Genomic DNA, 57,671 nt, shown 5'->3' on the forward strand with positions numbered 1-57,671 from the left:
TGCCTAAATTCATCATAACTTTATAATATTTTTCCTTATTATGTAATTTATGTATTATTAATAAATTTATAACTGATATTATTATATCAATGATTATCCTAGCTTCATATATCTCATTACTTGAAAATCTCATATTTAAAATTATATGTAAAAAAATAACCATAATATAAGCACAAATTATCTTATATTTGTAAAATGAATTTTTTGCTATTTTAAATAAATATAAAATTCTTGATATATTCACTATGCTAAATGTTAATAAAATTGCTGTTCTTTGATAAATAAATATATTACAAAAGCTATATGCTTGAGCAAAAATTAATATAATAGAACTAATTTGTAATATTCTTATAAAATTTTCTTGATTTGAATTTTTTAAGTACATTGCATTATGTCCAAATATTAGTAAAATGCTAATTCCAAATGCATTTATAGATATAACATATAAATTTATATTATATATTGCAAGAATAATTAAAAATAAATTTAATAAAAAACATATTCTTTTATTATTGAATGATAAATTTTTAAAGTTTTCCTCTTCTATTTCTATATAAGCTTCTCCCATAAAATCACCACTTTTTTCATATTTATACCATTATATTATCATTATTTATGAAAGAAATTTGTCATTTTGTGATTAAAAAACATTATTGTTTATTTAAATGATATAAAATTATATATATTTAAAAAAATTGTCTCAAAATCTAAATATTGATTTTGAGACAATCTCTTTTGTTAATATTAAAAAGAAGTAATTATACTTCCTTTGTATTTTGTTTTTATAAACTCTTTAGCTTCTTTACTAGTTAAAGCTTTTGTTAAAGCTTTTACTTTCTCACTATCTTTATTATCCTCTCTACATGCCAATATATTAGAGTATGGAGAATCTTTTGACTCCATTATTAAAGCATCATTAGTTGGATTTAAATTTGCACTTAAAGCATAATTTGTATTTATTACTGCCCCATCCACATCTTTTAATACTGTTGGCAATTGTTCTGCATTCATTTCTACTATGTCAAGATTTTTAGAATTTTCTGTTATATCTTTAATTCCTAAAAGTTCTTGGTTTTTAATTTTTATTATTCCATTGTCTGCTAACAACTTTAATGCTCTTGAACCATTTGTTGGATCGTTTGGTATCGCTATTTTGCCTTTATTTTTTATATCTTTTATGTCTTTTATATTACTTGAATAAAACCCCATAGGTTCTAAATGTATTTTTGATGTATAAGTAAGTTTATACCCCTTTTCTTTTATCGTTTCATCCAAATATGGTGCATGTTGAAAATAATTAGCATCTAATGAACCTTCGCTTAATGCTGTATTTGGAAGTACATAATCATCAAATATCTTAATGTCTAATTTATATCCTTCTTTTTCTAAGTTTGGTTTTATAGCTTCTAAAATTTCTGCATGAGGAGTTGATGATGCTCCTACTGTAATTGTTTTATCATCTTTGTTAGTTCCAGAACAACCTACTAGTGATACTACTAATGCTGATGCTACTGATAAAGTTAATATTTTTTTTATTTTCATTTTTTTTCCCCCTATAATCATTTTTTTATTTTTTATTATCTTAACTTTCTATATACTAAATTTCCTATTCCTTGAATTATTTGAACTAATATAACTAAAGTTACTACTGTATAAATCATGACTGCTGTATCAAATCTTAGATGTCCATATGTAAGTGCTACATTTCCAAGACCTCCTGCACCTACTGCCCCAGCCATTGCAGTATATCCAAGTATTGATATTATAGAAAGTGTAATCCCAGATATAATAGATGGCATAGCCTCTTTTATCATCACTTTAAATATTATTTGTTTCTTTGTTGCACCAAATGATTTTGCTGCTTCTACTAATCCCTTATCAACTTCATTTAACGCACTTTCTATTATTCTTGCTATAAATGGTGCAGACCCAATAGTTATAGGTACCACTGCTGCATTCTCTCCAATACTAGTTCCTACTATTAATCTTGTTATTGGTATTAATGCTACTATAAGTATCATAAATGGAAAACTTCTTAATGTGTTTACTATAAAATCTAAAATTTTATATATTGTTTTATTAGGTTTTAACCCATCTTGTTTAGTTACAACTAATATGATTGCAACTATAATACCTACTACTGTTGCAATTATTGTAGGAACTATTATCATATACATAGTTTGTAGCAATGCTTTTAGTAAAATATTATTTATATATTCACTTAAACTAGTCATTTATTATCTCCTCCCATCTTATTTTTTCTTTATCAAGATATTGTCTTACATCATCTCCATTATTTGCTGGTACATTTATTATTAAAGAACCTAATATGTTTTTTCTGAATTTTTCCAATCTTCCGAAAATTATTGAGAAATTTATGTCTAAATCTCTAGCCATCTTGGTTATAATAGTGTCATTTGAAATTTCTTTTGGAAATAGTATTTTTATATTTATACCTTTTGGCAATACTATATTTTCTTCTCCTACTAACGCTCTAAGTCCATTTCTATTGTGAAGAAAAACTTCTTCTGTATCATCTATCTCTAAAACCTTTCCACCTTCCATTATGGCTACCCTTGTGCATATTTGCTTTATAACTTCCATTTGATGAGTTACTATAACTATTGTTATCCCTAACTTATTATTTATATCTTGTAATAAATTTAATATTGATTTAGTTGTATTTGGATCTAATGCTGATGTTGCTTCATCGCAAAGAATCACTTTAGGATTTAATGCCAATGCTCTTGCTATTGCAACTCTTTGCTTTTGACCTCCACTTAAATTTCTAGGTTTTTCATTTCTTTTATTACTTATTCCTACTAGGTCTAATAATTCCAAAACTCTCCTTTTAATTTCATCCTTAGAATACTTAAAACATTCTAAAGGTAATGCAATATTTTCAAATACTGTCTTTCTTTCAAGTAAAGAAAATTGTTGAAATATCATTCCTAAATCTTTTCTAAGTTCTCTTAATTCTTTTTCATTTAAGTTTTTTACATTTTTATTATTCACTAAAATTTCACCATTTTTATAATCTTCTAATCTATTTATACATCTAAGTAATGTGGATTTTCCTGCTCCACTATGACCTATAATTCCAAATATCTCTCCAGATTTTATAGTCATACTTACATCATCTAATACCTTTATATCTTGATAGTATTTGTCAATATTTTTTATCTCAATCATACTAATCCCCCCTATTCAATTGATAAGCTTAACAAATTAAAATTAATAAAAGCCTGAGTATAAACTCAGGCTTTTTAGGCAATTTATACTCATCTTTCAACTTTTATAAGTTGCTGGATTTAGCACCATGTATATAAATATATACTGGTTGCCGGGTTTCATAGGGCCAGTCCCTCCGCCTCTCTTGATAAGACTATATTCAATTTTATTATTTATTTGTTAATATATTTAAATACTATATTATTTGGATATATATGTCAACAGTTTTTTATTTTAATATTATTTTTTATTAGTATCCTTTATCCCTAATTTATTTTTAATATCATTTAGTATTTTATTAAATCCATTCTCTGTTTCATTTTCAATTTTAGTTGTATCATTTACTAATTTTATAAATTCATCCTTTGGTTTTTTCATTGCATCATCTGGTAATTGATCTAATTTTTTAATTTTTTCATCTAAATTTTTAATCAATTTTTCACCTTCTGAAATTAACTCATCATTTGTTTTCTTTAACTCTTTGTCGTCAGTTTTAACATCCTTTTTTAATGAATCTATAAATGATTGTATTTTTTGTTTACTATCTTGGTAGGCAACTTTTAAATCTGATACATATTTTTCATTACCAGGATATTTTTCAGTTTCATAAGTCTTTTTTATAGATTCTATATCATTATATTTATTATAATCAGGTAAGTTTACTAAATAATCATTATAATATTTTGAAAAATTAGTTGAATACTCATCATTAGGTCTTGCATTTTCCTCTTGAACTGTATTTTTAGGAACTTCTTTTTGAGTTTTTTCTTTATTACACCCTACTACTCCTATTGTTAATGCTAAAGCTAAACCTATTGTTACTATCTTATTTTTATTCATTATTACCCCTCCTAAATTATGTGTATTAATAATTTATTATTTTTGTAAATCTATACCTAAATAATCTTCTATCTTTTGTAGTTTTTCATCAAATTTATTAGTAAATAAATCTTCTTTGATTAAAGTTTCATTTAAATAATCTAAGATTTCTTTTATTGGTTTAGTCAATATATCTTTATCTACTTTGTCTATTGCTAATTTTTGATTATCAATATCTTTAACTAACTTTTGAGATTCTTCAAATAATTCATTATTTAAATTGCTTAATTTTTCATCTTCTATTTTTAGATTTGAAATGGTTTTTGAAAATTCATTAATATTAGATTTACTTTCATCTAATATTAATTTAAAATCTTCAACAAATTTATTAATATCTTTTTGACTATTATTTGATAATAAATTTTCTAAATCATCATATTCCTTTATATCTAGTGGTTGAATATATTTATCATAGCTTTTTGTAAGTAATTCTTTATATTCATCCTTATTCATACCCTTGTTATTATCTTGTTTTTGATCTTGAATTTGATTTTTCTTTTCATTTTGTTGTGTTTTATTTTCGTTAGTTGAATTATTACATCCTGTCATACTTATTAAAAATATCGTTACAAAAAAAATTGATAGTATTTTATTTAGTTTCAATTTATATCTGCTACTCAAAATATGGTCAAATGTATCCATATCGAGATTATTTCTGCTTCACAGAACCTCGCCTTGCCTAAGCTACTACGATTTGGTATAGTTCTTTACAAACGTAAATTCCGAAGTTAGCCCTCCGTACATATATAAGTGCTTTTTCAGTTAAGCTATCTTATATTTTTTAGCATTTTTAAGGTTATAACTTGCATTTAAATCTCTATCAATTACAAGATTACACTTTTCATTAGGACACTTATATATCCTATCTTTTAGTTTTAAATCCTTTTTAACCTCTTTACAGTTACTACAAGTTTTACTTGATGGATAAAATCTATCAACTATCCTAAGTTCTATATTATTTTGTTTACACTTAGAAGTTAGCTTAGTTCTAAACTCAAAGAATTTTTGACTTGCAATAGCTTTAGATAAATGCTTATTTTTCATCATATTAGAAATTGCTAAATCTTCAATAGTAACATAGCTTGGTTTTTGCTCTATTATTGAAGATACAGTTTTATTAATATAATCAGTTCTTATATCAGTTAATCTCTGATGAAGTTTTTGTACTTTGACTATTTGCTTTTGAATATTTTGACGAGTAGCTACTCCTTCTTTTATATTTTTATTTCTAACTTTTAAACTCTCATATTTCCTTGAAAGTTTTCTTTGTTCTCTTTTTAACTTCTTTTCAACTTTTTTAACTATTGAAGTTTTATTTATATTTTTAAATTTATTTCCATCTGAACATATTGCAAAATCTTTAATGCCAAGGTCAATCCCTATACCTTCATTTGCAGGTTTAGGGATTTCTATATCATTTTCTTCAACTAATATTGAAACATAGTATCTATTTGATTTTTGACTTACTGTCCCACTTTTAACTGTCGAGTTAGTCGGTATATATCCAAACTCTTTAAGCCTTATCCAACCAAAAGTAGGTATCTTAACCCTATGTCTTTCTAAAGTCCAATCAGTTTTATTATTCTTAGGAAAATATGCTTTTACATCTTTATTTTTCTTTTTCTTGAACTTAGGAAAACCTCTCTTACCATTAAAGAACTCTTTAAAAGCTTTATCTCCATTCATAATGGCTTGTTTAGTAGCTTTAGAAGATACCTCTTTGATCCATTTCATATCTTGATTGTTAGGTATATATTCGTTATTTAACCATTTAGAAAAATCCATACCACTTACAAATTTTCCTTCTCTTTCATAAACATCTTTGTTACGAGCGATGTAAAAGTTGTATATAAATCTACTCACACCAATAGTTTGATGTATTTTATGTTTTTGCTCTTGAGTAGGATTAATTTCTATCTTGTATGCTCTTTTCAACTTCTTCATCCTCTCTAATCTTTTTCTTATACTTTCTTAGCCCATATATCCTGCAACTAAATACATTTATAATTGAAATTATATCTTGAACTAACTCTTCTTGTGGAGAAAGACTTTCATTATTAACAACTATTATATTTACATTAAATTTAGCTAAGAATCTTTCAAACCACTCATAACCAAATCGAATAAATCTATCTTTATGAGTTACGATAATAGTATTTACTTCATTAGTCATACAGCTATCAATTAATTTATTCCATTTTTTACGGTTATAATTCAACCCACTTCCATAATCCTCAATAACTTCATCTACTATGATACCTTTAGCATTGGCATATTGCCTAAGAAAATCTACTTGATTTTTTAAATCATATTTTTGATTAGAAGTTGAAACTCTTGTATAAATGATAGTTTTTCTATCATTTGTTTCTTTATGAATACCTTTGTATTCAAGATATTGTTCATAAGTGTAATATCTTCTATTTGTAGGAGTTCTAAATGCTTTTAATTTTCCCTCAACATCCCAACGTTGTAAAGTTCTAACCGAAATATTTATTAACTCTGCAAATTCCTTTGGTTTGTAGTTATTATTATTAATATATAATCACCTCTTGACTATACATTACTACAAATAACTATATTCGTTTATGTTTTTGCTAACTAAATTATTCCTCCTTTCAAAAAATATTTATCACCTGTATTATGTTTTGTAAATTTTTAATATTTATTTACATAATTTATAATATTTTTTAGTATTTTTGTTTTTTATTTTTTTAATAGGAAAAAATTATATATATATTTAAATTTTCATCATTGATATTGATTATCATTTGTTGTATAATTATTTTAATATTGATTATTATTTTCAATTAAGGAGTGTATTTTATGAAATGTTGTAAATCATATTGTTGTAAAAACAAAATTAATTCATCATATATAAAATGGCTTGTAGAATTATTAGCTCCTGTGCTAATGGGTTCCAAACCAGCTGAAATAATAAGTATTCCTAACTATGACTTAAATAAAGAAAACAAACTATATGAAATTTCTAAATATTTTAGTGAATGTAAAAAAATAAATTTTTTTATTATAGATAAGAAAAATAAAAATATAAAAATTTTATTTGTAAATAAAATTGCTTTAGAAAAAACATTAAAATGTAAAAAATCTCTAAATTTTTTAAAGTTTTTAGGTTATCCAATTGAAATAAATGTTGATTTATATATTTCTTATCTTATAGATAAATTAAATACAGAAATTTTTCCAGATGAAATTGGTATATTTTTAGGATATCCTATTAAAGATGTTGTTGGTTTTATGGGCTATGGAAATGAAAAATCTTATAATACAAAATATTGGAGAGTTTACGGAGATCCAAAACCTTCAGAGGATATTTTTTCTAAATTTTTATATCATAGAGAAAAAATGAGAAATTTACTTAATTTTCATTCTATAGAAGAAATTTTAGATAATTTAGATGCAGTTTAACAATAAATAACCTACAACTTGGGATGAAAATAAGTTCTGTTTACAGATGCCTGTAGAACTATATTTCATCCCTTCACTAGGTTATTTTATAAAATTTTTATATTTTTTACTTAGTTATTTCTATATATTTTCTAGCTGTTATAAAATAATACATTAAATATATTATTGAGAAAGTACCTATACATTTTATTACTGATGAATAGCTCTCTATATTAAAAGTATCCTTAACTAGATGTCCAGCTACTATACTATGAATAATCCCTATAATTATTGGTAATAAGAAATATATTCCCACTTGTTTAAATATTACTTTATTTATATATTCTTGACTTGTTCCTATTTTTCTTAATGTATCAAATCTAACTTTATCTTTATTTGCATCTGATATACATTTAAAATACATTATACTTCCCAAAGATATCATAAACACTAACCCTAAGAAAATACCTATAAAGTATACAGAATTTATAAAATCAAATTTATGTTTATCAAATGTGTCTACACTGTGTAACTTCATGTCTGAGTTATCTTTTACATACTTTGAAATTTGTGAAGTATTTTCAAAGTTTTTTAGTGTTATTCCTTTATAGTTTAATACATTAACATCTTTTATATTTTCTAAGAAATACTTATAATCATTATCACTAACTATTAAAAGTGATTCTTTTTGATTTCCCATAATTGATGATGCAAAATAATCTTTTAATTTTATTTCTTTTCCTGCTATTTTTTCATCTAAGTTTATACCCGATGCATTAAGCATATTTTTAGGAGGGATAATAAAGCCTTCTCCATCTTTAGGCTTATTTTTTAATAGTCTTTTTTCATTATCAATACTTTTATGTTTCATAATATATTCAATATCTGAGTATCTAACTATATTTAATTTATCTAAATAATCACTTATTTTAGATTTTGTCTTGTAATCAATTAAATCTATATTTACTTTAAAATCTACTTCTTCTTTACTTAAACTTATAGCTTTATTTACTATTTTATCGTCATTTTCTCCTCTACTCATATAATATATGCTATATGGAAATTCATCATTATATGTATTATCAAATAAAGTTTTCATTCCAAATGCTACTATTACACTTGTTAAACAGCAAGTTATAAGAACAGTAACTTGACCTAATACTTTATTACTATCTTTTATTCTAAAAATAACATTATTATAACTTACTATATTTGTATTTTTATATAGTATTTTCTTATTTTTTATTATTTTACTCATAATAAATGTAAAAAATCCTTTAAATAAAAATGCTGTTCCTATTATTACTGATAATACTGCTATTATTATTGCTATCATAAAGTTAATACCTAAATCTCTAAAATAAATTGTTGATATATATCCTCCCAAAATTATTACTAATCCTAATATCCCTTGAATTGTTTTATTCTTAGTTGATACATTTTGGTACATATTAGTAGCATTTAATAATTTTGTAATATCAGTTCTTACTAAAAGTATGTATTCCTTTATAAATACTAGTACTAATATTCCTAAAAACATAAAAGATGTAGCTATTATAGCATGTGTTGATATTTCAAATTTAATTATATTACTTTTATTAGCTAACTTAACAAGTGTCATTAAAAACATTTTATTTACAGCGATTCCCCCTATTATACCTATAATCAATGATATAATTCCTGTAAATAAACCTTCTTGAGCAAATAACAATGCTATTTTATTATTTTCAATACCCATAAATGTATATATCCCAAATTCTTTTTTTCTTTGCTCTATAAAAAAGCTACTTGAGTAAGATATAAAGAAAATAAAAAATAAAAATAATACCATAGCACATAAACCTGATATAACTGAAATCGTGTTAAAATCTTGTATTGACTTAAATTGTTCACTATATCCAAGAGTTGCAAAATTATAAAAAACTATAACTGAAAAAACCATTGAAAATATATACATTCCATAGTTTTTTAAATTTTGTCTTAAGTTCATCATTGATAACTTAAGAAAGCTCATTTACTTCACCCCCCATAGATGTAAGTAAATTCATTATGTTATTAAAAAACTCTTTTCTATTTCCACTACTATCTATTCTTGCATTTAATTTACCATCTTTCATAAAAATAACTTTTTTTGAATAACTAGCACTAAATGCATCATGAGTTACCATTATAACTGTTACATTGAACTTCTCATTCATTTCTTTTAAACAATTTAAAAGCTCAGAAGATGCTTTAGAATCAAGCGCTCCAGTTGGTTCATCTGCAAATATAATTTTAGGTTCTGTTATTAATGCTCTTGCTGCTGCTGCTCTTTGTTTTTGACCACCTGACAATTCATAAGGATATTTGCTTAAATGTCCTTCTATTCCAAAAAACTTAGAAAGTCTTAGCACTTCAGCTCTAACTTTATCTTGTTTTTCTTTTGATATTACTAATGGTAATGCTATATTATCTTCTACTGTCATACTATCTAATAAATTATAATCTTGAAATATAAATCCTATATTTTCTCTTCTAAATTTAGATATTTGTTTATTATTCATTTCTTGTATATTTTTATTGTTATAATAAACTTTACCGCATGTTGGCTTGTCAACTGTAGATAATATATTTAAAAGCGTAGTTTTTCCTGCTCCAGATGGTCCCATTATGCTTATAAACTCACCTTTTTTAACCTCTAAATCTATATTATCAAGTATTTTAAATATTGATTTATTAGTTTTAAATTCTTTTTTTAAATTTACTACTTTTAACATTTTATTTTACCTCCAAATTTTAAGTAGCTTCTTTTTAGATAGCTTTTATTTATACTTATATTTATACTTATATTTATACTTATATATTATAATTTTTAGCTTTTATAATCCATCCATCTACATTACAATTTGAAGGTTATATATTACATTTATGTTATGTTAAAGTAATCTGATAAATTATAAAATGTAATATACACGTCACAAAATTTATTAGCACTTGAAACAACTTCTATATTATGACTTAATTTATGTAAAATTTTCTTTGATATATAAAGCCCCATACCAGTTGACTTAGTTCTCTTTCTACCATTTTCACCAGTAAATCCTTTATCAAATATTCTATCTATATCTTGTGGTACTATCCCTATACCATTATCTTTAATATGCAATTGAGTACCTTTATCATCTTTAAGAGTGTATATTTGAATTTTTCCAAATTTATTTGTATATTTACACGAATTATCTATAATTTGCTCTATAATATGAGTTATCCATTTTTTATCAGTTAACACATTTACATCAGTATTACTTATTTCTATCTCTATTTTATTGTATATAAATAAATACTTATGCTTTTTAACTACTTCTTTTATTACCTTCGATAAATTTACTTCTTCTATCAAAAAGTCTGAACTATAATTACCAGCTCTACTTGTATATAAAGCTTGATCTACTAAATTTTCAATCCGTTTTATTTCTATATTTATATCTTTTGATAATCTTTCTTCTTTTTCAATTTCCGATACTCTTTTAGATATTATTTCTAATACTGCAATTGGTATTTTTATTTCATGAACCCATTTTGTCATATAATCATTAATCTCTTGTAATTCTTCTCTTAGACCATTTAATTCTTCTTCATGTTCATTTACTTTATTTTCTATAATCTTATAAAAACAATCAGTAATTGCATATTTCTTTTCATCAGATTGATTGTTTATATAATTAAAAAGTATTTTATATTTTTTCTTTTGACTTAAATATCCTATAACTAAAAATATTACGGTTGTTATTAAAGTTAATACATTTATGTATATCAAACTACTTAATATATTAGATAAACTAGAATCTAAGATTATATTTAAATCAAAGATAATTATAACTACTATAATTAAAAATAAAAATAACTTTATATTATTTAAGTATTTTATAAAATTCATTAAACTATATACCCCTGTCCTTTTTTAGTAATTATAAAATCTATTAAACCTATAGAATCTAATTTCTTTCTAAGCCTATTTATATTAACTGTTAGTGTATTTTCACTTATAAATTCTTCACTTTCCCAAAGCTCTTCTATTATCTCATCCCTTTTCACTATAGTGTCTTGTCTTTCCATCAAAATATGTAATATTTTCAATTCATTTTTAGTTAGTTCAATGTTTTCATCACTATAATAAATTTTACTTTCTAATATGTTTAATACAACATCATTACATCTTAATACGTCACTTTTTAAATCACTATTATATGAATAAGTTCTCCTTAAAATTGCTTGTACTTTTGCAACTAATACTTGTGGAGAAAAAGGTTTTTTTATATAATCATCTCCACCTATATTAATTGACATTATAATATCCATATCACTATCTCGTGATGATATAAATATTATTGGTACTTTTAAAAAATTTCTTATCTGAGAACACCAATAAAATCCATCATAACAAGGAAGATTTATATCCATAAGTATTAACTTCGGATTAACTTCTAAAACTTCTTTTGTTATATTTTCCAAATCCTTAACTTCTTCTACATTATAAGACCACTTACTCAAAGTTAAGCTTATTTCCCGGCTTAAAGCTTTATCATCTTCTATTATAAATATATCTACCAATAATTTCACCTTCTTTTAACTTTATTATCATTTATGTAAAATATTGTATCAGATTTTGAGTATAAAATACAAAAAGACACTATAAAAGAATGATAAATTTATCATTCTTTTATAGTGTCTAATATTTATTAATATTTTAAAATTTATTTTGATTTATTAAGCTTATATATATAATATAAATTTATTAAGATAATTGCTGCATTTGCTATAGCAACTGGATAAGCTTTTACAATCATTCCATAAAAAACAAATAACAAACATCCTATTGTATTAATTATTCTAAGTTTTACAATAGATGTCATTGTTAAAGATATTACAATTAAAATTGATGCTAAATACCCAACCCATTCAATAGGATTAACACTAAACATATATGATTGCTCCTTTTTGATTTATTATTTGATATTTTACGAAAATTATTATGCATTTTCTAGTTTAGTTACATTTACTATATCCACATTGTAAGCAAATTCCACATCCTCCAGTTGGAATAACAGCTTCATTACCGCATTCTGGGCATATGAATTTTTCCTCTTCAATTTCTTTATTATTAACTAATTTATTTGTTTTTTCTTGATTATTATTTTCTTTTTTATTTGGTTTATCATTTAAAAGTATTCCACTACGTTTGCATCCATCTCTATATATTGTTATTCCTTTTAAATTATTTTTCCATGCTGACATATATATATTATAAACATCCTCAACAGTTGCTTCATATGGTAAATTTATTGTTGAAGATATAGATGCATCTATATGCTTTTGCCAAGAACTTTGCATCTTTATTCTTTCATTTGGACTTAAAGTCATTGCTGTTACAAATATTTCTGGCAAATTATTTTCATCCACTATATCTTTTAAATCCATATATTCTTTTACTATAGGTGTATATACTTTATAATATACATCTTGGTCATGTAAAGTTTCAGTCTTTCTTATATATGAAAGATTAAATATAGGCTCTATCCCTCCACTTATTCCTAACATAGTAGATATAGACCCAGTTGGTGGTATTGTAAGTATTTGAGAATTTCTTAGTCCATATTGTTTTACTAAATCTTTAACATCATCTTTTAAATTTTCATTAAAGAAATTTGATTTAATAATAGCTTTTTTATCATAATTTTCATATGGTCCAAATTCTTTTGATAACATTGCTGATTGTTCTATAGCACTATTTAACATTATATTAGATAACTTTTCGCATAACTTGATAGATTCTTCACTTCCATATCTTATATTCATCTTTATAAGCATGTCAGCTATTCCCATAACCCCAAGCCCTATTTGTCTATACTTTCTAACAGTTTGCCTTTGTTCTTGTAATGGATGTAACTCTAATCCTTCTTCTAATACTTCATTAAGCCCTACTACGCAATCTTTTACACATGCTTTAAATTTATCTATATCAAATATCGCACTAGAAGTAAATGGTTCAACTATAAATTCAGCTAAATTTATAGAACCTAATAAGCAACTTCCTCCTTCTGGTAGCGGTTCTTCTGCACAAGGATTTACCCCTGCATATTTAAAGTTTTTATCACCACTTAATAAATGATTATTTTTTATATTATCCCAAAACAAAATCCCAGGTTCAGCATAATCCCAGTTGTTAGTTATTAATTTTGTAAATAATTTATATGCATCTATTTCTTTTAATATTTCTTCTTTAGTTGATTCTACTTTAAATTTACATTGATATTTTTCTTTATTTTCAACTGCTCTCATAAATTCATCATTTATTCTAACTGATATATTTGCTTTTGTAACTTTTTCTAAATCAGTTTTTATATCTATAAAAGATTCTATATCAGGATGATTTACATCCATAGATATCATCAAGGCTCCCCTTCTACCTCTTTGTCCTATAAGAGATGTTGTCATTGAGTATAGTTCCATAAATGATACAGCTCCAGTAGTTGTCTTAGCTGAATTATGCACTAAAGATCCATTTGGTCTTAGCTTAGATATATCAAATCCAACGCCTCCTCCATAACTAAATGTTCTAGCTAATTTTTTTGCTGTATCAAATATACTTTCTAGATTGTCTTCAGGTTGAGATAATACATAACAATTTGAATAAGTTACCTTTATATTATCTTTAGGTAATCCTCTATTAGCTAAAATTCTTCCTGCAAATAAAAATTTACGCTCCCTTATTAACTTTGCTATTTTCTTATTTCCTCCAGATACTCTTTCTATCCATTCATCAAATGTCTCATTATTATATTGATATTTATTAGCCCAAATAGATTTCTGAAGTTCATCTGTTTTCCATTTTGAATTTCTTATATCTGACCTTTTTTCTCTATATAAAATATATTTTTTAGCTACATCTTTTCTATTTGACTCCATTAATAAAACTTCTACTCTGTCTTGTATCTCTTCTACTGTAAATTCTTTTTCTTTTGCATTAATTATTTCCTTTTCTATTTTTAAAGCTATTGTTTTTGCTAAAACTTCATCTATTCCTTGTTTACTATTTATAGTTGATTTGTAGACAGCATTAAATATTTTGTTTTTATCAAAAGCTTCTTTTGTTCCATCCCTTTTTATAATTGATAACATGTCCTATTCTCCAATCTTGTATTACCCTTTTCATTTTTTTACTCTATATATTGTATAAAATTAAATATAAATCAGTTACTAAAAATAAACTAGCAATAATAAATTTCATTAGTACTAGTTTATTTTTAGTTACTCTTTAATATCTAATAAAATCATATCTCCAGTCCTTTGGGATGATAACATCTTTATCAAATGATTTATATCAGTAGGTTTATCTAAATACCAGCGAGCTTCTTTTATTGAAATTGAATACACTGTATTTATATAAATTAAATATAATAATTTATGCTGTTCTTCAAGATCAGCTGTATTATTATAAGTAGTTACAATATTTTTTTGTAAGGAATCTGTAGTTTTCATAATATATTCAACATTTTTTATGCAATTTTCATGATTATCATCAGATAACTGAACTAACTCTTTTGATAAAAGTTTTAAATCATGATTAACTTTTACTAAATCATTTAAATATCTTGTATATGTTACTGTATCAGCAAAACAAAAATTTGTAAAAAGTAAAAAAGTTAGAAAAGCAATAGATATAATTTTTTTCAATAAAAAAACCTCCTCTTTGATAGTTTGTATATATTATAGATATATTATGTGCAAAAATATATTAATAATATAGCTATACTTAAACAGGAGGTTTAAAAATCATTTATTTTTTAATAAATTTTCTTTAATTAAAAAATTGTGAGCTACACTCTCTGGAGATTTTCCAAGTTCATCAACTTCATAATTAAGTTCCAACATAGTTTTTTCATCAATTTTATTAGATAACATATTTAATATATCTTCTAATTCTGGATGTTTTTCTATTGTATCTTTACTTACTAATGGCACTGCATAATACGCAGGAAAGAACTGTTTATCATCCTCTAATATTTTAAGTTTAAACTTTTTTATAAGACCATCTGTAAGAAATGCATCTACGACTTGTGATTCATTTTTGTTTAAAGCTGAATATCTAATACTACCATCCATCCCTTTAGAATTTTTAAAAGATAAATCATAATAACGAGAAACTCCTTTAAGACCATCTTCTCTATTTTCAAACTCTAAAGTTGGAGAAATAATTAATTTATCACTATATTTGCTTAAATCAGATATAGTATTAATTCCATATCTTTCTGCTACTTCAGGCATCATAGCTAAAGTATAGGTATTATTAAACCCTATAGGATCTAATAATTTTAAATCATATTTTTTTGTCATTGTATCTTGTATATGTTTATATGCTTTATCTGAATCTTTAATTATGTCTTCTCCCATTACATTCATTAAAAGTGTTCCTGTATAATCAACATACATATCTAATTCATTAGACTTAAGTGCCTCAAATGCCACTGATGAGCCACCTAAATTTAATTTTCTCTCAACATTATAATCAGTATTTTCTTCAACTAAATCTGCATACATGTTTCCTAATATAAGTTGCTCTGTAAAATTCTTAGATCCTATAGTTATAGTCTCTTTTTCATTTGAAAAAACTGACATAAAAGTAGTAACTGTTACCGTGATTACTATTATAACTGAAACAATTTTAATCCCAAATGTATTTTTTTTATTAGATTTAGCTTCTAATCCTTTTGGTGTAACTAACAATTCAACCTTACTAAATACGTAGTCTATAAATAAAGCAAGTATACAAGATGGAATTGCTCCAGCTAAAATCATATTATTATTTACAGTTTGAACTCCTGAGAATACTAAATACCCTAATCCTCCAGCTCCTATAAATGCAGCTAGTGTCATTAAACCAACAGCTGTAACTGCTGATATTCTAACTCCTGCCATTATAATTGGAAGAGCCAAAGGTAATTGTATTTTAAATAAAGTTTGATTTTTAGTAAGTCCAATTCCTTTTGCTGACTCCAATACCACTGGATCAATGCTTGTAATTCCTGTATAAGTATTTTTCACTATCGGTAATAAAGAATAAATTACTACCATAAATATAGCTGGCTTGCTCCCTATACCAAGTATTGGTATAAGCAATCCTAGTAATGCCATTGATGGTACTGCTTGAACTAGATTTACAAATCCTAATATTATTTTCTTTAAATGATATACCTTAGAGATAATTATTCCAAGAGGTACTCCAATTAATATTGCTATTAATATTGCTGAAAAAGTTAATCCAATATGTTGTATTAAAAGATTTATTATTTGACTTTTTTGATTTAAAATAAAAGTAATAAAATTACCCAAGCACACTCACCTCCATATCTAAAAACTGTTCGCTTAGTATACTAATTAAACTACTTCTAGTTATTAAGCCCACTAATTTATTATCATTTGATATTACTGGTATATATCCTACTGAATGAGAATTCATAACCTCTAATATGTCTACTAAATTATCATGTTCATTTACAAATAAAATTTCTTTAGACATTATAGCTTCTAATATTTCAGATTTATCACTAGTTGATTTTATGTCCTTAAGTGTAGCAATACCTTTTAAACTTTTTTGTTTGTCTACAATTAACAAACTGTCTACTTTATTAGTCCTCATAATTTCAATTCCCTGTCTAATCGTTCTTGATGATTTAACTGAAATAGGATCTTTTATCATAATGTCTTTTGCTTTTATGTATTCTGGATTATTCCATACCCTATCGCTTCCTATAAAATCAACAACAAATTCATTTACAGGATTTCTAAGTATATTTTCAGGTGTGTCATATTGAGCTATCTTTCCGTCTTTCATGATACAGATTTTATCTCCAAGCTTTAAAGCTTCATCCATATCATGTGTAACAAATATTATCGTCTTTTTAAGTTCTTCTTGAAGTGAAAATAATTCATCTTGAAGTGAATTTCTAGTTATTGGATCTAATGCACTAAATGGCTCGTCCATTAAAATTATGTCTGCATCAGTAGCCATTGCTCTTGCAACTCCAACTCTCTGCTGCTGTCCTCCACTAAGTTGTGATGGATATTTATTTAAGAAATCTATTTGATCTAGACCTACCATTTCTAAAAGTTCTATCGTTCTTTTTTCTATTTCTTCTATAGATTTTTCTTTTTTTATTTTTGGAATTAATTCAATATTTTCTTTTATAGTTAGATGTGGAAAAAGACCTGTATTTTGAATTACGTATCCTATTTTTCGCCTTAGTTCTATTGTGTTTTCTTTTGAGATTGGCTTATTATCAATATATATTTCACCTGACGTAGGCTTTATTAATTTGTTTATAAGTTTTAATGTAGTTGTTTTACCACATCCACTAGCTCCAATTAGTACTACTAAGGTTCCCTCTTTAATCGACAAAGTTATATCATCTAATATTACTTTATTACCCATTTTTTTTGATACATTTTTTATTTCTATCATAACTATTACCTCCTCCTAACAAATAACTTGCATATAAATAACAAGTTATTAATACGCAGTATATCACATATATTCCCTAATTTGCAAATAAACATATATTAAAAGTGCGTTCTTTTAATGTTTTTTCCCTAAAATTAAACAAAAAAACACCTTTAAATATAATCATATTTAAAGGTGCTTTTTTGTTTAATGAGATATTCCCATTTTTATATTTAATATAAAATTCAAAATGAATAATATTGTTAATACATACATTGCAGGTGATACTTCTTTGTATTTATTAGTAGCTATCTTTAATAAAGTGTACACTATAAATCCTAAAGATATACCGTTCACTATGTTATAAGTAAATGGTATTAAAGTTATGATTATAACCATAGATATTGTATCTATAATGTCACCTTTTTCTAAATCAAAGAAAGTTTCTATCATAAGTATCCCTATAAAAATTAGTACTGCACTTATAACCCCATTTGGTATTAATTTTAATACTGGGATTAAAAATAATGATAATAAAAATAATATAGCTGATGTAAATGCTGCAACCCTACCTCTTGCACCAACGCTTATTCCTGAGAAGTTTTCAGCTGCAACTATTGTTGGACTAGTTCCAAAAGCTCCAGCTATCATGTTAGATATTCCTGCTATTCTAAATGATTTTTGGAAATCTTCTTCTCTATTAATAGCATCTATTTGACCATATAATATTCCCATATTTTCAAATACTATTACAACAGTTATAGATAATACAGCTACGAAAAATGGAACTGATAATATATTCTTAAATGACATTCCTAAGAAAATTTCTTTAAACGCTCCAATATTAAATGCTGCAAAATCTAAATTATTTAAACTAGTTATACCCATGAATAAAGATAATACTGTTCCAATTATTATACTGATAAGTAGATTTCCGTTTATCTTTTTTATATTTAGTATCAAAATAATAACTAAGGTTATTAAACTTAAAAGAGTTTCTTTATTTGATAAATCTCCTAAACCAACCATCGTATTCTTACTTGATACAACAAGACCACTTTTTTGAAGTCCTATAAACAATATAAGTAATCCTACTCCTACAGTTATAGAATGTTTCAAATTATTTGGTATTGATTTCATAAGTATAGGTGTTATTTTAGTACTTGCAATTAAAGTAAATATTATACCACTTATAAATACTGCTCCTAAAGCTTCTTGCCATGATAATCCCATAGAGTTTACTATTGTATATGTGAATAATGAATTTATCCCCATACCTGGCACTACTATAAATGGTGTATCAGATGTTAATCCCATAAGCATTGTTGACACAGCACAAGTAAATATAGTTGCTATCATAGCTGCATCAGGACTTATTCCTGCATCAGATAATATTAATGCATTAGTCATTATGATGTATACACTGGCAATAAATGTAGTCATACCTCCTAAGACTTCTGTTTTAAAATCATAATTTTTTAGTGTTATAGTTTTTTCGTTCATTCCTCTTTCCTCTATTTCTGTTTCCCTCACCCGCCCACATAAAATTATGCTTTTTTATATTATCATTATTTTGTACTAAAGTCCATATTTTGTATTAAAATTTGTATCTTTTGATTTTTATCCTATAATCCATTTACTACCTCTGTTGGTATAACAAATTCCACAGCTCCCATATATCCTGGTGCTACTTCATATTCATCAAAACTGATTACTAAATTTCCGTCTTTGTTTATATAAAAATCTTGGTCTTTTGCTATTGTATTGAAATTATCTATTCCATCTTCTTGATTTATAAAATAACTTACATTAGAATCATTTTTAATTTGAATTTTCATTTGTTCTTTTATATTTTCACTTATTGCATTTATATATTTATCACTTTTAAATAATGCAGGTAATGTTAATACTATTTGCTTATCTTTATCTATTGTATAATGCTTTTTAGTTGTATATGATGAAGCTTGTGTTTCCTCTTTAGTAACTTCTATAGATAAAAATTTATCTGTGTCACTTTTTATATTATAGTCAACTCCAACATACTTATTTGAGTTTTTAACCTCAGGTACTTCTTTTAATAAGTTTTCATACATTTCTTTTCCTTTAGACATAAATTCATCATTTAATCTGTTTTCTAAATTTTTATCTTGTAAACCTTCTATTTTAGGAACTTCTAGCTTAGCTTCAAAATTGCCTTCTTTTATAGAATATTGCTTTATGTTAACAAGTTTTACTAAATTACCTATTACAGGTATTTCCTCTAATGTATTCGCAAAAGCTGGACTAACATTAACCATTATTATCACTACACAAATTGAAGCTGCTACACTCATCCATCTAGTATTAAATTTATGTGCATGTTTTTCATTTCTTTTGCTATCATCAAAAGCATCATTAACAACCGAATTTAATTTATCAGGTATTTGAATATCCCTATATTCTTTTTTTAATTCTTCTAAATTTCTTTTTTTCATATTATTACCTCCATATTAATTTTCTATTTCTACTCTTAATTTCTTTAAAGCACTATATAGCCTAGTTTTAACTGTATTTATGTTTTCATCTAATATTGATGCAATCTCATCTATTTTTAAATCTTCAAAATATCGTAGTATTACAATTGTCTTATACTCTATATCTAGATGGTCTAAAGCTTCTTGTAAATCTAAATCCTTATATTTATCATTTTTTCCATTATCATTTATTTGAGAAATATCAACCATGTTAATATATTTTTTATTTTTTCTTATGTAGTCTATACTAGTTCGAACTAATATTTTATAAAACCATGATTTTACACTACTAATTTCTTTTAAACCCTCTACAGAGTAAAGTGCCTTATATATAGATTCTTGTACAACGTCTAACGCGTCGTCTTCATTTTTAGTATAGCTGTAAGCAATTCTATAAAATGAGTTTTTATTTTCTATAATATATGCTTCTACTTTTTTTCTTTTAAGGCCCTTAAACACTTCTACATCTCCTTTCATTTAGACTAAAATTTTAGTTTTTCGTAATTACATATATATAGACGTATTTTATATTTTAAAAAGTTTTACATTTTTATAAATTTTTTAACCATATAAAAAGCTGCCTTAAAAATCAATCTTAAGACAGCCTTTTATTAATATTTATTTATTTCTTCTAACAATTCTTCTACTAATTTATCGCCTTTTATTTTTCTTATTATTTCACCTTTTTTAAATAAAAGACCTTCACCTTTTCCGCCCGCTATTCCTATATCTGCTTCTCTGGCTTCTCCTGGTCCGTTTACTGCACATCCCATTATTGCTATTGTTATATCTTTTTCAAGATGATTAATTTTTTGTTCTACTTCATTTACTACGCTTATTAAATCTATATTACATCTTCCGCATGTTGGACAAGATACTACTTTAATTTTGTCATTTAATAATCCTAGACTTCTTAGTATCTCTTTACCTACTATAACTTCCTCTGTAGGATCTCCTGTAAGAGATATTCTTATAGTATCTCCTATTCCTCTAAGAAGTAATGCTCCCACTCCTATAGATGACTTTATAGTTCCTTTTTTTATACTTCCTGACTCTGTTATTCCTATATGTAATGGATAATCTACTTTTTTAGAAATAAGTTCATAAGCATCTAAAGTTTTATAAATATCTGATGACTTAAGAGAAATAACTATATTGTGAAAATCTAAGTCTTCAAGTATTTTCACATGCCCAAGTGCACTTTCAACTAAAGCTTCTGCCGTAGGTGAACCATACTTTTCTAGAAGTTCTTTTTCTAAAGAACCTCCATTAACACCTATTCTTATTTTTAAGTTTCTTTCTTTACATTTTTCAACTACCATTTTCACTTTTTCTATACTTCCAATGTTACCTGGATTTATTCTAACTCCATCTACACCTTGTTCTATTGCTTTTAGTGCTAATCTATGATCAAAATGTATATCTGCAATTACAGGTATGTTAACTTGTGATTTTATTTTTCCTATATTTTTAGCAGCTTCCATATCTGGAACTGCAACTCTAACTATTTCACAGCCTACTTCTTCAAGTCTCTTTATTTGCTCTATTGTTTTATCTGCATCTCTTGTGTCAGTATTTGTCATGGATTGTATGCTTATAGGATTATTTCCTCCTATTTTTACATTTCCTACACTAACTTCTCTACTTAGTCTTCTTTTGTAACTCATAATCTCACCTTCTATTATTCAGATTATTATTTATTAACTAATCTTAAAATATCTTTGTATGTTATAAACACCATAAATAACATTAATGCCCCAAATCCTACCAAATTAACCATAGCTTCTTTATTAGGATCTATTTTCTTTCCGCCTCTTATAGCTTCTACTGCTAATAAAAATAATCTACCTCCATCAAGCGCTGGTATTGGTAGCAAGTTAAATATTCCTAAATTTAAACTTATTAATGAACCTAAAGATATCAGATTTATTATGCCAGTTTTAGCTGCATCTGAAACTAAACCAACAACTCCAATTGGTCCTGCAACTGAATTTCCTATTCCTCCAGGTAATGTTCCTGTTACTAACTGTCCTAAGAATTTAAACATTTGAACTGTTATATTTGCTGTAGTTTTAAATGCACTAGTTATAGAAGCAAAAAAGTCCTTTTTCATTTTAGTTTCTATACCTATGCTATATCTTCCATCTTTAATCTCAGGTTTAAGATTAACTGATTTCTCTTTACCATCTTTAGTAAGAATAATATTTACTTCTTTACCCTTAGATTTATTTAATGTATTTATAACAGTTTGCCATGTTTTTACTTCTTGATTATTTATTTTAGTAATAGTATCTCCTGCCACTATTCCTGCTCTTTGAGCCGGACCATTATCTAAAACTTTATTTAATGTAGTTGTTGGACTTCCCATATATAGAAATACCGGTATTAATAAAATTATGGCAAGTATTATGTTAAAAAATGGTCCTGCAAATATTACACTAGCTCTTTGTAATATGCTTTTATTGCCAAAAGATCTAGGATCATTAGAACTTTCATCTTCGCCTTCCATACTAATAAATCCACCTAATGGTAATAGTCTAATTGAATATTCTGTGTCTTTTTTTATACTGAATAACTTAGGTCCCATACCTATTGCAAATTCATGAACTTTTATTCCACTTTTCTTTGCTAGAAGGAAATGCCCTAATTCATGAATAAAAACTATTATCCCAAATAATAATATAGCTGCTATTATTGTCATAAATTCACCTTCCTATTTAATTGATTTTTTTACAAATTCTCTACTCCATCTATCTATTTCTAATATGTCTTCTAATGTAGGCTCACTTATACTATTATGAGCTTCTAAAGTTTTTTCTATGTAATATGGTATGTCATAAAAGCCAATTTTATCCTCTAAAAATTCATTTACTAATATTTCATTAGCTGAATTTAAAGCTGCACAATATGTTCCACCTTGATTTAAACAATCGTATGCTAATTTTAAGCATGGGAATGTTTCTAAATCAGGTTTTTCAAATGTAAATGTACTCATCTTAGAAAAATCTAGTCTTTCAAAATCATTTAATATTCTATCTGGATATGTTAGTGCATATTGTATTGGTAATCTCATGTCTGGACAACCTAATTGTGCTATTATAGAGCTATCATTAAATTGTACCATTGAATGTATTATACTTTGTGGATGTACTACTACATCTACATCTTTATAATCTACATCAAATAACCACTTAGCTTCTATTACCTCAAGTCCTTTATTCATAAGGGTAGATGAATCTATACTTATTTTTCTACCCATACTCCAATTTGGATGCTTTAATGCTTCATTTTTAGTTATTTTCAAAAGATCTTTTTTAACTTTCCCTCTAAATGGTCCCCCTGAAGCTGTTAATATTATTTTTTCTATAGTTTTATGACTCTCTCCATTTAAAGCTTGGAATATAGCACTATGTTCACTATCAACTGGTAGTATATCTACATTATATTTTTTAGCTTCTTTCATAACAAGCTGTCCTGCCGTTACTAATGTTTCTTTGTTAGCTAGGGCTATTGTTATACCTTTTTGTATAGCACAAAGTGTAGGAACTAACCCTATCATTCCTACTACAGCAGTTAAGAGTATATCAATTTCATCTAATGATGATATTGTCTTTAACCCTTCCATTCCTGACAGTACTTCTATTTTTATATCTGTTGGAATGTTTTCTTTTAATTTTTTTGCGCTATTTTCATTATATACAGCTACATATTTAGGTCTAAATTCTTTTATTTGCTCTAGCAACAAATCTACACTACTATTAGCCGATATTGCAACTACTTCAAATTTATCTCTATTTGCTCTTACAACATCTACGGTTTGAGTTCCTATAGAGCCTGTAGAGCCTAAAATTGATATTTTTTTCATATCTCTATTCCTTTCTAATAATAAATTTTGTCATTAATTATTATATCATTATTAAAAGTATTATTCATGCTCTTCATAAAAAATTCACATTAATTATTATAAGTACAAATAATTAAAGCTTCAGTTAAACTGAAGCTACTTAATAAAAAAAATAATCGCATTATAAACAAATGGTGCTACTAGTATAACACTATCAAATCTATCTAAAATACCACCATGACCTGGTATTAATTTTCCATAATCTTTTATACCTACATATCTCTTTATAGAAGAGGCAAATAGGTCTCCAAATTGTGCAATTACACTCCCTAAACTTCCAATTAAAGCCATATATATTAAGTCTAAATTAAATATATATCCAAATAAAATACAGCCACATGTACTTCCAATTATTCCACCTATACTACCTTCAACAGTTTTCTTTGGACTTATTTTAGGAATAAGTTTATGTTTTCCAAATAAGTAACCACTAAAATAAGCAAATGTATCTGTCATAAAAGATATAACAAATATAAGCCATACATAAATCTTTCCTAATTCAAAATTATTTGCAGTTAATATTATAAAATCAAAAAATATAGCTACATAAAAAACTCCAAAAAAAGTAATTGCTATATCTATAATGTTATTTCTACATCTTAAAATATATGTAATACTTATAAAGAATAACATGAATATTATCATACATGTATATTCTACTGGCAAACTAAAAATATTCTTTATTCCAATATATGCTGCAAACATATATCCTATATTAAATAATGGATTTATATCTTTTTCTTTGAATGCTTTATAAAACTCATTTAAAGCAATAGCAATTAAAACTGTTTCTGCTAGATATAGAGGTAAACCTCCATACACTATAAATACAAATAATGGTACTAGGGCTAACGAAGCAATAATTCTTGTAAGCATAAAATAATCTCCTTACTTAACTCCTCCAAATCTTCTATCTCTTTTTTGATAAACACATATTGCTTTTTGTAGTTCATCTTTATTAAAATCTGGCCAATGTATATCTGTGAAATAAAACTCTGAATAAGCAACTTCCCAAAGTAAAAAATTACTTAATCTTTGTTCTCCACTAGTTCTTATAACCAAATCTGGATCTGGAATAGACTTTGTGCTTAAATAGTTTTTTATAACATCTTCATCTATACTATCTATATCTATTTTACCACTTTTAAAATCTTTTACTATACCTAAAACAGCATTTTTTATGTCATATCTACTTCCATAATTCAATGCTAGATTTAAATTAACCCCATCATTATCTTTAGTTAACTCCATCGCTGACTTAAGTTCTCTTTTACAAACACTTGGTAACTCTGTAGTGTCACCTATAGCAGTTAGTCTAACATTATTTTTATGTAACTCTGCTATTTCATTTCTTAAATAAGTAGATAATAAATTCATAAGTGTATCAACTTCTAGTTTCGGTCTTTTCCAATTTTCAGTTGAAAATGCATATAGTGTTAAATGTTTTATATTAAGCCTTGAACATTCTTTTACTATCTCTCTTATCGTCTCTACCCCTGCTTTATGTCCTGCTGTTCTTGGAAGAAATCTTTTTTTAGCCCATCTTCCATTTCCGTCCATTATAATTGCAATATGAGTAGGTACATTATTTAAATCTATATCATATGTAAAATTATTTTTCATATTCTGCCTCCAATTTATTTCTGACCCCTTAATTTAAGGAGTCAGAAAAATAAGTGATTATTATTTCTACACTATCATCTAAATCAGATATTTTTATAGCTTTAGGAACTGTAAGCTTGTCCTTATCTTTTCCACCTTCAATAGTTTTAATAGTATAGCTAATATTTTTCTTGTCAAAAAACTCTTTTACATCATTTATGTGAAGGCCTAAAAGTTTATAATATTTTTCCAAATTATACCGCCATTATGTCTTGTTCTTTAGCTACTGCTACTTCATCTATGTTTTTTATGAATTTATCAGTTGTTTTTTGAACTTCATCTTGAGCTTTCTTTAACTCATCTTCAGTTATTTCGCCTTCTTTTTCTAATTTCTTTAATTTATCATTAGCTTCTCTTCTTTCATTTCTTAATCTAACTTTAAATTCTTCAGCTACTTTATGAGCTTTTTTAGCTAATTCTTTTCTTCTCTCTTCTGTTAAAGCTGGAACAGCTATTCTTATAACTTGTCCATCATTTGTTGGATTTAACCCTAAATCAGAATTTCTTATAGCTTTTTCTATTTCAGCCATAGCACTCTTATCCCAAGGATTTATCATTAATGTTCTTGGTTCTGGTACTGATATTGCACCTACTTGATTTATTGGAGTTGGAGTTCCATAGTAATCAACTCTTACTTTATCTAACATTTGAGCATTAGCTCTACCTGTTCTTATTGTAGTATACTCATATTTAAGAGCTTCTATTGTTTTTTCCATTTTGCTTTGTAATTCTTTTTGTATAGTTTTCATATTTTTCTCCTCCTTCATTTTATCTATAGTATTATTTTACAGTTGTGCCTATATTTTCGCCCATTACTGCTCTTATTATATTCTGTGTAGTTAATTCAAATACCTTTATAGGAATCTTATTATCCATACATAAAGATGTAGCTGTTGAATCCATAACTTTTAATTCTTTTTGAAGAACTTCTATATAGCTTAATTCATCAAACTTTTTAGCATCAGCATGTACTTTTGGATCTTTATCATATACCCCATCTACATTTTTAGCTAATAATATAACTTCTGACTCCATTTCAGCTGCACGAAGTGCTGCTGCTGTATCAGTTGAGAAATATGGATTTCCTGTACCTGCTCCAAATATAACAACTCTTTCTTTTTCTAAATGTCTAACTGCTTTTCTTCTTATATAAGGTTCTGCTATTTGTCTCATTTCTATAGCTGTTTGAACTCTAGTTGCAACATCCATATTATCAAGAGCATCTTGAAGCGCCATAGCATTCATTACAGTAGCTAACATTCCTATATAATCAGCAGTAGTTCTGTCCATTCCTTCACTAGTTCTACCTCTCCAGAAATTTCCTCCACCTACTACTACAGCTACCTCAACACCTATTTCTTGTATTGTTTTTATAGCGATTGCAATTTCATTAACAACATCATTGTTTATTCCAAAACCTCTATCTCCTGCTAATGCTTCACCGCTAAGCTTTAATAATACTCTTTTATACATTGGCTTATCCATCAGAAATCCTCCTATTAAATTGTATGTGTAAAATTTTCCACGCTTTTTTAAAAAAGAGAACACTTGCGTGTTCTCTTTTGGTTATTACTTAAGTTGCTTAGCAACTTCTTCTGCAAAGTTTTCTTCTTTCTTCTCTATACCTTCACCAACTTCGAATCTTACAACTCTAGCTATTTTTATGTCAGACCCTACTTTTTTAGCAGTATCAGCAACTAATTGTTTAACTGTTACATCTGGGTTTTTTACGAAAGTTTGTTCTAATAAACAAACTTCTTTTAATTGTTTTTCTAATCTACCCTTTATCATCTTTTCTACTATGTTAGCAGGTTTTCCTTCGTTTAAAGCTTGTTGAGTTAATATTTCAGTTTCGTGAGCTATGTAATTAGCATCAACTTCATCTCTAGAAACGTATTTAGGATTCATAGCTGCAACTTGCATCGCTATATCTTTACCCATAGCTAAAACTTCTTCGCTTCTAGCATCAGTTAACATTTCTACAAGAACACCTATTTTACCAGCTCCATGTATGTATCCTGCTATTTGTCCATCAGTTGATAATTTAGCAAATCTTCTAACGTCTAATTTTTCCCCTATAGTAGATATTCTATCATTTAAAACTGCTTTTAAAGCTTTACCTTCTTTATGATTTTCATCTAATAATTCAGCTATTTCTTGTTTTTCAGTAACTAATGCCATTTGAGCAACATCTTTAACAAACATTTTGAAATCTGCATTTTTAGCAACGAAATCTGTTTCTGAGTTTACTTCTACTACTGCAGCAACAGTGTGATCAGCGTTCATTTCTACAGAAACTAAACCTTCTGCAGCTATTCTGTCAGCTTTCTTAGCAGCTTTAGATAAACCTTTTTCTCTTAATATATCAATCGCTCTTTCCATGTCCCCTTCAGCTTCTACTAAAGCTTTTTTACAGTCCATCATTCCAGCGCCAGTACCTTCTCTTAACTCTTTAACCATTTGAGCAGTTATGTTAGCCATTTTGTTTACCTCCTACATATTAATAATGGTAAGGGCATAGACCCTTACCATTCAATTGTTTAATTATTCTTGGTCTTCAGATACTTCTTCTTCAGCACCTTGTCTTCCTTCTATTATAGCAGTAGCCATTGCACCAGTTATTAATTTTACAGCTCTTATAGCATCATCATTTCCTGGTATAGCAAAGTCTAGTTGTTCTGGGTCACAGTTTGTATCAACTATTCCTACTACTGGAATTCCTAATCTGTGTGCTTCTTGTATAGCTATGTTTTCTTTTCTTGGGTCTACTACGAACATAGCTCCTGGTAATTCAGGCATATCCTTTATACCACCTAAGTATTTTTCTAATTTTTCTTTTTCAGCTCTTAATTTTATAACTTCTTTTTTAGGAAGAACGTTGAATACTCCATCGTTTTCCATTTTTTCTAATTCTCTTAATTTTTTAATTCTTGTTTGTATAGTTTTGTGGTTTGTTAACATTCCACCTAACCATCTTTCATTTACGAAGTACATTCCACATCTTTCAGCTTCTTCTTTTATAGCTTCTTGAGCTTGTTTCTTAGTTCCTACGAATAAGATTGGCTTTCCAGTTTCAGCTATTTCTTTAGTGAATCTGTAAGCTTCTTCAACTTTTTTAACTGTTTTTTGTAAGTCTATGATGTATATTCCGTTTCTCTCAGTGAATATATACTGAGCCATTTTAGGATTCCATCTTCTTGTTTGATGTCCAAAGTGAACACCAGCTTCTAATAATTGTTTCATTGATATAACTGACATATTTACCTCCTGGTTTTATACCTCCGGCTTGATCATCTCCCTAAAAAACCATTTTTAGGCACCTTTTAAGGATCCCAATACCGTGTGTGATTATATTTTATTTTTTCACCTTTTGTAGTATATCATAGGCTTTTATAAATTACAATATTTTTTCTATCTTTTATATTTTATACTAATATATTTGTATTTTATACACTTTTTTGAAATTTAATTTCCTAATATCATTTTTATTCTTGTTTTTAATGAAGCATTATTTATATCATTATCACTGACTATATTTATACTACCTAAAATTTCACCTGTATCTGTGTAATATTTTATAACTCCTAAAATTTCACCTTTTTTTATAGGATAACTTATCTCTTTAAATGTAACTTGTGTATTTAAATTTTCTTCTTTACCTAAAATTAAATATAATTCATTTTCTGGCACTAAAGTTACTTCTAATTCTTCAAGACCTTTTATATATTTTTTACCTATTAAATTATCCTTGTCCATAACTTTTTTAGTTTTAAAATTATCTCGTCCATAATTTAAAATAGATATTGATGATGCGAGTCTTTTATCTTTGTGGTTAGCTCCTAGTACAACACCTATTATTCTATGTTCTTTATCATTATTTTCATCTTTATCTATTTTCATAGAAAAAGACAAACAATATCCAGCATTCCCTGTATATCCAGTTTTTATTCCATCTACGTTTGGAATAATCCTTAACAATGCATTAGTATTATTTTTTACAAAACCTCTTTCAGGATAAGAATATGTCGTCATATTCGTTATTGAAACAACTTGTTTTTCATAGTTATCAAACATATACTTACCTAATGTAGCTATATCTCTTGCTGTAGATATATTTTGTTTTGGTAAAGCTTTTGGATTATTTAAGTCGTATATAGGAAGCCCATTTGGATTAACAAAATTTGTATTTATCATACCTATTTCTTTTGCTTTTTTATTCATTCTTTTCACAAATTTCTTTTGATCTTTTCCTATATGTTTTGATATTGCAACCGCAGCATCATTCCCTGATACTATCATCAAACCTTTCATAAGTTCTATTAATGGTACTTTCTCTCCTACTTTAAGTTTGTAACTAGATCCTCTTACTGAAGCTATAGACTTATCAATTTCAATTATGTCATTTGCTTTTACTTCTTTATTTTCTATAGCTTCTATTGCTAATAAGAATGTCATCATTTTACTTAAACTTGCCAATGGTAATTTAGCATCCGGATTCTTTTCAAAAAGTACTCTATTTGTATCTTGATCTATAAGTATTGATGATTTTGAATACTTATCTATATTTTTGGGCTTAGCATATATAGTACTTGGGCTTATAAATGATATAATCATTATAAATATAAGTAATCTTTTTGTTCCTTTTTTCAAAAATCTCACCTTCTTGGATTAATAAGTCTATATTAATTTTGCCTTTTAATTAAATTTTATATCTAGTAATTATTTACTAACTTATCTAATCATTCTTTTTATAACTACAGATGCCCAAGTTGCGCCCATTGTCACACCAAAAAATACTTCTAAACTCACTAAAATTTTTCCAAATAATCCACTAACAATCATATCTCCATATCCAACTGTGCTAAAAGTTACCATGCTAAAATACCATAAGTCAATGTACATATCTAAAATTGATTCTAAAGAATAATTATTTAAATTACTTATATCAATTCCTATAGACTCGCTATTTATAGTTTGTATTCCTGCAAACATATATAAAAAAGCAAATATACTTATTATGAGTATAGTTATTATAAGTATATTCCAAGGCTTTTCACCATATCCAATTGTATATTTTGATAATTTATCAAAAAATTTAGCACATATATATTCATTATAAGTAGGATAATCAGATTCTTTTATTATTTTTCCTCCATAAGTTCTTTCCTTATAATAGTAATATCCTATATTTTCATAATCACCTATATCTTTTGATTGATTTCTTGCTATTCTATAATTTATTTTTCCATATAAGTATTCGCCTTTATTGTATTCAACATTTCTTAATATGAACTTGCTACATCCACTAAAGCGTATCCCATCTAATCTTGGTAAATTTTCAACTTTATTTATTATTAAATTTTGTCCTTTAAATTTTACTCTTTCAAATACTTTTTCATTTATAAATTTTTTATTAAATTTTATTTTATAAAATTCACAATTCCCTATAAACGATGCGTTTTTAAATTTAGCATTTTCTTTAAATTCAACTTTATTAAAAATCACATCTTCTTCAAACTCATAATCTGAAAAGTCCGCTTCTTTTTCAAATATAACTTCTGAAAAGTTTAACTTTTCATATTTATAATTTATAACCTCATTTATATTAAATTTTTGGCTAAATATAAACCCTCTGAAATTAGTTATTTTCTCACTTTTAATTTTCTTTATTAAGATATCATTTTCTTCTTTTGTTTTATTTCTTTTTTTATGCAATTAACGTCTTCCTCCACTTTGTAATTTAGATGCTCAATATTAGTTTTAATAGTAAATTTAAATATATACTAAATTTATAAATAAAAGAGGATATCTTAAAATTATTATAATTTTGAGATATCCTCTTTTATTTATTATGTGAATTAATTCATTATTATATACATGTAAGAACCATCAAAAGTGCTATTAATGCTGCTACACTTCCTAATACAACTTTTTGTCCCATGAGTTTTTCTTCTTTTATACAACTTTTTTCATTATCATCATATTCTATTTCTTCATCATACTCATCTCCTGAGTTTTCTTCAGGTTCTTGTATATCTGCTTTTACATACATTATTTTACTTAGGTCTATTAGTATCTCTTGAGTGCTAGAATATTTTTTTGTTCTACTCATAAGTTTTTTAATAAGATTTATAAGTTCTTCATTTCCATTAATTGCCCTTATTTCATTCCAATTCACACCTTTGTCTATGAGTTTTAACATTTCTAAATCTGTAGTAGCTTGCCCAAAAGGTAATCTTTTGAATATAGACTCAAATAAAATTACTCCTAATGTAAAAAAATCACTTTCTTTATCTGTATAATTTATATTCAATTGATGCGGACATAAATAGCTTAAATCTCCATAACTCCTTAGATTTACACCTTTATTTGCTTTAGTTACTCCAAAATCAAATATCTTTACATTGTAAAATTCATCTACTAAAATATTACCTGGTTTTAAACTTCCATGATATAATCCATGAGAATGAGATTGTTCTAATGCCTTTAAAATCTGTGTTGCCATTGTTATTATTGCTTCTAAGTGAATATAATTCCCCGATATTATATCACTAAGTACTATACCATCAGAGTATTCACTTACTATATAATATAATACCACTTCTTCTGTGCAATGAATTCCTACATCTAAAATTTTTGATATATATGGTGAATTTATTTCATCTATAGCTGTTGATTCATCTATTAAATTTGACATAAAATCCTTACTTATATTTGGAGTATGTTCTATAACCTTTATTAGAACTTTTCTATTATCATATGCATCTCTAGCTTTATAAATTTTGTTCAGTTCTAAACTTTCTTCACAATTTAATAGTTCATATCTATTACCTACAAATTTCAATCTTTTCACCTCCTCAACCCTAGTATTTTATATGAAATATATTATATATTATAGTATTTTTTGTAACATTTATCTATGAATCTATATATTTTATCTTCTTAAATATTTCAATGTTAATTTAATTTAAAACAAAATAAGAGACTGTTCTACATTAATGTTTATACGTAATAAATATTGTTTTCTTAAGCAAAAATCAACTTAAATTAAGAATTTATTTTCTTAACTTATCTTTTAATTTAGATTTTTAACTTATTCAATATTATCACTTAACATTAATCTATAAATACAGTCTCTTATTTATTAATTTTATTTTATTAATTTTTTATATACACTCTTTGCTATATATTCTGTGTTAATTATATTTCCTGCTGAATCTTTATATAATCTATAAGTTTTAGTTGCATCTAATCCATTTTCTTTAAATTTGTCTACTTTTAAATTTATATTTTTCTTATCTGCTGAATTACCGTAAATTCTAGATGTTACAAATCCATTTCCTGATATATTTTTTACATATACTGGATGATTATATGGATTTTTAAATCTAAAATCAGTTCCACCATCATTTACCATAGCATCTTGACCCATAGGTACATAGTTTGAAGCTACAGTATGATTACTTACTGCTGTTATTTGCATTCCTGAAAATAGCGCTACATTGTATATCGTTGAAGACGTCTGACAAACACCTCCGCCTGAAGCATCTTCTAATTTACCTTTTATTATTACAGGTGCATCTTTATATCCATTAGATTTCGTTCTTGGTCCTGTTAGTGCATTATAAGAATACTCTTCTCCCGGCATAAGTAATACATTACTTCCTTTATTTGCTGCTAACATTATATTATTAGCTCTTCCCTCTGGAGCCATTGTAAATTTAGTCGTAAACTCTGCTAATAATGTATCAACCGTTTTAGCTTGAGCAGTCGTTACATTTGGTTGTTTGATGTTTACCTTTAAATCAATTTTTCCAAAAGTTTTACTATTAATCATTTTATAAATAGACTCTTTATTTGCTGCTACGTCAAACTCTTTACCTTGTCTAGATGGAGTAACAGAAACTGAGTCCCCATCCGATACATTAACCTTAGCATTTTTAACAGGTAAATTTATTTCATTTGAAACGTTTTCTATAAATTTACTCAATTTAGCTTCATCATATAAAGATTTAATTTCAAATTCCTTTTTATTTCCTCTAAGATCTAACACTCTTTTTACGTTTTCAAAATATGAATCCGTTTTTGTATAGTTGTAAGCTTGACTTACTATCTCTTCTGTATTATATCTTAAATCTATATCTTTTGGTTTAATCTCATATGTTTTTTCGTCATATGATAAGTTTATATTTTTAGGATTGTATTTACTATTTAAATTTTTAATAGCATCATCTTTCGTCATTTTCGAAACATCTAAATCCTCTATAAATATATTTTTTGATATTTGATTATTGTATATATAATTTTTATTGAAGTAGTTGATAAAAAGACCACCTAATAAAACAATTCCACTACCAGCTACAATTAAGTTTTTTCTTTTTGCCTTTTTAGTTCTTTCTACTCTTTTTGATTTTTTAGATTCACTCATTGTCCCACCTCATTTTTTACGATTAATTTGATTATATTTCAATATTTCGGCTAAAACAACAAATAAAGACAACATGTAACCTTATTGTTACATTTAATTAAATTTCACCAATAACAGGATAATGGTCTGATAAATCACTTTTATCCACATAGTATTCTTTTGGATTTAAATATTTATCAACAAATATATAGTCAATTCTGGCTTTTGATTTTTCAAATGTTTCAATATTTTTATCAGTTAAACCTATTGAAATATCAATATACTTACTTAGAGATACATGTCTTTCATTAAAATCCCCACATATAATAATATCTCCGATTAACCTATTAGTATAATCCAACATTTCACTTATCTGATTATATCGTTCATATTTATCTAGTCCCAAATGTGTATTTATTATATTAAAATTAATATCTTTTTCATTTATTGTTACGCACAAAAAACCTCTTTGTTCCTTTTTACTAGTTAAATACATATGATTACTGTTTTCTATTTTTTGTTTTGTAAACGTACATATCCCATAAATTTTTCCAGGTTTATTTACATTGTCTGCAAATACTCCATTCATATTTAAATCAGATTTAATTTTTTTAAATTGATGATATAAAACTTCTTGTAAACAAATAACGTCCCAATCTAATTTTTTTAAATATTTGCCTAACTTATTTAATGTATATTTATTATTAGAATCCATTCCTTGATGTATGTTATATGTTACTATTTTCAAGACAATCCCTCCATACAAAATAAAACCTAACTCAGTCTTCTACTTCTTACCAAGTTAGGTTTTATTTAAAAGTTTTATATTAAATTCAAACATTTTCTAATGTTTAGTCTCCTTTTTTATTCTAGTAAATTTCCCCTCACTTGCAATAAAAACAAATCCCATTTGTCTATAAAGAGCATCTAATTCCATTAATGTTACTTCACCTTTTTTTAAATTACTTATTGTTATATCTTTTATTCTTCTTGAAGGTATTATCATTAGTTACCACTCCCTTTAATTATCTATACTTTATTATATTTACATATTGTTATTTATATTACTGTTTTTGAATTTTCTTTACGAACATTCGTTCTAAATTCATTATACACAAACATTCGTTCGTTTTCAATAAAAATTTTTATTAAAACTTGCATTTTTTTATTAAAATTTGCATTTTTTGTAGTCTTAAAAGTTTTTTAGTACTACTATAATAGTAATAGCGAGCTATACCCTGACAGGGAGAGTTCTCTAATCTGTAAGGAAATCAGGAGGTAACCAAATGAATTTAAATACTACTCCTCAATCAGTTAGAGTCCACATAGGTCTCTTTGGTAAAAGGAATGCTGGTAAATCTAGCATAATAAATGCTATTACAAACCAAGATGCTGCTATAGTTTCAGATGTAGCCGGTACTACTACTGACCCCGTTTTTAGACCTATGGAAATATTACCTATAGGACCTTGTGTTTTAATAGATACTGCTGGAATTGACGATATAGGAAACTTAGGTGAACTTAGAATAAATAAAACCTTAGATGTTTTAAATAAAACGGATATAGCACTTTTAATAATAGATGTATCAAAAGGTATATCTAAGGATGATTTTTTATTAATAGAACAATTTAAATCAAAAAAAATTCCTCATATTTTAGTATTAAATAAAATTGATAAAGTCAACAATCAACTTGAGGTTTTAGATAATATAAAATGTTTGGTATCCTCTCCTACTGTTTGTGTATCTTCAGCCAATAAAATAGGTATTGAAAATTTAAAACAAGAAATTATAAATGTTATTCCTAAATATAGTAATGAATTAAAGTTAGTTGGTGATTTGATACAACCAAATGATTTTGTAGTTTTAGTTGTACCAATAGATAAATCTGCTCCTAAAGGGCGATTAATTCTTCCTCAGCAACAAGTAATAAGAGATATACTAGATAACAAAGCCCAAGCTATCATAACTCAAGAAGATAACTTAAAAGATACGTTACAAGCTCTTTCAAAGAAGCCTAAGCTTGTTATTACCGATTCTCAAGTATTTGAAAAAGTCGCCAAAGACACACCGTTAGATATACCACTTACATCTTTTTCTATATTATTTGCTAGAGAAAAAGGTGACCTTTTAGAACTAATAAACGGTGCATATGCTATTGAAAATCTAAAAGATGGAGATAAAATATTAATCGCAGAGGGTTGTACCCATCATAGACAGTCAGATGATATTGGTACTTTCAAAATTCCTAATTGGATAAAAAAAAGAACTGGTAAAAATCTTACATTTGAATTTTCGTCTGGAATTTCATTCACTAAAGATATTACACAATATGCGCTTGTAGTACATTGTGGTGCTTGTATGATGAATAGGACTGCTATGTTATCAAGAATAGAAACTGCTAAGTCATATAATGTTCCTATTGTAAATTATGGAATTTTAATAGCTTACTTAAAAGGTATTTTAAATAGGTCTATAGAACCTTTAACACAAATAGATGAAATTTTATATTAAAAAAATATAATTTCTTCCCAATAATTCGACAGTGTACTTTTATCATATATGCTGAATAACTTTTCAAACAATATAAAATTAAATTTTTCGCTAAAATCGGTTAATTATTGTAGAATTATGAGTTTTAGTTATCCTTGTATATAACAATAGTTAGTAGTAACATTATCTCATAGAACATGTTTAAAGGGGGAAATACATTGAAAACTTCTAACGCTAAAAGAACTATTCCATTTAAAGATAAATGTAAGGAGTCTGGATGTGTAAATTCAAAGTATAAAGGACGCCTATACAATGTATTAGATAATTCTCATAAAGTAATTGCGTATCCTAAATTCAAAAAAAGTGATAAATTCAGCTTTATAAAAAATAATAAAACTTTTATAATTACAATATCCATTGTGCTAGGCTTCATTTTATTAGCTTTTATAAATCTTCTTTTTCCTAAGAACGATATAGCTATTAATAAAATCCCAGCTAAATTTACTTCTTCTGAGGCTGTTATATCAGGTCCTGAATTTTCAAATTACGATACAATAGTGTCTTCTTCATTGAAAAGTATCACTAAAATAGATCCTAATAGTGAAGTTAGAACTGAATCAATGCACAAAAATGGAGGGCATGTATATGCTCAAGGTTACTTTATTGTACCTAATGAAGGAAAAATACACTTTGATATGATTTTAAATAGAGAACAACCTCGTTCTCTTATGATAAATGGTTCAGAATTAATAAAATAAAAATTAAGGAGTTATTTAAAAACTAATGCTTATAAGCATCTTCTATAAATATAATTTAAAATATAATTTTTACTTTTTTAGAAAACGTTTTCAAGTTCATTCAAAATTATATTTTTCAACTTATTTATAGAAAATTCCAAATAGCACATATTTTTAGATAACTCCTTTTATTTTCCTTAATATACTAAGCTTTGATTGTTAAAATTTCAATACTTTTATTTTCTTCTTGGGTAAATTTTAGTGAAAAAGTTATTTTACAGTCTTTGTCTGATTCTGCTTCTATCACTTGTGCTACTTTTTGTATAATTTTAAAAGCTTTATCATAATTTATATATTTTTTATTCGCAGTTGCATTTATAATTATTTTTTTAGGTAATTCATATGTTCCTTTACAAATTCTATTTTTAATAAGTTTATACCTCATATCTTCTTCAGAACTTTTTTCATTAACTTTAATTATACTCATTTCAACATTGTCATTTCCATTAAATAACCATTCTACGTCCTCGTAATCTATATATACACTGCAAGTAGCTATCATATTTTCTATAAATAAATTCAAAATAGAGTCTATTATATAATAATCATCTATAGTATCATTAGTAAATTTTATATTACCAAATACTTTATTGTTAGATATAATTACTGATGGTCCAATACATCTATTTATTTTTTTTATAAAAAATTTATAATTAATATTGTTACTTTTTTGAGTATTTATAATTATAGGTATAACTAAAGTATCATTCATTTTTGCTATTTTACCTAATTCTATTAATATATGCACTGCTACTAAATCACAAACATCACAAATCATTAATACTAATCTTTCTTTCTTTATTAATTTGTACAAATTGTCTTTGTGTTTATTTATAGCATCTGTTATTTTAAAGAATCCTTCTTTTTGTAGTGACTCCCCTTTAAAGTGCTCTTCTGTAAAAACAATGTTTTCTTTTATATTTTCATTTATTTTATTTTCCTTTATATCAATTGTAGCTAATCCTATATATTCTTTTTTATTGTTAGCTATTTTATTTAATATATCTATCCCTTTATACCCTACCCCAATAAATTTAATAATATTTGGATTCTCAGCTACTCTTTTTTCTTTAACTTTATCCATAAATTCATTCCCCTTTATATCTTAATGAACATAATTTGACTGAGTAACATTCCATATAAATATATATTTTTTAACTTTTTTAATCTTGCATATACGGACCATATAATTTAAATTTTTTCATTTCATAATTTAACTCACTATCTCCAATCATGCCAAGAAGTTCATTATATAATTTTTTACTTTGACCTTGAATTTTAAAACTAGTTAAATTGATATTACCTTCACTTTGTAAAGTAATAATAATCACTTCACCTATGTTAATATTATCTTTTTTCTCTGACTCACTCATTATTGCTTTAAGTATTTCTTTATCGTCTATTTTATAAATTTTTACTATGCTTTTTGATTCATCTATTAGAAATGCCTTATACTTTTCCTTTAAAAATTTTTCAACATATTCCATGGTATATTCTTTTTTCTCTTCCATTATATTTCCCCCTAGTTATATAATTTAAAGAGCTTGATAACTTTCTTTATATATATTATTCTATATAAAAGTTTTTTTTCCTATTATTGAATGACTTTTTTAAATTTTTAGAATTTTCTATATTGTATTTCATTATTATTATTTATCTAATTATTATCTTTTATCAAAAATAAATAATAATAATTATAATTTAAAAGCTTGTCTTTAATTAAAATATAATTATATATAAATTATAGTCTAATATACAGTGCTTATCTATCATTTATTTAATAGATATAAAATTTAATTGTTTACATAAGTTCAATTATAACGTATAATAGATTTTGGAAGAACTTCTGCCGGCCGGCAGAAGCAGACGCTAGCCCAAAAGCACCTATTATTTATAATAGGTGCTTTTTTATTTCTATGATTTTTTTATATTATCTTTTACTGCTTTACCTACATTCTTACCTGTTTTATAAGTTTCTTTAGCTATATTGCCTACTCCACTTACTACATCTTTTCCTACGTTGCCTACTCCACTTATAACTTCTTTTCCTATATTACCTACTCCATTTATAACTTCTTTTCCTACATCCTCTACTGGCTTAGTAACTTTTTTTATATTTTTTATTGATTTATTTTCCATAACTAAAGTCATCTCCTTTACCAAATTATAGATATGTGTTATGGGTAAACCTAAAAATTTATCCGTTTACTTAATACTATAATATGATTTTAGACAACATTAGTTACATAAAGCTATCTTTTTACTTATAATTTCTTATTTTTTTACTTTCTAGTAAATTTATAGTTTCATCTATTGATAACATATAATTTTCATATAGTCCATATCCCATAAAAGAACTTATTGATATTTTTATATCAGCAAGTTTCGAAATATTTTTAAAAATTTCTGTATTTTTTAAATTATTTAATTCTCTTAATAACTCTTTATTTTCAGGATTATGATTTCCAAAAATAAATATAATTTCTATTTTATTTGAAAAATCTACTGTAACTTCTTTATATGGATATATAAGCCCTAATCTTGATTTTATCTTTAATACATCAATCATTTCTGATTTTAATGTTTTTAATTTATTTTCATCACACAAAAACAAATACATATCGTTAATATTTCTTAAAAATGCTGTTTGATCATCAAAATAATCATCACCATAATTCATATCTATTAAACATAAATCTAAATTATCTGTACACTTTCTATTTTCTTCTTTTGATGGCCATTTGATTCCTATCATATCAAAGTTAAAATTTCTATTTTCATTTAATGCACCTGAGTATTCTATATCACATATAAAATAGTCACTTTTTTTGCCTATATTACCATAATTATTTTCTTTAGCTACTATATGTTGATATTCTCGTTCTCCACCATTTGGCTTTTTCATATGCATCCAAAAGTCCATTTGTTGTTTAATCTTAGGAATAACATCAACTAGTTTTTTTGTTTTCTCTACTGAAGTTATGTTGTCTATACATTCTAATATTACACTTTGTCTATCATCTGATGCTATGTAGTTTTTATCAAAGTATGCCTTATATTCATTAGGATTACTTTCCCTAACTTTTATTAGACTGCCTCCTCTATAATATATATTTATGCTATTTTTTCTAATCTCCATTGCTAGAGTTGTGTCTGACTTTACGTATTTCAAAATATTTCTTAGTATACCACCTTCTAAATCTTCTATAAAAGTATTCGATATTACTCTTTCCATAAAATCACCCTCTTAATATAGATTTAAATTAATACCTATAATATATATTATCACGTTTTATATTAAAAAAAGCATCTAAAAACATTGTTTTTAGATGCTTGCTTTTTTAAATGCCTGCTTTTTCAAATATTTCATTTAAATATGAAGCTACTTTATTTACTGGTTTTTTAATCAATAGCATTAATAAGAATATTAATATAAATGCTGATAATGATCCTAAATTCTTAAACACATCTGCTGGAATTGCTCCTGAAAGCCCTTCTCTTAGTCCCGCCATTGCATATGTAAATGGCCATAGTGGTTGTAATATACCAAATATTTCAGGATTTGTTTCTATTGGATATATACCTCCTGAACCTGCTATTTGGAATACCATCATTATTACCGCAGCAGCCTTACCTACACTTCCTAACATTGACACTAATGTAAATATAATCACTGTAAATGTTAATGATGTCATCATTGTAAATAAGTATGTTATAAATAAGTTATCTGGTTTAACTCCTATTAATAATATATTTCCCGTCATTATTATAAGTGCCTGAATAACAGATATAAATAAAAGTGTTAACATTTTTCCAAAATGCTCTTGGTGATATTTTATTTTTCCTCTTTTTTTATCTTCTTCATCCATTTCTGGTTTTAATAAACAAGCTGCTAAAAGAGTTCCTATCCATATTGCAAGTACAGTGTAAAATGGTGTTAATCCAAATCCAAATGATACAGTATCATACACATCTTCTTCAACTACATCTATTGGTGATGACATAAATGAAGATATTAACTCTGGGTCTTTTGACATAAGATCTAGCATATCATTTACATTTTTATCATTAAATCCATCTGTATCTTCAATTAATTTTTTTAAATCATCATTTAATTCATTTATTTTTTTATTTAATTCATTTGCTTGTTTAATTGATAATTTATTTGTAGCTATTGCAAAATTTGAAATTGAATTCAACTTTGGCACAATATTCTTTGAAGTTTCTACCATTAAATCAATATTATCTAATCCTATTGATAAACCATCTAATATACGATCAAATGCTGGTAAAGTATTCGAGTATAAATTATTAGATACTGTTATAAGTAAATCTCCTGTTTCAGATGATAAATTATACAATCTATCAATAGATTTATTTAAATCTTCTTTAGTTGTATTGTTATTTATATCATTTATTATCTCTTTTAATATTTCTGTTCTTTGTGCTGTATTATCTTGTACAGATTTTAGTAAATTCATTAAATTATTAATACCTGCATTATTAGAGAAATCATAAACTAAATTTAATATTTTTAATTGAACTATTATAGAGTTATTTAGAGACTCATATAAATTATCTATTTGGTCTGCTATATCTAATTTCTCATTATTATTCGTTTCTATCTTTAAATTATTTATTAACTCTTTTATTCTTGTATTTGTATTTTGCATTTGCATTATATCATTATTTAAATTATTAGAAATATCATTTATAGATTGTTTAGTATATAAATTCAAGTTTTTACTACAGTGAACTATATTTTGAAGATTATTTATCATATCTAGTACTGTTGGTAAATCATCTTGTATTGTTTTTATATAAGCTATAAAATCATTAGAGTTACTATTAACATCATTAATATGTCCTGAAACTTTATCTAAATCTTTGCTTGTGTTATTTAAAACCTTTTGTATGTTAACAATTTGAGGTTTATTTTCTTCAAGTTTTTTGCCCATATCATTTATAACTTCTATAGATTCTTTATATACCGTCTCTATAAAATTAGATTTAATTTCATTTGATAATTTAGAAACAGCTACTTGTGTAATTTTATTTGCTATTGCATTTGCTTTTTCATTTTCTTTATAAATTATATTTGGTTTTTGTGGATCTGTTGAAGCTAGCGTTAATAATTTTCTAGTATAATCTGCTGGTATTTTTACAAGTGCATAATACTTACCATTATTTAAACCATTATTAGCTTGCCATTCATCTTCAAAAACCCATCCAATAGAATCATTTTTTTTTAAATTTTCTACTATTTTATCGCCTGTATTTATATATTTATCATTAAAAGTAGAGCCTTCATCACCATTTACTACAACTACTGGTAAATTTCCTGTGTTTGAATATGGATCCCAACAAGCATATAAATTAACCCATGCATATAGAGATGGTAAAATACATAATCCAACCATTATAAAAACTACTACTTTATTTTTTTTCATAGATTTTAAATCACTAAAAAAGATTTTTAAAATATTCTTCATTTGTTTCCCCCTACTCTACGATTCCTGATTCTTCTAATTTATGTTCAAACTTTTTAAGTATTGGTGTTGATGGTGTTTTGAAGAAATATCCAAATAATAAAAATACTATTGCCACTCCTATTAAGAATATTAAATCTATAACCACACTACTTACAAGGGGTCCTGCTACTGCCTCTCTAAATCCTCCTACTGAATATGTAAATGGTAAGAATGGCTGTAATATTTTAAAAATTTTAGGGTCTACTTGTATAGGATACGAACCTCCACTACTTGGTAATTGTATAATCATTATAACTATAGCTAATGCCTTTCCTACACTTCCAAACATCGATGTAAGTGTATAAATCATTATCATAAATGTAAACGAAGAAACTAATGAAAATAATACCATCAACCAAGTATTAACAGTATGTATCCCTAATATAAACTTATTACCTAATGCTACTATTAAAGCTTGAGTAAGTGATATCGTAAGGAATGTAAGCATCTTTCCAAAATATTTTTGTCTTATTGTAAAATGTTCACTCCCTTTAAATGGCCTTACTTCTGTTTTTAATACATTTACTAATAATACTCCACAAACCCAAAGAGAAAGTACTGTATATAAAGGTGCCATAGCTGAACCATAATTAGGAACTTCAAAAATAGGTTCTTCTTTTATATTAAATGGTTTAGCCATAAAATCTCCCATAAATTCAGGATTACTTTGAAGTATTGATATTATTTTTATTATATCTTTGTTGTCTACTGTTTGTAATTTTTCACTTACAATTTTTATTAAGTCTTTATACTCATCTAAATTTTGATATAAATTAGATGATGTATCGATTGCTAAAGTACTTCCATCACCTGCTAAGTCTAAAAATTTATTAATTTCATCTTGCATTTTAGTAGACCTTTGAACTAAATAAGATGCATCTTGAGTAGCAGTTAATAAACTATCTCCTATTTTCTTTAGTTCTGGTTTAGCTTGAGAATTATATGTTCTTATTATATTAGACATATTAGCATTTGTATTATTAAGATTTTTAATAATAGTATTAATTAAACTTTTGTTAGCCTGTGCATTATTTGACATATCATTTTGTAACTTATTAATATTTTCCTTTTCCATATCTATAGAAGTTTTAACATCCCTTAGTAAAACTGCCAAATTAGAAGTTGACTGACTTGGTTTTCTGCCATTAATATCTTCTAAAAATTCAATTGTTGCTTTTAATGTATTATCTATTCTCGCTACTTCTCTATTAATTTTATTCACAGAGCTACTTGAACTAGATATAATTTTGTCATTTGCACTACTTGACATATCATTTAAAATATTATTTATTCTTTCTATTGATTCTTTTATTTGAGCTAAATTAAAATCAGTATTTTTTAAATTATCATTTAATGTATTTTGAGTACTTGAAATGAAATCATCTGTATTTATTCCATTTTGATTAACAGCATCCATATTACTAACCATGTCAACTATTCCAGATTTAACTTCATTTAAATAATCTTTCATGTTAATTGAGCTTGTATTAACACCTTTTATGACATTCATTATTGTGTCCATATTTCGGTCTATACTTATTATAGAATCTTTTATTTTTAATATTTTATATTTATTTTCTTCTAACTTGTCTGCTTTTTCATTAGTTGATGTAAATATAGTTTCATTAACTGTCTCTATAAAACTAGTAGTTATTTCATCTACTAATGTACTTTTAGCTGAGCCCACTATTTTAACTGTCACTGGATTTACTTTAGTATCAGCTTTATATATTAACTGTGGTTTTTTTATATTATCAGATGTTACACTCATCATATCTTCAGAAAATGTAGGTGTTATCTCTATCATTGCATAGTATTTTCCATCTACTACACCCATATTTGCATCTTTACTTTTCACAAATTTCCAATTAATTTTTTCATTGTCTCTAAGTTTTTCTATTACTTCATTACCTATGTTTTTTTCTTCATCATTAAAAGTTGTACCTTTGTCATTGTTTACAACTGCAACTGGTATAGTTCCTGTATTTCCATAAGGATCCCAACTTGCTTTTATATTTACCCATGCATATAATGATGATATAATTACAACTCCTACAACTATTACTAGTGCCATAGGGTTTTTAATTATATTCCTAAAGTCTTGCTTCCATACTTTTAATGCATTTCTCATAATAGTCCCACCTTTATTGTATAACTCTTAAAAATTTTAATAATAATTTTCAATAATATAGAGTTATCTATATTATGATATTTTTTATTTCAGAAGTATCCTGTCAATTTATGATAAATTTTTACATAATATCTCAACATTATATATTATTTTATATTATAAGTAATATTTCTGCAATCTATTTGTTATTCTACATAATTTATAAAACTCCTTTTTTATTTCATCTTTCAAAATCATTCATCTATATAATATTAAGATTTCTTACATAATTTTTCAAGTCTTTTCTCAATTTTTTTGACTAATCAGTCAAAAAATTGACTTTCCAGTCATAAAACTATATAATTAGTTCTTATAATAACCAACTATTGGTAAATATGGAGGTAACTAATGTATGAAAAATTTACTAATCTAAACAATGAAAAACAAATTACTATATTAAATTGTGCAATAAAAGAATTTGCTCAAAATGGATATCATAAAGCTTCTACCGATAAAATAGCCTCAAGTTCAAATATTGCAAAAGGTAGTTTGTTTCACTATTTTAAAAACAAGAAAAATTTATATTTATATACAGTAAAACATTGCATGAATTTTATAAGTGCAAAAGTAAAAGATAAAGCAAGCAATATAGAGTCTAGTATATTTTACGAACGAATGAAATTTATATCTATATATAAACAAAACGTTTTCATTACTTATCCTCTATATACTAAAATCTGTTTAGATGCTTTTTCAAATTCTGACGAAGAAATTAAAGAAGAATTACAAGTATTAATAAATAAATATTATACTGATAGCATGACTTTTATGGAAGATTATGTTGTAAAGTATTTAGATAAAGAATATCTAAGAAAAGATATAGATATTAAAGACGTGTTATTTATGACCACTACTGTTTTTGAAGCCCTAAGTAAAAAATATATAAGTTTATACAAATCCGAGTCAAATATAGAAAATATATGTATTAATGTAATCTTTAAAGAATTCGATAAATATATAGATATTTTAAAATATGGATTATATAAAAATAATTAATCTAAAATAACTATAATTTACCTTAAATTAACCTTACATTTTTCTCAATTCAGTTGTTTTTTTTAAAATTTTAAGTATTATATTAATATCATTATATTTAATCATTAAGGAGGTTTTATATGAAAACTTATTTACTACCTATTGGTGTATCTGCTTTTATATTTCCGTTTTTAGCTTTTTTAAGTATAGTACCTTACATAATATATACTTATAAAAAACACGGCAATGTTAGTAGATTTAAAACTTTTATACTTTATACTTTTGCATTTTATATGTTAACAGCTTTCTTTTTAACTATGCTTCCTCTACCTACTGTAGATAAACCTAGAGGTATTAATATTTCATATACTCAATTAATTCCTTTTAATTTTATCAATGATATATTAAAAGAAACTAATATTGAATTATCAAAACCTCAAACTTATCTTTATTTAGTTAGAGAAAGAGCTTTTTTGCAAGTATTTTTTAATGCTTTACTACTTCTGCCTTTAGGTGTATATCTTAGATACTTATTTAAAAAAGACTTAAAAAAGACTATACTTATATGTTTTTTAGTTTCTTTATTTTTTGAAATAACTCAAAGAACTGGAATATATGGAATATATAAATATCCATACAGATTATTTGATGTTGATGATTTAATGTTAAATACTTTTGGTGGATTTATAGGCTTTTATGTAGCTCCTTTATTTAAATTTATATTACCTGATATAAGTGATAAAGATGATATACCTGTTGTTTATGGTAATTTGGCTTCTTATCCAAAACGTATATTTGCATTTTTACTTGACCTTATAATGTTCGAATTTTTGTTTAATGTTAATAATACAAGTATTTTATTTTTCATAATTTCTTCGTTTATTTATTTTATGCTTATTCCTTATATAACAAACGGAATTACTTTTGGAAATTTTGTATTAGGACTTAGACTTAAAGGCAGCGAAGAAAAATTAGATTTAAAATCTTTGGTTAAAAGATATTCAATACTTATATACGGAGTATTTGGTGTTAACAGATTTTTAAATGTTATAACTAATAATTTAGCTTCTATTGAAAAATATGACTTTATGCTATTTTTCTTTGCAATCCAAATAATTTTTGATATTATATGTCTTATTCACTTAATAAGTCATATAATAAAAAAAGACAAAGCTCTTATTTATGATAAAATAAGTAATATAAATATAGTCAATATTAGATAAATCGCATATTAATGAAATTTAATAAAAAATACCCTATAAATATTTTATAGGGTATTTTTTATTAAATTTCATTATCTACATAAATAGGTGTTTCCATCAACTGACTGAATAGCAGCTAAATCTGGAGAATCTCCTACTATATATATAGTATATATTCTATTTCCATTTAAAGTTACCTTAAGTGGCAATACTGTAGTTTTATTACTATTTAAAACTACCCTAATTCTATAATTCCCTGGATATACATTTGCATAGCTACTACCTTCTCTAAATTGTATATCATTAATCAATTCTTGACCATCTACTAAAACATCTATTGCTGGTGCATTAGGTGATAGATGCACTATTCTAAAAGTAGAAAAATCATTTGATGGTATCTGTTTTACATGATCTATTATTATTAATAAAGATAAATCATCTAAATTTCCTGTAGCTGCTACTGTTATCATTTCCCCTTCAGGAACATCTACCATTTGACTTATAACTGGTGTTTCATTTGTCCCCGCTGGATATACATCAATTTTATATTCTCCTGCTTGTAGTGGTAGATAATCTGTAAAATTCATATACTCTAAATTAGAAAATACTAACGAGTCATTTACATATACATCTACAGCTGGAGCCTGTGGTGCAGCATGAAACACTCGAACTAAGGATGTACCTTGTTCTATTTTTAAACAATCCATTTAAAAATCCCCCCTGATGTCTATTTTGGTTCTATATATAGTATGTTTCTTTATAGTAATTTGTTAATATTATGAATTTGAATTTTTAAATCTTATATATCCCTCTGTCAAAATAGCAACAACAGAAAATATAATCCCTATTAATTGCTTAATTAATTCTTCTTTATTGATTTACTAGATTCCATTAATAAACTTGATAATATTGCTAATCCAAAACAAATTCCAGCATTTATAAATCCAAAACTTGGTGGAATAGAAAATATATCTCTCATAAACGGTAATAATGTTACACTAAACATACATAAGCATATAACAACTGCTCCTAAAACATATTTATTACTTGTAAATCCAAGTTTAAATATTGTTTCAGTATTAGATCTTGATGCAAATGTTTGTATTATTCTTGATAAAGTAAGTGTAGCAAATGCCATTGCAGTTCCTAATTCTGATGAGTGTTGCATTCCTATATATTGAGCTATTATAGTAACTACACCTATTATAGTACCTCTAGTTAAAACTGCTCTTAATGTTTTTCCTTCTAATATACCTTCTTTTGGATTTCTTGGTGAAACTTTCATTACATCTCTTTCTGGTTGTTCAAGCCCTAAAGCTATTGCTGGTAGAGAGTCAGTTACTAAATTTATAAATAATAATTGTAATGTTGTAAATGGATTTGACCAGTCTGCTAATACTGCAAATAATATAGCTATTATTCCACCTAAATTTCCTGAGAATAAATAAGTTATTGATTTTTTTATATTGTTATAAACTGTTCTTCCAACTTCTACTGCTTTAACTATAGTTGCAAAGTTATCATCAAGTAATACCATAGCCGATGCATCTTTAGCAACTTCTGTACCACTACCCATTCCAATTCCTATATCTGCTTGTTTTAAAGCTGGTGCATCATTAACACCATCACCTGTCATAGCACATACTTTGCCCTTTTTTTGCCATGCTTTTACTATTCTTATTTTGTTTTCTGGTGAAACTCTTGCATAAACTGATATTTTTTCTAATTTTTTATCTAATTCCTCATCACTTAAATTATCTAGTTCTTGACCTGTAAGTGCTAAATCACCATCAACCATTATACCTATATCTTTTGCTATTGCTTTTGCTGTTGTTTTATGATCCCCTGTTATCATTACTGTTTTTATACCTGAGTTTTTAGCACTTTTAACAGCTTCATATACTTCTTCTCTTGGAGGGTCTATCATTGCCATAAGACCCACTAAAGTTAAATCTTTTTCGTCTTCTATTGCTGGACTAAAGTTTTCATCTTCTATATCTTTAGTTGCAAATGCTAAAACTCTTAATGCTTTATTTGAAAATTCTTCATTAACCTTTTTATATTCATTTATTATTTCTTCAGTAATAGGTACTAATTCACCATCATTTAATGCGTATTTACACCTACTGAAAACAACATCTGGAGCTCCCTTTGTCAGCATAATTACTTTATCATCTATATTATTTACTGTTGACATAAGTTTTCTATCACTGTCAAACGGTAATTCACTAAGTCTTTTATATTTTTCTCTAATTTCTTTATAATTTAAATCATTTTTTTGTGCAAAGTTTATAAGAGCTACTTCTGTAGGATCACCTATTTCTACTCCTTCATGAGTTATATCTGAATCATTACAAAGTACAGATGCTAATGTTAATGATTCTCCTTGAATTAAATTATAATTAGTTAGTGCTATTTCACTCGCATCTATATTATCAGCTAAGCTAAGTTCTTCCACTCCATACATATAAGTATCTACAACCGTCATTTTGTTTTGAGTTAATGTACCTGTCTTATCTGTACATATTATACTTGTAGACCCTAGTGTCTCAACTGCTGGTAATTTTCTTATTATAGCTTGTTTTTTAGCCATTGTATTTGTCCCAACTGCTAAAACTATTGTAACTATTGAAGATAATGCTTCTGGTATAGCTGCAACTGCTATTGCTATTGCAAACATAAATGAGTCAACTACATTTGAACCTCTTATAACTTGGATACCAAATATTATAGCTGATAAAGCTACTATTCCTATCCCTAACTTTTTCCCAAAGTCGTCTAATTTTTCTTGAAGAGGTGTTTGTTTATTTTCAGCATTTTCTAGTAAGTTAGCTATTTTACCTACTTCAGTATTCATCCCACAAGCCGTAACTACATACATTGCTCTACCATAAACTACCATAGAACCACTAAATACCATATTCTTTTGATCGCCTAACGCACTATCATCTTTTATAATATCTTCATATTTTAAAACTGGTTCAGATTCACCTGTTAGCATTCCTTCTACAACCTTAAAAGTTTGAGCTTCTATTATTCTCCCGTCTGCTGGTACATAATCTCCAGCTTCAAGAATCACAATATCTCCAGGTACTAATTCTCTTGATGATATATTAATTTTAGTATTATTTCTTATTACCTTAGCATTCGGAACAGATAACTGCTTTAAACTAGCAAGTGAACCTTCTGCTTTTTTAGTTTGAACTACACCAAGTATCGAATTTAGTATTAATACTGCAAATATTATACTTGATTCAACCACTTCTCCTAAAAATACCTGAACTAAGGCTGCTATTAAAAGAATTATAACTAACGGGTCTTTAAAACTATCCATAAATAACTTCCACGTTGGTATTTTTTCTTTTTCTTGTAATTCATTGTATCCATCTTTTTCTAATCTTATTTTAACTTCACTACTTAAAAGTCCTTCAAAACTACTATTTAAAGTACTTATTGATTCTTCAATACTTTTTTTATAAAACATAATATCCCTCCATTTTAATTTTTTTCCTAAGATGATTATAATTATCGTCATTTCCTAAAATAAAAAAGACCTCCAAAATAGACTTTATTAAATCTACTTTGAAGGTCTTGCTAACAAGTTAATTCTTGCTAATCAACCGGGATATGTAATCCGAAATGACGATTGATTATCACTTTTGTGAAAGCTACTCCCCTTCAAGGGAATCTTATTTATTTATACAATCATTATATTCATTTAATTAGATTTTAGCAATAGTTTTTTTTAATTTTACATTTTCTTAACATTCTTATCTAATTATTTTAAATTCATCAAATTATTTTAAAATTATATGAGCATAATAAATGTAACTATTCTAAAGGGTGGGATAACTGTGAAAAATAAAAAATTAAAAATATTACTTTATATTACATATATTTTTTCTATAATATTTTTTGTATTTAAAAATGAATATGGGAAAAGTGTCCTTAGTTTACTTTGTTTAGTCATAACTTTTATATTAAGCAAATTATATTCTAATAATTTCAGCTTACTCGATAAAAACTTATTTATAGTAGGTAATTTATTTATACTTTCCTCCTTTTTATTAGGATCTTGCTATAATCTTTATGACAAAATAAAATTTTATGATGATTTTTTACATTTGTGGTCAGGATTTATATCTGTTAAAATCGGTTGGAATATATTAAATGTTATAACATTAGAAAATATATCTAATAAAATCCTAGTTTTTGTCGTTCTTTTTTTCTTTGCTCTAGGAATATCTGGTCTATGTGAAATATCTGAATATCTGTTAGATGTATTATTTAATGCTACTACTCAATCAGGTGGATTAAAAGATACCATGCAAGATATGATTGATGCTTTAGTTGGATGTATTTTAATGATTATATATTATTATACTAAATTTAAAACAGTATTTAATTTTTATAAATAATTTTTTGGGGAACAAATCGTTCCCCAAAAAATTTTTCAATGTAATTTACTTATTCATGTTATCTTGTTGTAGTTTTTTTACAAATTTAAGTTCTTTAATAAAATCATCTGCTTGATTATGATCTATATATAACAAACAAGATATATCATCTATTTCTTCACTTATTCTTGTAGCTATTCTTACATGGTCTTCTAGTTGTTTTGTTTCAAATTTATATATCAAATCTAAGTGCTTCTTTTCTCCATTTATAACTACGTCTATACTATTTTCTTTTATTTCAATATCTACATCTTTTTGCGTATCACTCATAGATATATTTTTAAATTTAGTATATTTAAATGAATGCCCTTTATAATCAAATCTGTTACTTTCTTTTATTTGTTTTAGTATATATTCGCCATCTTCAACTGAATTTACAAATTCATCTTCTTCATAAAAATAATATTTAGCTAAATAATCCAATTTATACTTACTCATATTTTCCTCCTATAATTTCAATATAAATTAGTATTTGCTAAATTAATATAATTATGTTGTATTATTGTTCATCAAAATCTACATGTATTTTACCTTGTGGTGAGTTTATATCTATATAAGATAAATTAAAGTTCTCATCCATAAGATCTATTTTATATTCAAAAAATATATCATCTTCTTTTTTTGACATAAATATGTAACTCCCATTTTCTTTATCTTCTATTTCATCACATATCTCATCGTATATTTCTTGACCATCTACATGTCCTTGATATCCTGCATTTTTTATTTTTTCTTCTATTAGTGAGTATATTTCTTGCATTTTGTTAGTTCCTTCCTATATTTAAAATAGTGTATTTGTTTATAGTTTTATGTTTTACAATTTACTTTATTATAAATCATAGTATATAAGATTTTTTTATTTTTGGCTATATTTTACTAAATACTTTTTCTCTATACATCTATAATAACTTTTCATTTTTTAAAATATCTATTTTTTTCCTACAAGTCATATCGATATTTACAGGTGTTATAGATATATACCCATCATTAACAGCTTTTACATCACTATCTTCTTCTTGCTTAGTTTCTTTCATTCTTCCACCTATCCAAAGATATTTTTTGCCATGTGGGTTTACTCTTTCTATAACATCATTTTCATATTCTCTTGTACCTAATTTAGTTATTTTATAACCTTTTACTTCCTTATTAGGTATATTTACATTCAACACACAATCATCTAATAAATGAAGTTTGTCTTTCATATTATTTACAAGTTCTACAGCATAGTCAGCTGCTTTTAAGTATACTTCTTTTGATACATTAAATTCATCATATGAAAAAGCTATTGATGGCTTTTTCTGAATGAATCCTTCTATAGCTGCTGATACTGTTCCTGAATAAATTACATCTTCACCTAAATTAGGTCCATTATTTATTCCACTTAATACTAAATCTATTTTTACATCTTTTAATAAAGCTTCTATTCCTACTTTTACACAATCTGCTGGTGTTCCACTTATTGAATATGCTTTTATGTTTTCTTGTATAAATTCTTCATTTACCATTATTGGATTGTGAATTGTTATAGCATGCCCTGTTGCACTTTTTTGTGTTTCTGGTGCTATTACATATACGTTTGCTATTGTTGCTACTGTCTTTGCTAACTCAATTATCCCATCTGCTCTTATTCCATCATCATTTGTTATTAGTATATTCATAATATATGCCTCCTTTTGCTTTTTAACATTGATATATTTAGTATACTCCATATGGACCTATAGATTAATAATTTTTTATAAAAAAGGCATTGTCTAAAATTTTATTTTAATATTTTTATAATTTTATACACATACTACTTTTGAGGTGATTTTATGAAGAAAAAAATATTAATAGCTATAACTTTAATCTTATTTTTAACTAATCAAGGCATACATTCTTTTTGCTTTGATTCTTTAAATGCAACATTCAAAATTAAACCACTACCTTATGCATATAATGCTCTAGAACCTTACATTGATAAAGAAACCATGGTACTTCACCATGATAAACACTATCAAGCCTATGTTGATAAACTAAATATTGCAATTGAAAAATATCCTCAATTTAGTAAAAGTACTCTAGAAGATTTGTTAAAAAATTTAGATTCATTGCCTGAAGAAATCGCTCTAACTGTTAAAAATAATGCAGGTGGTGCTTATAATCATGGTTTCTTCTTTGATATAATGAGTAATGAAAATAGCTCTCCTTCTGGAAAACTCTTAAAATCTATTAATTCCACATTTGGAGATTTAGATACTTTTAAAAATGAATTTAAAAAATCTTCATTAAATGTATTTGGTTCTGGTTGGACTTGGCTTATATCTGATCCTAATGGTAAGCTATCAATTATAAATACTTCAAATCAAGATAGTCCTATAACACTTAACTTAACTCCTATAATTGGATTAGATTTATGGGAGCATGCTTATTATTTAAAATATCAAAATAAAAGAAATGAGTATATAGATAATTGGTTTAATGTTATTAATTGGAATAAAGCATCTGAAAATTATAGTTCTGTAGATCAATAATAAAATAGCTTTGAAATAAATTTTTAACTAATATATAATGTAATAAAAGCTAAATAATTATATATTACATATATTTCTTATTGACACACGGAGGATTAAATGACAAAAGAAACTCATGCAAAGGGAGGATATGTTTTTGCTTTAATATTTCTCCCCTTATTTAAAAATATACTATCACAAGGAAATAACATTATTTATCAATGTGTTTTAGTATATATATATATCCATTTTTCATATTTAGGTTCTTTATTCCCAGATATCGACATGAAAAATTCATATATTAGCAAGCGACTCCCTATTCTATACAAATTTTTCGGTAAAAAATTTAGACACAGAAGTGTAACTCATAGCTTAATTTTTATATATTTTTTATGTTATTTATTTAAACTCCTTATTATGTTTACTGATAATAATATTGTTTTTACTTTTATATATAGTGGATTTATAATAGGATATTTTTCTCATATGTGTCTTGATTTAATTACAAAAGAAGGTATCGAAATTTTATATCCAATACGTATTAATTTTTCAATATTTCCTATAAAAACTAATTCAAAATCAGAAAAATTTTTATCAAAAATGTTGAATTTTTTAGTTGTATTTTTAATAGGATATAGGTTTTATATTTTTTTATAAAATATAAAACCTATATCAACCTTTAGTTTAATAAAAAATTCACTTCGCCTAAGCGACGTGTGGGCGCCAACGACTCTGTGCGTTGCTCAAAATGTCATTTTTTACATTTCTAGACTCATTAGTATTAATATTATTCATAGGTTATCCACGTAAAATTAGTCAATATAGTTTCCTTACATGTAAAAAATAATAAGCTATACTTTTAAATTTCTTTATTCGTATAACTTACTATCTTTAATTTTATTGTTAGAATTATTATTTTTTTCTAAACTTACATTTACCTTACTACCAATTTTCCAAGATAAAAATACAAGTAAAACAAACACTGCTATTTTTAGAGGATTTGTTATAAAACCTTTTATATCACTTGCAACATAACTTACTACTAAAAACATAACAAATTTTCCTGATAACATAGCTGGTATAAAACTCTTAGATGTCCTTTTACAAAATGCAGATGCTAATGTTACTAAACATCCTGGTATAAATGGGCAAGAATATGCAATAAATAATAATCTAAATCCTTGTTTTTCTATCCAATTAATAGCTTTATCTGTTTTATCATTCCTAAGCCTATTAAATATTTTATTATTATTAAACTTACTTACTATTAAAAAAACTGCTATTGTACCTAATCCTGAACCTATCCAAGATATTATAAGTCCTACCCACAATCCTAGTATTGCTGCATTTGCTGTAACTATTCCTACTAATGGTAATACTGGTAAGAAGCTCTCTATAAATGTACTAAATAAACCTACTATCATTGTAAGAAACCAATAGTCTTGTGCTATATAAAATAGCTTTTCAATATATTCCATGCTTCTTTTCTCCTTACTTTATTTATAAATATAAGTATATCCTATTTTTATTATATAAATATTACATTTTTCTTACAAATAATAAAAAGCTGTCTCTAAATACATAAACTTTATAAAACAATCTAATAAAGGACTGAAATATAAGTTTTACCTCTATTAAGGATAACTTATATTCAGCCCAAAGATTAGATTAATCACAAAATTCTATTTTAAGACAACCTATTTATTTAAATGAACATCTAATTGAGGATAGGGGATACTAATTTGTTCCTCATCAAATCTAATTTTAACTTGCTCTAATAAATCAAAATATATAGTCCAATAATCAGGTGTTTTACACCATACTCTTACAACAAAGTTAAGTGAACTATCTGCGTGTTCTATTAATCCAACAAATGGCTCTGGATAATCTATTATTAATTCATGTCTGTCAACAATATCTCTTAATACTCTTCTTACATGTAAAATATCTGCCTCATATCCTACTCCAAATTTTAAATCTACTCTTCTAGTCTCTTTAGCTGAGTAATTTATTAAACTACCATTAGATAAAATTCCATTTGGTATCAGTATTTCTTTATTATCTACACTTACTAAAGTAGTATAAAACAATCCTATCTGTTCAACTAATCCTTCATATCCTGCCGCTTGTATATAATCTCCTACTTTAAAAGGTCTTAGTAAAAGTATTATAAATCCTCCAGCGAAATTAGATAAACTTCCTTGAAGTGCTAAACCTACTGCAACCCCAGCAGAAGCAACTAGTGCTGCTAGTCCAGTCAAATTCATTCCCCAATATGCAAATGTAGACATAACTAAAACTATTTTAAGAGCACCTGTAATCAGAGATTTCGAAAACTTAATTAATGTTATATCTACTTCTCTTTTTTCTAAAAACACAGTAAAGTATTTAACAATTTTTTTTATAATTTTAAATCCTAAAGATATTACTATCAATCCTATTAATAGTTTAATACCACTATTAATAGTCCAATCTAATATTCTTTCTGTTAAAGTTTCCATATTCATCTTGCTTATATCAATATTTTGGATATTCTCAAGCATTTTGGCTATCTCTTTTGTATTTTCTTCCACAACTTCAACCTCCATTTACTACTGTTTCATATAATTTTAAGACTATACAAATGAAACTTTTTCTTAAATATACTACACTATTTAACTATATATGTCTATAATCTCAATTTTATTTCAATTAATATACAAAATATACAATTTATTATGACTAAATTTGTAAAAAATAATCGTTATATTATTTTATGAATCTTGTAAAAATCCATTGTTTTTATTTTTATAATATGTTATTATTATGTAGCATACTTAAATCAAGTTTGTATTTTTAAATTTTGGAGGTTTTTTCTTATGAAAAACGGAATAGTAAAATGGTTTAACAGTGAAAAAGGATTTGGATTCATATCTGTAGATGGTGGAGATGACGTTTTCGTACATTTCTCAGCTATACAAGGTGATGGATACAAAACTTTAGAAGAAGGACAAAAAGTTAGCTTCGATATAACTGATGGAGCTAGAGGTCCTCAAGCTGCTAACGTAAATAGAATATAATAATATTTTTATAATATATAT

General features: G+C 25.8%; 58 protein-coding genes and 1 riboswitch (1 of these 59 only partly in view). Of the genes, 9 read left to right on the top strand and 49 right to left on the bottom strand.

From position 1 onward, the window contains the following. The 8 genes from CHF27_RS05865 to CHF27_RS05900 form a co-directional block, all read right to left on the bottom strand. On the bottom strand, positions 1-568 hold the start of the coding sequence (locus tag CHF27_RS05865; RefSeq protein WP_095405083.1) for a PAS domain-containing sensor histidine kinase. The gene continues 2,192 nt to the left of window position 1, outside the view; 568 of the gene's 2,760 nt are visible here — the first part of the coding sequence; its start codon is at positions 566-568; the stop codon falls past the left edge of the window. Between the two features lie 176 nt (positions 569-744). Then, positions 745-1,542 (bottom strand): MetQ/NlpA family ABC transporter substrate-binding protein, encoded by a 798-nt coding sequence (locus CHF27_RS05870; RefSeq protein ID WP_095405082.1) that lies wholly within the window; start codon positions 1,540-1,542, stop codon positions 745-747. Between the two features lie 35 nt (positions 1,543-1,577). Next, a complete protein-coding gene (locus CHF27_RS05875; RefSeq protein WP_095405081.1) occupies positions 1,578-2,234 on the bottom strand; it encodes a methionine ABC transporter permease in 657 nt (218 codons plus the stop codon). Next, entirely contained in the window at positions 2,227-3,192 is a 966-nt protein-coding gene (locus CHF27_RS05880) for a methionine ABC transporter ATP-binding protein (protein WP_095405080.1), read from the bottom strand. Before CHF27_RS05880 ends, CHF27_RS05875 begins: the two co-directional genes overlap by 8 nt. An 86-nt stretch (positions 3,193-3,278) precedes the next feature. Further along, positions 3,279-3,386, bottom strand: a riboswitch (SAM riboswitch). An 85-nt stretch (positions 3,387-3,471) separates the two neighbouring features. Beyond that, positions 3,472-4,071 carry a hypothetical protein gene (locus CHF27_RS05885; RefSeq protein ID WP_095405079.1) on the bottom strand — a complete coding sequence of 200 codons (600 nt, stop codon included), beginning with the start codon at positions 4,069-4,071 and terminating at the stop codon, positions 3,472-3,474. A 36-nt stretch (positions 4,072-4,107) separates the two neighbouring features. Then, on the bottom strand, positions 4,108-4,713 hold the full coding sequence (locus CHF27_RS05890; RefSeq protein ID WP_095405078.1) for a hypothetical protein: 606 nt from the start codon (positions 4,711-4,713) through the stop codon (positions 4,108-4,110). Positions 4,714-4,872: 159 nt separating this feature from the next. Further along, positions 4,873-6,054: an RNA-guided endonuclease TnpB family protein gene (locus tag CHF27_RS05895; protein WP_199533624.1), complete on the bottom strand. Its 1,182-nt coding sequence runs from the start codon at positions 6,052-6,054 to the stop codon at positions 4,873-4,875. Further along, positions 6,017-6,646: an IS607 family transposase gene (locus CHF27_RS05900; RefSeq protein ID WP_095405076.1), complete on the bottom strand. Its 630-nt coding sequence runs from the start codon at positions 6,644-6,646 to the stop codon at positions 6,017-6,019. The genes CHF27_RS05895 and CHF27_RS05900 overlap by 38 nt, the downstream gene beginning before the upstream one ends. 287 nt (positions 6,647-6,933) lie before the next feature. Between CHF27_RS05900 and CHF27_RS05905 the strand changes: the two genes are divergently transcribed. Beyond that, positions 6,934-7,536, top strand: a complete 603-nt coding sequence (locus tag CHF27_RS05905; protein ID WP_095405075.1) for a DUF3793 family protein — start codon at positions 6,934-6,936, stop codon at positions 7,534-7,536. A 106-nt stretch (positions 7,537-7,642) separates the two neighbouring features. On the opposite strand, the gene CHF27_RS05910 is transcribed toward CHF27_RS05905, so the two are convergent. From CHF27_RS05910 to CHF27_RS14370, 28 genes are all read right to left on the bottom strand, one after another. Then, positions 7,643-9,529, bottom strand: coding sequence for an FtsX-like permease family protein (locus CHF27_RS05910; protein ID WP_095405074.1), 1,887 nt, complete (start codon positions 9,527-9,529; stop codon positions 7,643-7,645). Further along, positions 9,516-10,271 (bottom strand): ABC transporter ATP-binding protein, encoded by a 756-nt coding sequence (locus tag CHF27_RS05915; RefSeq protein WP_095405073.1) that lies wholly within the window; start codon positions 10,269-10,271, stop codon positions 9,516-9,518. Before CHF27_RS05915 ends, CHF27_RS05910 begins: the two co-directional genes overlap by 14 nt. A 149-nt stretch (positions 10,272-10,420) precedes the next feature. After that, the gene (locus CHF27_RS05920) at positions 10,421-11,431 is read right to left on the bottom strand and encodes a sensor histidine kinase (protein WP_095405072.1); all 1,011 of its coding nucleotides are present in this window, start codon (positions 11,429-11,431) and stop codon (positions 10,421-10,423) included. Further along, positions 11,431-12,114, bottom strand: a complete 684-nt coding sequence (locus CHF27_RS05925; RefSeq protein ID WP_334293874.1) for a response regulator transcription factor — start codon at positions 12,112-12,114, stop codon at positions 11,431-11,433. Before CHF27_RS05925 ends, CHF27_RS05920 begins: the two co-directional genes overlap by 1 nt. Before the next feature lie 134 nt (positions 12,115-12,248). Continuing rightward, positions 12,249-12,476 (bottom strand): YgjV family protein, encoded by a 228-nt coding sequence (locus CHF27_RS05930; protein WP_095405070.1) that lies wholly within the window; start codon positions 12,474-12,476, stop codon positions 12,249-12,251. Positions 12,477-12,540: 64 nt separating this feature from the next. Continuing rightward, entirely contained in the window at positions 12,541-14,673 is a 2,133-nt protein-coding gene (locus tag CHF27_RS05935) for an adenosylcobalamin-dependent ribonucleoside-diphosphate reductase (RefSeq protein WP_095405069.1), read from the bottom strand. 129 nt (positions 14,674-14,802) lie between these two features. After that, the gene (locus CHF27_RS05940; RefSeq protein ID WP_095405068.1) at positions 14,803-15,228 is read right to left on the bottom strand and encodes a hypothetical protein; all 426 of its coding nucleotides are present in this window, start codon (positions 15,226-15,228) and stop codon (positions 14,803-14,805) included. Between the two features lie 99 nt (positions 15,229-15,327). Then, complete coding sequence (locus tag CHF27_RS05945) at positions 15,328-16,884, bottom strand: ABC transporter permease/substrate-binding protein (protein WP_199533625.1); 1,557 nt, start codon at positions 16,882-16,884, stop codon at positions 15,328-15,330. Then, a complete protein-coding gene (locus CHF27_RS05950) occupies positions 16,877-18,013 on the bottom strand; it encodes an ABC transporter ATP-binding protein (RefSeq protein WP_095405066.1) in 1,137 nt (378 codons plus the stop codon). Before CHF27_RS05950 ends, CHF27_RS05945 begins: the two co-directional genes overlap by 8 nt. Before the next feature lie 186 nt (positions 18,014-18,199). Then, positions 18,200-19,525 (bottom strand): NCS2 family permease, encoded by a 1,326-nt coding sequence (locus CHF27_RS05955; RefSeq protein WP_095405065.1) that lies wholly within the window; start codon positions 19,523-19,525, stop codon positions 18,200-18,202. A gap of 92 nt (positions 19,526-19,617) precedes the next feature. Then, the gene (locus CHF27_RS05960) at positions 19,618-20,466 is read right to left on the bottom strand and encodes an anti-sigma-V factor rsiV (RefSeq protein ID WP_095405064.1); all 849 of its coding nucleotides are present in this window, start codon (positions 20,464-20,466) and stop codon (positions 19,618-19,620) included. A gap of 15 nt (positions 20,467-20,481) precedes the next feature. Next, the gene (locus tag CHF27_RS05965) at positions 20,482-20,964 is read right to left on the bottom strand and encodes an RNA polymerase sigma factor (RefSeq protein WP_095405063.1); all 483 of its coding nucleotides are present in this window, start codon (positions 20,962-20,964) and stop codon (positions 20,482-20,484) included. Between the two features lie 152 nt (positions 20,965-21,116). Further along, positions 21,117-22,172: a flavodoxin-dependent (E)-4-hydroxy-3-methylbut-2-enyl-diphosphate synthase gene (gene ispG, locus CHF27_RS05970; RefSeq protein ID WP_095405062.1), complete on the bottom strand. Its 1,056-nt coding sequence runs from the start codon at positions 22,170-22,172 to the stop codon at positions 21,117-21,119. A 26-nt stretch (positions 22,173-22,198) separates the two neighbouring features. Further along, positions 22,199-23,206 carry an RIP metalloprotease RseP gene (rseP, locus tag CHF27_RS05975; protein WP_095405061.1) on the bottom strand — a complete coding sequence of 336 codons (1,008 nt, stop codon included), beginning with the start codon at positions 23,204-23,206 and terminating at the stop codon, positions 22,199-22,201. A 12-nt stretch (positions 23,207-23,218) separates the two neighbouring features. Beyond that, positions 23,219-24,370, bottom strand: coding sequence for a 1-deoxy-D-xylulose-5-phosphate reductoisomerase (locus tag CHF27_RS05980; RefSeq protein ID WP_095405060.1), 1,152 nt, complete (start codon positions 24,368-24,370; stop codon positions 23,219-23,221). A 135-nt stretch (positions 24,371-24,505) separates the two neighbouring features. Further along, positions 24,506-25,285, bottom strand: a complete 780-nt coding sequence (locus CHF27_RS05985; RefSeq protein WP_095405059.1) for a phosphatidate cytidylyltransferase — start codon at positions 25,283-25,285, stop codon at positions 24,506-24,508. 12 nt (positions 25,286-25,297) lie between these two features. Beyond that, positions 25,298-26,032: an isoprenyl transferase gene (locus CHF27_RS05990; RefSeq protein ID WP_095405058.1), complete on the bottom strand. Its 735-nt coding sequence runs from the start codon at positions 26,030-26,032 to the stop codon at positions 25,298-25,300. Between the two features lie 28 nt (positions 26,033-26,060). Then, on the bottom strand, positions 26,061-26,264 hold the full coding sequence (locus CHF27_RS05995) for a hypothetical protein (RefSeq protein ID WP_095405057.1): 204 nt from the start codon (positions 26,262-26,264) through the stop codon (positions 26,061-26,063). 1 nt (position 26,265) lies between these two features. Continuing rightward, complete coding sequence (gene frr, locus CHF27_RS06000; protein WP_095405056.1) at positions 26,266-26,820, bottom strand: ribosome recycling factor; 555 nt, start codon at positions 26,818-26,820, stop codon at positions 26,266-26,268. A 31-nt stretch (positions 26,821-26,851) separates the two neighbouring features. Next, entirely contained in the window at positions 26,852-27,556 is a 705-nt protein-coding gene (gene pyrH, locus CHF27_RS06005) for a UMP kinase (RefSeq protein WP_095405055.1), read from the bottom strand. A gap of 84 nt (positions 27,557-27,640) precedes the next feature. Next, a complete protein-coding gene (gene tsf, locus CHF27_RS06010; RefSeq protein WP_095405054.1) occupies positions 27,641-28,552 on the bottom strand; it encodes a translation elongation factor Ts in 912 nt (303 codons plus the stop codon). A gap of 63 nt (positions 28,553-28,615) precedes the next feature. After that, positions 28,616-29,329 carry a 30S ribosomal protein S2 gene (rpsB, locus tag CHF27_RS06015; protein WP_095405053.1) on the bottom strand — a complete coding sequence of 238 codons (714 nt, stop codon included), beginning with the start codon at positions 29,327-29,329 and terminating at the stop codon, positions 28,616-28,618. A 207-nt stretch (positions 29,330-29,536) separates the two neighbouring features. Further along, positions 29,537-30,721, bottom strand: coding sequence for a D-alanyl-D-alanine carboxypeptidase family protein (locus CHF27_RS06020; RefSeq protein WP_199533627.1), 1,185 nt, complete (start codon positions 30,719-30,721; stop codon positions 29,537-29,539). Between the two features lie 81 nt (positions 30,722-30,802). Next, positions 30,803-31,786: a potassium channel family protein gene (locus CHF27_RS06025; RefSeq protein ID WP_095405051.1), complete on the bottom strand. Its 984-nt coding sequence runs from the start codon at positions 31,784-31,786 to the stop codon at positions 30,803-30,805. A 154-nt stretch (positions 31,787-31,940) separates the two neighbouring features. Next, entirely contained in the window at positions 31,941-32,915 is a 975-nt protein-coding gene (locus tag CHF27_RS06030) for a serine/threonine-protein kinase (protein WP_095405050.1), read from the bottom strand. A gap of 306 nt (positions 32,916-33,221) precedes the next feature. Continuing rightward, a complete protein-coding gene (locus CHF27_RS06035) occupies positions 33,222-34,499 on the bottom strand; it encodes a VanW family protein (RefSeq protein ID WP_095405049.1) in 1,278 nt (425 codons plus the stop codon). Positions 34,500-34,596: 97 nt separating this feature from the next. After that, positions 34,597-35,226, bottom strand: a complete 630-nt coding sequence (locus CHF27_RS06040) for an endonuclease/exonuclease/phosphatase family protein (protein WP_095405048.1) — start codon at positions 35,224-35,226, stop codon at positions 34,597-34,599. A 96-nt stretch (positions 35,227-35,322) separates the two neighbouring features. Continuing rightward, entirely contained in the window at positions 35,323-35,484 is a 162-nt protein-coding gene (locus CHF27_RS14370) for a hypothetical protein (protein ID WP_095405047.1), read from the bottom strand. 280 nt (positions 35,485-35,764) lie between these two features. On the opposite strand from CHF27_RS14370, the gene hydF reads away from it, so the two are divergent. Beyond that, entirely contained in the window at positions 35,765-36,991 is a 1,227-nt protein-coding gene (gene hydF, locus CHF27_RS06045) for a [FeFe] hydrogenase H-cluster maturation GTPase HydF (RefSeq protein WP_095405046.1), read from the top strand. A 197-nt stretch (positions 36,992-37,188) separates the two neighbouring features. Continuing rightward, a complete protein-coding gene (locus tag CHF27_RS06050) occupies positions 37,189-37,728 on the top strand; it encodes an SRPBCC family protein (protein ID WP_095405045.1) in 540 nt (179 codons plus the stop codon). Between the two features lie 184 nt (positions 37,729-37,912). Here CHF27_RS06050 and CHF27_RS06055 read toward each other — a convergent pair whose 3' ends face one another. The 6 genes from CHF27_RS06055 to CHF27_RS06080 all read right to left on the bottom strand — a co-directional run bounded on the left by CHF27_RS06055 (position 37,913) and on the right by CHF27_RS06080 (position 45,429). Further along, positions 37,913-38,851, bottom strand: a complete 939-nt coding sequence (locus CHF27_RS06055; protein ID WP_095405044.1) for a hypothetical protein — start codon at positions 38,849-38,851, stop codon at positions 37,913-37,915. A gap of 79 nt (positions 38,852-38,930) precedes the next feature. Beyond that, a complete protein-coding gene (locus CHF27_RS06060; protein WP_095405043.1) occupies positions 38,931-39,278 on the bottom strand; it encodes a hypothetical protein in 348 nt (115 codons plus the stop codon). Positions 39,279-39,681: 403 nt separating this feature from the next. Beyond that, positions 39,682-39,906, bottom strand: coding sequence for a hypothetical protein (locus CHF27_RS06065; RefSeq protein WP_243444958.1), 225 nt, complete (start codon positions 39,904-39,906; stop codon positions 39,682-39,684). A gap of 121 nt (positions 39,907-40,027) precedes the next feature. After that, positions 40,028-41,002: a hypothetical protein gene (locus tag CHF27_RS06070; protein WP_095405042.1), complete on the bottom strand. Its 975-nt coding sequence runs from the start codon at positions 41,000-41,002 to the stop codon at positions 40,028-40,030. Between the two features lie 106 nt (positions 41,003-41,108). Beyond that, positions 41,109-43,259 (bottom strand): YhgE/Pip domain-containing protein, encoded by a 2,151-nt coding sequence (locus CHF27_RS06075; RefSeq protein ID WP_095405041.1) that lies wholly within the window; start codon positions 43,257-43,259, stop codon positions 41,109-41,111. Positions 43,260-43,269: 10 nt separating this feature from the next. Next, positions 43,270-45,429 (bottom strand): YhgE/Pip domain-containing protein, encoded by a 2,160-nt coding sequence (locus CHF27_RS06080; protein ID WP_095405040.1) that lies wholly within the window; start codon positions 45,427-45,429, stop codon positions 43,270-43,272. A 387-nt stretch (positions 45,430-45,816) separates the two neighbouring features. On the opposite strand from CHF27_RS06080, the gene CHF27_RS06085 reads away from it, so the two are divergent. Together CHF27_RS06085 and CHF27_RS06090 are read left to right on the top strand one after the other, a co-directional pair. Next, positions 45,817-46,464, top strand: coding sequence for a TetR/AcrR family transcriptional regulator (locus tag CHF27_RS06085; RefSeq protein WP_095405039.1), 648 nt, complete (start codon positions 45,817-45,819; stop codon positions 46,462-46,464). A 119-nt stretch (positions 46,465-46,583) separates the two neighbouring features. After that, complete coding sequence (locus CHF27_RS06090; RefSeq protein WP_095405038.1) at positions 46,584-47,666, top strand: VanZ family protein; 1,083 nt, start codon at positions 46,584-46,586, stop codon at positions 47,664-47,666. A gap of 71 nt (positions 47,667-47,737) precedes the next feature. On the opposite strand, the gene CHF27_RS06095 is transcribed toward CHF27_RS06090, so the two are convergent. Both CHF27_RS06095 and CHF27_RS06100 read right to left on the bottom strand, forming a co-directional pair. Continuing rightward, complete coding sequence (locus tag CHF27_RS06095) at positions 47,738-48,352, bottom strand: DUF4397 domain-containing protein (protein ID WP_095405037.1); 615 nt, start codon at positions 48,350-48,352, stop codon at positions 47,738-47,740. Between the two features lie 152 nt (positions 48,353-48,504). After that, positions 48,505-51,129 (bottom strand): cation-translocating P-type ATPase, encoded by a 2,625-nt coding sequence (locus CHF27_RS06100; RefSeq protein ID WP_095405036.1) that lies wholly within the window; start codon positions 51,127-51,129, stop codon positions 48,505-48,507. Positions 51,130-51,499: 370 nt separating this feature from the next. Here CHF27_RS06100 and CHF27_RS06105 point away from each other — a divergent pair, with 370 nt between their 5' ends. Then, positions 51,500-52,063 (top strand): hypothetical protein, encoded by a 564-nt coding sequence (locus CHF27_RS06105; RefSeq protein WP_243444959.1) that lies wholly within the window; start codon positions 51,500-51,502, stop codon positions 52,061-52,063. A 45-nt stretch (positions 52,064-52,108) separates the two neighbouring features. On the opposite strand, the gene CHF27_RS06110 is transcribed toward CHF27_RS06105, so the two are convergent. From CHF27_RS06110 to surE, 3 genes are all read right to left on the bottom strand, one after another. After that, the gene (locus CHF27_RS06110) at positions 52,109-52,540 is read right to left on the bottom strand and encodes a hypothetical protein (protein ID WP_095405034.1); all 432 of its coding nucleotides are present in this window, start codon (positions 52,538-52,540) and stop codon (positions 52,109-52,111) included. Between the two features lie 61 nt (positions 52,541-52,601). Further along, positions 52,602-52,862, bottom strand: a complete 261-nt coding sequence (locus CHF27_RS06115; RefSeq protein WP_095405033.1) for a hypothetical protein — start codon at positions 52,860-52,862, stop codon at positions 52,602-52,604. 139 nt (positions 52,863-53,001) lie between these two features. Further along, positions 53,002-53,760, bottom strand: coding sequence for a 5'/3'-nucleotidase SurE (gene surE, locus CHF27_RS06120; RefSeq protein WP_095405032.1), 759 nt, complete (start codon positions 53,758-53,760; stop codon positions 53,002-53,004). Positions 53,761-53,913: 153 nt separating this feature from the next. Here surE and CHF27_RS06125 point away from each other — a divergent pair, with 153 nt between their 5' ends. Next, complete coding sequence (locus CHF27_RS06125; protein WP_095405031.1) at positions 53,914-54,612, top strand: superoxide dismutase; 699 nt, start codon at positions 53,914-53,916, stop codon at positions 54,610-54,612. Between the two features lie 99 nt (positions 54,613-54,711). Continuing rightward, a complete protein-coding gene (locus CHF27_RS14695) occupies positions 54,712-55,248 on the top strand; it encodes a metal-dependent hydrolase (protein WP_095405030.1) in 537 nt (178 codons plus the stop codon). A gap of 212 nt (positions 55,249-55,460) precedes the next feature. Here CHF27_RS14695 and CHF27_RS06135 read toward each other — a convergent pair whose 3' ends face one another. Then, positions 55,461-56,069: a TVP38/TMEM64 family protein gene (locus CHF27_RS06135; RefSeq protein ID WP_095405029.1), complete on the bottom strand. Its 609-nt coding sequence runs from the start codon at positions 56,067-56,069 to the stop codon at positions 55,461-55,463. A 219-nt stretch (positions 56,070-56,288) separates the two neighbouring features. After that, a complete protein-coding gene (locus tag CHF27_RS06140) occupies positions 56,289-57,164 on the bottom strand; it encodes a mechanosensitive ion channel family protein (protein WP_330409758.1) in 876 nt (291 codons plus the stop codon). Positions 57,165-57,449: 285 nt separating this feature from the next. Between CHF27_RS06140 and CHF27_RS06145 the strand changes: the two genes are divergently transcribed. Beyond that, entirely contained in the window at positions 57,450-57,650 is a 201-nt protein-coding gene (locus CHF27_RS06145; protein WP_095405028.1) for a cold-shock protein, read from the top strand. Positions 57,651-57,671 lie beyond the last annotated feature (21 nt).

It is taken from the genome of Romboutsia maritimum, from assembly GCF_002251085.2.
Classification (GTDB): Bacteria; Bacillota; Clostridia; order Peptostreptococcales; family Peptostreptococcaceae; genus Romboutsia_B; species Romboutsia_B maritimum.

Bases quoted from the DNA above. Each gene is read 5' to 3' on its own strand.
- pyrH (WP_095405055.1), bottom strand. From the start codon at position 27,556: ATGGATAAGCCAATGTATAAAAGAGTATTATTAAAGCTTAGCGGTGAA.
- ispG (WP_095405062.1), bottom strand. From the start codon at position 22,172: ATGAGTTACAAAAGAAGACTAAGTAGAGAAGTTAGTGTAGGAAATGTA.
- CHF27_RS05885 (WP_095405079.1), bottom strand. From the start codon at position 4,071: ATGAATAAAAATAAGATAGTAACAATAGGTTTAGCTTTAGCATTAACA.
- CHF27_RS05905 (WP_095405075.1), top strand. From the start codon at position 6,934: ATGAAATGTTGTAAATCATATTGTTGTAAAAACAAAATTAATTCATCA.
- CHF27_RS05880 (WP_095405080.1), bottom strand. From the start codon at position 3,192: ATGATTGAGATAAAAAATATTGACAAATACTATCAAGATATAAAGGTA.
- CHF27_RS05910 (WP_095405074.1), bottom strand. From the start codon at position 9,529: ATGAGCTTTCTTAAGTTATCAATGATGAACTTAAGACAAAATTTAAAA.
- rpsB (WP_095405053.1), bottom strand. From the start codon at position 29,329: ATGTCAGTTATATCAATGAAACAATTATTAGAAGCTGGTGTTCACTTT.
- frr (WP_095405056.1), bottom strand. From the start codon at position 26,820: ATGAAAACTATACAAAAAGAATTACAAAGCAAAATGGAAAAAACAATA.
- CHF27_RS06060 (WP_095405043.1), bottom strand. From the start codon at position 39,278: ATGGAAGAGAAAAAAGAATATACCATGGAATATGTTGAAAAATTTTTA.
- CHF27_RS05915 (WP_095405073.1), bottom strand. From the start codon at position 10,271: ATGTTAAAAGTAGTAAATTTAAAAAAAGAATTTAAAACTAATAAATCA.
- CHF27_RS05990 (WP_095405058.1), bottom strand. From the start codon at position 26,032: ATGAAAAATAATTTTACATATGATATAGATTTAAATAATGTACCTACT.
- CHF27_RS14695 (WP_095405030.1), top strand. From the start codon at position 54,712: ATGACAAAAGAAACTCATGCAAAGGGAGGATATGTTTTTGCTTTAATA.
- CHF27_RS05895 (WP_199533624.1), bottom strand. From the start codon at position 6,054: ATGAAGAAGTTGAAAAGAGCATACAAGATAGAAATTAATCCTACTCAA.
- CHF27_RS06080 (WP_095405040.1), bottom strand. From the start codon at position 45,429: ATGAGAAATGCATTAAAAGTATGGAAGCAAGACTTTAGGAATATAATT.
- CHF27_RS06085 (WP_095405039.1), top strand. From the start codon at position 45,817: ATGTATGAAAAATTTACTAATCTAAACAATGAAAAACAAATTACTATA.
- CHF27_RS06035 (WP_095405049.1), bottom strand. From the start codon at position 34,499: ATGAGTGAATCTAAAAAATCAAAAAGAGTAGAAAGAACTAAAAAGGCA.
- CHF27_RS05870 (WP_095405082.1), bottom strand. From the start codon at position 1,542: ATGAAAATAAAAAAAATATTAACTTTATCAGTAGCATCAGCATTAGTA.
- CHF27_RS06055 (WP_095405044.1), bottom strand. From the start codon at position 38,851: ATGGATAAAGTTAAAGAAAAAAGAGTAGCTGAGAATCCAAATATTATT.
- tsf (WP_095405054.1), bottom strand. From the start codon at position 28,552: ATGGCTAACATAACTGCTCAAATGGTTAAAGAGTTAAGAGAAGGTACT.
- CHF27_RS14370 (WP_095405047.1), bottom strand. From the start codon at position 35,484: ATGATAATACCTTCAAGAAGAATAAAAGATATAACAATAAGTAATTTA.
- CHF27_RS06100 (WP_095405036.1), bottom strand. From the start codon at position 51,129: ATGTTTTATAAAAAAAGTATTGAAGAATCAATAAGTACTTTAAATAGT.
- CHF27_RS06090 (WP_095405038.1), top strand. From the start codon at position 46,584: ATGAAAACTTATTTACTACCTATTGGTGTATCTGCTTTTATATTTCCG.
- rseP (WP_095405061.1), bottom strand. From the start codon at position 23,206: ATGACAATAATAGCAGCTATATTATTATTTGGGATAATAGTTTTTATT.
- hydF (WP_095405046.1), top strand. From the start codon at position 35,765: ATGAATTTAAATACTACTCCTCAATCAGTTAGAGTCCACATAGGTCTC.
- CHF27_RS05935 (WP_095405069.1), bottom strand. From the start codon at position 14,673: ATGTTATCAATTATAAAAAGGGATGGAACAAAAGAAGCTTTTGATAAA.
- CHF27_RS06065 (WP_243444958.1), bottom strand. From the start codon at position 39,906: ATGGAAAATAAATCAATAAAAAATATAAAAAAAGTTACTAAGCCAGTA.
- CHF27_RS06115 (WP_095405033.1), bottom strand. From the start codon at position 52,862: ATGCAAGAAATATACTCACTAATAGAAGAAAAAATAAAAAATGCAGGA.
- CHF27_RS05960 (WP_095405064.1), bottom strand. From the start codon at position 20,466: ATGAAAAAAAGAAATTTAGAAGAATTAAAAAAAGAATATAGGGATATT.
- CHF27_RS06075 (WP_095405041.1), bottom strand. From the start codon at position 43,259: ATGAAGAATATTTTAAAAATCTTTTTTAGTGATTTAAAATCTATGAAA.
- CHF27_RS06125 (WP_095405031.1), top strand. From the start codon at position 53,914: ATGAAGAAAAAAATATTAATAGCTATAACTTTAATCTTATTTTTAACT.
- CHF27_RS06070 (WP_095405042.1), bottom strand. From the start codon at position 41,002: ATGGAAAGAGTAATATCGAATACTTTTATAGAAGATTTAGAAGGTGGT.
- CHF27_RS05950 (WP_095405066.1), bottom strand. From the start codon at position 18,013: ATGATAGAAATAAAAAATGTATCAAAAAAAATGGGTAATAAAGTAATA.
- CHF27_RS06095 (WP_095405037.1), bottom strand. From the start codon at position 48,352: ATGGATTGTTTAAAAATAGAACAAGGTACATCCTTAGTTCGAGTGTTT.
- CHF27_RS05980 (WP_095405060.1), bottom strand. From the start codon at position 24,370: ATGAAAAAAATATCAATTTTAGGCTCTACAGGCTCTATAGGAACTCAA.
- CHF27_RS05920 (WP_095405072.1), bottom strand. From the start codon at position 11,431: ATGAATTTTATAAAATACTTAAATAATATAAAGTTATTTTTATTTTTA.
- CHF27_RS06145 (WP_095405028.1), top strand. From the start codon at position 57,450: ATGAAAAACGGAATAGTAAAATGGTTTAACAGTGAAAAAGGATTTGGA.
- surE (WP_095405032.1), bottom strand. From the start codon at position 53,760: ATGAATATACTAATAACAAATGATGATGGAATAAGAGCAGATGGGATA.
- CHF27_RS06135 (WP_095405029.1), bottom strand. From the start codon at position 56,069: ATGGAATATATTGAAAAGCTATTTTATATAGCACAAGACTATTGGTTT.
- CHF27_RS06110 (WP_095405034.1), bottom strand. From the start codon at position 52,540: ATGAGTAAGTATAAATTGGATTATTTAGCTAAATATTATTTTTATGAA.
- CHF27_RS05985 (WP_095405059.1), bottom strand. From the start codon at position 25,285: ATGCTTACAAGAATTATTGCTTCGTTAGCCCTAGTACCATTATTTGTA.
- CHF27_RS05930 (WP_095405070.1), bottom strand. From the start codon at position 12,476: ATGTTTAGTGTTAATCCTATTGAATGGGTTGGGTATTTAGCATCAATT.
- CHF27_RS05875 (WP_095405081.1), bottom strand. From the start codon at position 2,234: ATGACTAGTTTAAGTGAATATATAAATAATATTTTACTAAAAGCATTG.